The following is a 56,334-nucleotide window of genomic DNA, read 5'->3' on the forward strand; positions in this document are numbered from 1 at the left end:
GGAAAGAACCCCGCGCGAAGGTCCGTCAGGGCCTCGCGGCCGTCTCGAAGAGCTGTCGCATCGCCCGCCGCAGGTCGACCACGTCCCGCACCGGCTCGGGGAACTCGAAGCGCGCGTCGAAGCACGCGTCGCCCGCGCTGAAGCGCACCCGCAGGCCGTGCCGGTCCAGGCTCAGCGGCGCGACGCCCTGCCACGCCTCGCAGCCGGCGCCCCGGTCGCCCAGCAGACCGCACAGCGACCGCAGTTGGCCCTCGTGCGCGGCAGCCAGGTGCTGCAGGAGCTCCGCCTCGTGCGCCGCCAGCGGGTCGGCCGCGGCCGCGGCGAACTCCTCGGGTTCCACGTGGGCGGCGCCCCACAGGTCGTCGACGTAGGCCTCGCCCACCTCCAGGCGCAGCAGGGTCCACGCCGGCCCGGGGACCGGGCCCGCCGGGTGCCGTTCGGCCAGCAGGCGGCCGGCGGCGCGCCGTTCGGCGGCCGGTACGGCGGTGAGCCAGCCGGCGACCCAGCCCCGGCCGCGGATCCGGTGCGGCACGGCGACCGGAGCGACGTCCGTGATCTCCATCACGGACGTCACGTCGTCGTCGAGGGCAAATGCCGTGGCCCTGGCCGCCGGTGAGTCGGCCGGGACGAGCAGCAGCACGTCGCCCGTCGACGAGACCGCGCGGGACTCCGGCACACTGTGTCCGAGCTCAGCGTCCGGAATGGTCAGTGCCGCCGAGGCGTTGGTCTCGACGAGGGTGCGCACGCGCTCGGCGGCCGTCGGTTGCCGTGCGTCGTGCCCGGGACGCGGCTGGCCCTCCTCCTGGCTTCGGCGTCCGGTGCCGGAACGAGGGCTCCCAGGTCGAATCATGCGCACTCCTCAGATAAGGTAAGCCTCACCTAACTTACACGGAGGTCCGTTCAACGTGAACCAGTCGCGTCCCAAGGTCAAGAAGTCGCGCGCCCTCGGCATCGCGCTCACCCCGAAGGCCGTCAAGTACTTCGAGAAGCGCCCCTATCCGCCGGGCGAGCACGGGCGCGGCCGCAAGCAGAACAGCGACTACAAGGTCCGACTGCTGGAGAAGCAGCGGCTCCGCGCCCAGTACGACATCAGCGAGCGCCAGATGGCCCGCGCCTACGAGCGCGCCCGCAAGGTGACCGGCAAGACCGGCGAGGCCCTGATCATCGAGCTCGAGCGCCGGCTCGACGCGCTGGTGCTGCGCTCCGGACTGGCCCGCACCATCTACCAGGCGCGCCAGATGGTCGTGCACGGCCACATCGCCGTCAACGGTCGGAAGGTCGACAAGCCGTCCTTCCGGGTGCGGCCGGACGACGTCGTCGAGGTACGCGAGCGCAGCCGTGCCAAGCCCCCGTTCCTGGTCGCCAGGGAGGGCGGCTACGCGGGTGAGGGCGAGACCCCGCGCTACCTCCAGGTCAACCTGGAGGCGCTGGCGTTCCGCCTGGACCGGGAGCCCAACCGCCAGGAGATCCCGGTCATCTGCGACGAGCAGCTGGTCGTCGAGTACTACGCCCGCTGACCACCGCCCGCTGGTTCCCCGCCCTCGGAGCGGGGAACCGCGGGCAGCGGCAGCCGGGCCGAGTGCTCGGCGAGCGAGGCCGCGCCCAGGCCGCCGGTCGCCGCGGCGCGGCGACCCTCGGCGGCGCCGCGCCCGCCCAGCGCCCGCGACACCGCGGCCGCCGCGTCCAGCAGCCGCCCCTCGCGCAGACACTGCTGGTACCGCGCGGGGCTCAGCCGCTCCCGCACATGCCGCTCACAGAGCACGTGCGCCGAGTTGAAGAACTCCGAGCCGAACAGCGGCATCCCGACCGAGCGCCACAGCCGGGCGGCCGCGCCCTGCAGCACCGCCGCCTCCACCACGTCGCCCTCGGAGGCCGTGATCCCGGCGAGCAGTTCGATGGCCAGCACCGTGTTGACCGGGTCCTGGAAGGCGTGTGAGATCCGCAGGGACTGCTCGACCAGCTCCCTGGCCGGCCGGATCTCGGACCGGTGCCACGCCGCGTAGCCCAGGCCGTAGAGCGCGTAGGCCCTGGCCCAGTGCTCCCCGTGGTCCTCGCAGGCCTGCCGCACGTCCTCGTAGATCGCCAGAGCGCCGGACAGGTCGCCCTGGAAGGCCACGACCATGGCCAGCTCGCACCGGCCCATCAGCACGTTGCTGTTGAGCTCGCCGATCTCCTCGTAGCGGGACAGCGCCTCGCGGAACAGCTTCTCGGCGCGCGGCATCTCGTCGCCGATCATCGCCACGCAGCCCGTCAGGTGCACGCTGTAGGCCACCGCCCGCGCGTTGCCGGTGCGCTCCGCGCCCTCGCGACACTCGTGCAGCACGGTGAGCGCCGCCACCGTGTCGCCCTGGAGCACCGCCACGTAGCCGGCCACCCACAGCGCCTTGAGCCGGGTCTCCTCGTGGTCCGTCTCGGTCTCGAGCGCCCGGTGCAGCCAGTGCCTGCCCTCCGCGAGCCGCCCGCAGCCCACCCAGCAGAACCACAGCGTGGCCGCCAGGTAGAGGCCGAACCTCCCGTCCTCCTCGTCGTCGAGCGCGAACTCCAGGGCCGCCCGGAGGTTGGGCAGCTCGTCGTCGACGCGGGCGGCCACCTCCGCCTGCCGGGGGCTGAACCACTCCAACTCGCACCAGGTGGCGAGCCCCGTGCACCAGTCGCGGTGCCGGCGACGCAGCCGCCGCGCGTCCCCGCTCGCCGCCAGCCAGTCCTCCCCGTAGGCGCGCAGCGTGCCGAGCATCCGGTAACGCACCCCCGAGGGCGCGTCCTCCCGGCTCACCACGGACTGGGTGACCAGCTCGGTCAACACGTCGAGGACGTCCTCGGCCGGCAGGTCGGGGCCCGAGCACACGTACTCGGCCGCCTCCAGGTCGAAGTGGCCGGCGAAGACCGAGAGCCGCGCCCACAGCAGCCGCTCCGGGCCGCTGCACAGCTCGTGGCTCCAGCCCACGGCGGTGCGCAGTGTCTGGTGGTGCGGCGGCGCGCCGCGCGCTCCGCCGACGAGCAACCGGAAGCGGTCGTCGAGCCGGTGCAGGATCTGGTCGAGCGAGAGCGTCCGCAGCCGCCCGGCGGCCAGTTCGAGCGCGAGCGGGATGCCGTCGAGCCGGTGGCAGAGCTCCGCCACCAGCCGCGCGTTGGACCGGTCCACCTGGAAGTCGGGCAGCACGGCCGCGGCCCGCTCGCCGAACAGCTCGGCCGCCTCGTCCAGCGGCGCCGGCTCGCCGTCCGCCGCGTCCTCCGGGGGCGCGGGGGCGCGGAGCGGGGCGAGCGGCACCAGACGCTCGCCCGCCACCCCGAGCGGTCGCCTGGCCGCCGCGAGCACCCGCAGCCTGGGGGCCCGGCGCAGCAACTCGTGCACCAGCGCGGCGGCCGGCTCCACGAGGTGGTCGTAGCCGTCGAGCACCAGCAGCAGTCGCCGGTCGGACAGGTGCTCGGCGAGCACGGTGACCGGCGCCCGCCCCGAGTGGTCGTTGATCCCGAGTGCCTCGACGACGGCGTGCTCCATCAGCTCCGGATCGCGCACCGTGCCCAGCTCCACCAGCCAGACGCCGTGCGGGAAGCGCTCGCCGGCCTCGCGGGCGGCCCGGAGCGCGAGGCGTGACTTGCCGACGCCGCCCACTCCGGTCACGGTCACCAGTCGGTGTCTGGACAACTGCCGCTTCAACGCGGCCACTTCGGCGACGCGGCCGACGAAGGCCGTCAGTTCCGCGGGCAGGTTGCCCCCCGCGCGGCCGGTCCTGGGAGTCTCCCGAGCGGCAGGCTCGGGGCCCTGAAAGCCTGACATAACCACGCAGCGTACTGGCGGATATGCAGAACGTACAATTGCGCCTGGCCGCCCTTGGCAGGAGCGGGGGAATGCGGTAGGAGCCCGGCCGCCCGGCGCGATAGGGTCATTCCTCGTCGCCGCACGATGGACACGGAGTCTCCGTCCCAGGTGGGCGGCGGCCGGCGCGGACCGCGCCGCGCTCCCCGACGGGCTCGCGGCACCGGCGTGTCGGATTCGTGCAGGGAACCCATCCGAGGGAAGCGGTGCGTTCGTGTCCGGTGGCGAAGTGGCCGGCCTCCTGGTGGCCGTCTTCTGGGCGATCCTGGTCTCCTTCCTGGCCGTGGCGCTCTTCCGACTCGCCCAGGCGCTGCGCGCGGCGACCGAGCTGGTGACCGCCGTGACCGAGCGGGCCGTCCCGCTGCTCGGCGAGGCCTCCTCGACCGTCCGCTCGGCGCAGACCCAGCTGGACCGGGTCGAGACCATCGCCACCGACGTCCAGGAGGTCGCGGCCAACGCCTCCGCGCTCTCCTCGACCGTGGCGGCGACCTTCGGTGGGCCACTGGTCAAGGTCGCGGCGTTCGGATACGGGGTGCGGCGGGCGCTCGCCCGGCGCGGCGGCGCGGAGCCGCCCGCCCGGCGCACGGTGGTGCGCGGCCGGTACGTCCCCGCGGCCAGGCGCCGCAAGCGAGAGGAGTGATCAGGCCATGTTCCGCCGAGCCTTCTGGTTCACCACGGGCGCAGCGGCGGGTGTCTGGGCCACCACCAAGGTCCAGCGCACCCTGCGCGGTCTGGCGCCCGACAGCCTCGCCGTCCGGGCCGCCGACCGCGCCGTGACGGCCGGCCAGCGGGTCAGGGGCTTCGCGCTCGACGTGCGCGCCGGCATGGCGCAGCGCGAGCGCGAGCTGACCGAGGCCCTGGGCATCGAGCACGACGAGACCGCCGTTCCCGGCGGCGCCGCCCACCCGCCCCAGCTCCCCTCGCCGCCGCACCGGGCCGAGCTCGGCCCGGTCACCCGTGACCCGTCCCGAATCTCCGAAATGAGGACCACTGATGGAGTCGGCTGAAATCCGCCGCCGCTGGCTGAGCTTCTTCGAGAAGCGCGGGCACACCGTTGTCCCGTCGGCGTCGCTGATCGCGGACGATCCGACGCTGCTGCTGGTCAACGCGGGCATGGTGCCGTTCAAGCCGTACTTCCTCGGCGAGGCCACCCCGCCGTACCCGCGCGCCGTCAGCGTCCAGAAGTGCGTCCGCACGCCGGACATCGAGGAGGTCGGCAAGACCACCAGGCACGGCACCTTCTTCCAGATGTGCGGCAACTTCTCCTTCGGCGACTACTTCAAGGAAGGCGCCATCCGCTACGCCTGGGAGCTGTTGACCAGCCCGGTCGCCGACGGCGGCTACGGTCTCGACCCCGAGCGGCTGTGGATCACCGTCTACGAGCAGGACGACGAGGCCGAGCGGATCTGGCGGGACGAGATCGGCGTGCCGGCCGAGCGGATCCAGCGGCTCGGCATGGGCCCCAACTTCTGGTCCATGGGCGTGCCCGGCCCCTGTGGCCCGTGCTCCGAGATCAACTACGACCGCGGCCCCGAGTTCGGCCCCGAGGGCGGCCCCGCCGTCAACGACGAGCGCTACGTGGAGATCTGGAACCTGGTCTTCATGCAGTACGAGCGCGGTCCCGGCGAGGGCAAGGAGGACTTCCCGATCCTCGGCGACCTGCCGGCGCAGAACATCGACACCGGGCTCGGCCTCGAGCGGCTGGCGATGATCCTGCAGGGCGTCCACAACATGTACGAGACGGACACCCTGCGCGTCGTCATCGACCGGGCCGGCGAGCTCACCGGCGTCCGGTACGGCGCCGCCGAGGACTCCGACGTGGCGCTGCGCGTGGTCGCCGACCACCTGCGCACCTCCGCCATGCTCATCGGGGACGGCGTGACCCCGGGCAACGAGGGCCGCGGCTACGTGCTGCGCCGCATCATGCGCCGCGCCATCCGGAACATGCGGATCCTGGGCGCCGAGGGCCCCGTGGTCGCCGAGCTGCTCGACGTCGTCCTGAAGACGATGGGGCAGCAGTACCCGGAGCTGCTGACCGACCGCAAGCGCATCGAGACCGTGGCGCTCGCCGAGGAGGCGGCCTTCCTCAAGACCCTCAGGGCCGGCACCAACATCCTGGACACCGCCGTCACCGAGACCAGGGCCGCCGGCTCGACGGTGCTCCCGGGGGACAAGGCGTTCCTGCTCCACGACACCTGGGGCTTCCCCATCGACCTCACCCTGGAGATGGCCGCCGAGCAGGGCCTCACCGTGGACGAGCCCGGGTTCCGCCGCCTGATGAAGGAGCAGCGGGACCGGGCCAAGGCCGACGCCAGGGCCAAGAAGACCGGCCACGCCGACCTCTCCGCCTACCGGCAGGTCGCCGACGCCGCGGGCGCCTCCGAGTTCATCGGCTACACGCGGACCTCCGGCGAGGCCACCGTCGTCGGCCTGCTGGTCGACGGCGTCTCCTCGCCCGCCGCCGTCGAGGGCGACGAGGTGGAAGTGGTGCTCGACCGCACCCCGTTCTACGCCGAGGGCGGCGGCCAGCTGGCCGACAGCGGCCGGATCAGGCTCGACTCGGGCGCCGTCGTGGAGGTGCGGGACGTCCAGCAGCCGGTGCCCGGCGTGATCGTGCACAAGGGCGTGGTCCAGGTCGGCGAGGTCACCGTCGGCTCCGCCGCGCACAGCACCATCGACACCGCGCGGCGCCGCGCCATCGCCCGCGCCCACAGCGCCACCCACCTGACCCACCAGGCGCTGCGCGACGCCCTCGGCCCGACGGCCGCCCAGGCCGGCTCGGAGAACTCGCCGGGCCGCTTCCGCTTCGACTTCGGCTCGCCGACCGCCGTGCCCGGCACGGTGCTCGCCGACGTCGAGCAGAAGATCAACGAGGTGCTGGCCCGTGAACTCGACGTCACCGCCGAGGTGATGTCGATGGACGAGGCCAGGAAGCAGGGCGCCATCGCCGAGTTCGGCGAGAAGTACGGCGACCGGGTGCGGGTGGTCACCATCGGCGACTACTCGAAGGAGCTGTGCGGCGGCACCCACGTGCACAACACCGCCCAACTCGGCCTGGTCAAGCTGCTCGGCGAGTCCTCCATCGGCTCCGGCGTGCGCCGCGTCGAGGCCCTGGTCGGCACCGACGCCTACCGGTTCCTGGCCCGCGAGCACACCGTGGTCTCCCAGTTGACCGAGCTGGTCAAGGGCCGGCCCGAGGAGTTGCCCGAGCGGATCGCCGGCATGCTCGGGCGGCTGCGGGAGGCCGAGAAGGAGATCGAGCGGTTCCGCGCCGAGAAGGTGCTCGCGGCCGCCGGCGGCCTGGCCGCCGACGCCCGCGACATCGGCGGCGTGGCGCTGGCCAGCGGCCGGGTGCCGGACGGCACCTCGGCGGACGACCTGCGCAAGCTGGTGCTCGACGTCCGCGGCCGCATCCCGGGCGACCGGCCGGCCGTGGTGGCGCTGTTCACCGTCGTGAGCGGTCGCCCGCTCACCGTGGTGGCCACCAACGAGGCGGCGCGTGAGCGGGGTCTGAAGGCCGGCGACCTGGTGCGGGCCGCCGCCAAGGCGCTGGGCGGCGGCGGTGGCGGCAAGCCGGACGTGGCCCAGGGCGGTGGCCAGAACCCCGAGGCCGTGGCGGACGCGTTGGCCGCCGTCGAGCGGCTGGTCGCGGAAGCCGCCTGATGCGGCGTGGGCGGCGGCTCGCCGTCGACGTGGGCGAGGCCAGGATCGGGGTCGCCTCGTGCGACCCCGACGGGGTCCTCGCGACCCCGGTGGAGACCGTGCCGGGGCGCGATGTCCCGGCCGCGCAGCGGCGGTTGGCGGAGCTCGTCGCCGAGTACGAGCCGCTGGAGGTGATCGTCGGGCTGCCCCGCTCGCTGGCGGGCGGGGAGGGCCCGGCGGCCGCCCGAGTGCGGGCGTTCGCCCAGGAGACCGCGCGACGGGTGGCCCCGGTGCCGGTGCGCCTGGTGGACGAACGTATGAGCACCGTCACGGCGGCGCGCGCCATGCGCGCCTCCGGGGTCTCCGCGAAGAAGGGCAGGTCGCGCATCGACCAGGCCGCGGCCGTGGTCATCCTGCAGAACGCGTTGGAGAGCGAGCGCGCCTCGGGGCGCCCGCCGGGGCAGTGCGTCGAAGTGGTTGTCTGATCGCGGTACGGTAACGTTCGCCGCGACAGGGTAGCCGCGTGGCTTCGGGGGATTCGGACTGCCGCCTTGCGTCACAAGGGGATCGATGACTGAGTATGGCCGGGGCTCCGGCTCTGAGCCGTGGTACCCCGAGGACCCGCTCTACGGGGATCAGGGCTGGTCCGGCGCGTACGACGCCGCGGGCAACCAGCACGCCCAGCAGGGGCACGGCACCTGGGACGAGTACGGCGGCCAGTACGGCGACCAGCAGCAACAGCACCCGCAGGGCCACCAGCAGCAACAGCCGTACTACCAGCAGCAGTACGACTCCCAGCAGCAGTACGGCCAGCAGGGCGGCTGGGACAACTCCGGTCAGTACTACGCCGGTGACCCCTACGGGAACCAGCAGCACGGCCAGCAGCAGGCGGCCCACCAGCAGCAGGGGCATCAGCAGGGGCAACAGCCCGACGGCGGCTACGGCGCGGGCCAGCACCCGGGGCAGTACCAGGACCCGTACGCCACCCAACAGGGGTACGCCGCCCAGCCGCACGCCGGCCAGGACCCGTACGCCCAGGGCGGCGGCTACCAGGCTCAGCAGCAGCAGTACGGCGGCGGTGGCCAGGACGTGTACCCCGATTCCCAGGGTGCGCCGGCCCAGCAGGCCGGCCCGCCCGACGGCGACCGAGGGCCCCGGCGCGACGACCCGGGCCCCGACCCGGAGACCGGTTGGGACCCGGGACCCGACCAGGGCGAGTCCGACTTCTTCACGCGGCGCGACGACGACTGGTCGGACGCGGAGGAGGACAGGCGCGGCCGGCGCGGCGACAAGCCCAAGAAGAAGCGGCGTGGCGGCGTGGGCTGCATGGTGGCCGGGGTGCTGGTGCTCGGCGCCCTCGGCGGCGTCGCCTACGTCGGCTACGGCATGTACCAGGACCGGTTCGGCCCGGCCCCCGACTTCGCGGGGGAGGGCACGGACGAGGTGCAGGTGACCATCCCCGAGGGCTCCACCATCTCCGGCATGGGCGTGATCCTGCGCGACGCCGGCGTCGTGGCGAGCGCCGACGCGTTCGTCGAGGCGGCGGGCGAGGACGGCCAGTCGCTCCAGCCGGGCGTCTACACCCTGCGCCGCGAGATGGCGGCATCCTCCGCCGTTGAGCTGATGCTCGACCCGGCCTCGCTCAGCACGTTCACCATCCCCGAGGGACGGCGCGCCACCGAGGTCTACGCGCTGATCGACGAGCGCCTCGGCCTCGAGGAGGGCACCACGGCCGAGGTGGCGGAGACCGCCGACCTGGGGCTGCCGGACTTCGCCGAGGGCGAGGTGGAGGGCTTCCTCTTCCCGACCCGCTACGACGTCGGCGAGGACACCACCCCGGAGGACCTGCTCCGGGCCATGGTCGACCGGGCCGAGGCCGAGTTCACCGAGATCGACCTGGAGGGCCAGGCCGAGGAGTTCGGCCGCACGCCGCGCGAGATCCTCATCGTCGCCTCGCTCATCGAGGCCGAGGGGCAGACGGACGAGGAGTTCGGGAAGGTCTCGCGGGTCATCTACAACCGTCTGGAGCAGGACATGATGCTCCAGTTCGACTCGACCATCAACTACGCGCTGGGCCGCTCCACGCTGGACACCTCGCTGGCCGACACCGAGCTGGACTCGCCGTACAACACCTACCGGGAGCTCGGGTTGCCGCCGGGCCCCATCGCCAACCCGGGTCACAACGCCATCGAGGCCGCGCTCAACCCGACCGAGGGCCCCTGGCTCTACTTCGTGACGGTCACCGAGGGCGACACCCGCTTCACCGACGACTTCGCCGAACACGAGCAGAACGTCGCGGACTTCAACGCCGCCAACCAGGGGGACGGCTGATGCCACCACGCCTGGCCGCCCACCGGGCGGCCGTCCTCGGCTCGCCCATCGCGCATTCGCTCTCGCCGGCCCTGCACGACGCCGGCTACGCGGCGTGTGGTCTCGACGACTGGAGCTACGGCCGCTTCGAGGTCGACGAGCGCGGTCTCGCCGCCTTCCTCGACGGCCTGGGCCCCGAGTGGGCCGGGCTCTCGCTGACCATGCCGCTCAAGCGCGCCGTCATCCCGCTGCTCGACGAGGTGAGCCCCACGGCCGCCGCGGTCGACGCCGTCAACACGGTGGTGTTCACGGCGGACGGCCGGCGCACCGGCGAGAACACCGACATCCCCGGCCTCGTCGCCGCCCTGCGCGAGCGCGGGGTGACCCGGGTCGAGCGGGCGGCCGTGCTGGGCGCCGGCGCCACGGCCTCCTCCGCGCTCGCCGCGCTCGCCCAGGTCTGCGACGGCGAGGTCACCACGTACGTGCGCGGCCCGGAGCGTGCCGCGGAGATGCGGGCGCTCGGCGAGCGGCTCGGCCTGCCGGTGCTCGTCGCCGACTGGGCCGAGGCCCACCGCGGCCTCGACGCCCCGCTGGTGATCGCGACCACCCCGGCCGGAGCCGCCGACGCGCTGGCCGACGCGGTGCCGGGCTCGCCGGGCACCCTCTTCGACGTGCTGTACGAGCCCTGGCCGACGCGGCTCGCCGCCGCCTGGGCGGCGCGCGGGGGCCGGGTGCTCGGCGGGCTCGACCTGCTGGTCCACCAGGCCGTGTTGCAGTTCGAGCTGATGACCGGCGTGATCCCGGGGCCGCTCAAGGAGATGCGCGCGGCCGGCGAGGCGGCGCTCGCCGCCCACTGAGGCCCGGACGCTGGGCCCCGGCCACGACCGGGCGGCCCCGGGATTAGGTCGGCGCCGGGTCTTAATCGCCCGCGCTGTGCGTCTCGCGGTTCAGACAGCTCGGGGCCGCCCGCGCCGGCATGGCAGGATCGGAGGGTGCCGGCCCGGCAGGGCCGGCGGTGAGATCGAGCAGTTCGAAGGAGCACCGTTGAGCAGGCTGCGCTGGCTGACGGCGGGAGAGTCGCACGGTCCGGCACTGGTGGCGACGCTGGAGGGGCTCCCCTCCGGCGTGCCGATCACCACCGACATGGTGGCGGACGCGCTGGCGCGCCGCCGGCTCGGCTACGGCCGCGGTGCCCGGATGAAGTTCGAGCGCGACGAGGTCACGTTCCTCGGCGGGGTGCGCCACGGGCTCACCCTGGGGTCCCCGGTGGCGATCATGGTCGGCAACACCGAGTGGCCCAAGTGGGAGAAGGTCATGGCGGCCGACCCGGTGGACCCGGCCGAGCTCGCCGACAGCAGCCGCAACGCCCCGCTGACCCGCCCGCGGCCGGGCCACGCCGACCTGGCCGGCATGCAGAAGTACGGCTTCGACGAGGCGCGGCCGGTGCTCGAGCGGGCCTCGGCCCGGGAGACCGCGGCCCGGGTGGCCCTCGGCACGGTGGCCCGCTCCTACCTGAAGGAGACCGCCGGCATCGAGATCGTCTCGCACGTGGTCGAGCTCGGCGCCGCCCGCGCCCCCAAGGGCTCGCTGCCCGAGCCCGGCGACACCGCCCGGCTCGACGCCGACCCGGTGCGCTGCCTGGACGCCGACGCGAGCAAGGCGATGGTCGCCGAGATCGACCAGGCGCACAAGGACGGCGACACCCTCGGCGGGGTGGTCGAGGTGCTGGCCTACGGCGTGCCGGTGGGGCTCGGCTCGCACGTCCACTGGGACCGCAGGCTCGACGCGCGGCTGGCCGCCGCTCTGATGGGGATCCAGGCCATCAAGGGCGTCGAGCTCGGCGACGGCTTCGACCTCGCCCGCGTCCCCGGCTCCAAGGCCCACGACGAGATCGTGTCGACCCCCGACGGCATCCGCCGCGCGTCCGGCCGCTCCGGCGGCACCGAGGGCGGGCTGAGCACCGGCGAGGTGCTGCGGGTCCGCGCCGCGATGAAGCCCATCGCCACCGTGCCGCGCGCCCTGGCCACCGTCGACGTCACCACGGGCGAGCCGGCGAAGGCGCACCACCAGCGCTCCGACGTGTGCGCGGTGCCGGCGGCCGGGATCGTCGCCGAGGCCATGGTGGCCCTGGTTCTCGCGGACGCGGTGGCCGAGAAGTTCGGCGGCGACAGCGTCCGGGAGACCCGGCGCAACGTCGAGGGCTTCCTGGGCAACCTGGAGATCAGGTGAGCGCCGGGGCGTCGGGCCCCCGGGTGGTGCTGGTCGGTCCGCCCGGCTCGGGCAAGTCCACCATCGGCGCGCTGCTCGCCCAGCGGCTCGGCGTCGTCGCCCGCGACACGGACGCCGACGTCGAGCGGACGGCGGGCAAGCCCATCGCCGACATCTTCGTCGAGGACGGCGAGCAGCGGTTCCGCGCGCTGGAGGCGGCCGCCGTGCGCGACGCGCTCGCCGAGCACGACGGCGTGCTCTCGCTGGGCGGCGGCGCCATCCTCGACCCCGCCACCCGCGCCCTGCTCGCCGGCCGGCCGGTGATCTTCCTCGACGTCTCGCTCGGCGAGGCCATGAAGCGGGTGGGCCTGGACACCGCCCGGCCGCTGCTCGCCGTCAACCCGAGGCAGCGGTGGCGCACCCTGATGGACGAGCGCCGCCCGCTGTACACCGAGGTGGCCAGGGCGGTCGTGGAGACCGCCGACCGCACGCCCGAGGAGGTCGCGCAGGCGGTCCTCGACGTATTGGAGCTCACGACAGCATGACTCTCCCCGCCGAAGCCCCCACCAGGATCACGGTGGGCGCCACCGCCGGCTACGCCCCCTACGACGTGCTGGTCGGCCGTCAACTGCTCGGCGAGCTGCCGGAGTTGATCGGCAAGGACGCCCGCCGGGTCGCGGTGCTGCACCCCGAGGCACTCGCCGAGACCGGAGAGGTGCTGCGCCAGGACCTGGCGGACCAGGGGTACGAGGCCATCGCGATCCAGCTCCCCAACGCGGAGGAGGCCAAGAGCGCCGAGGTCGCGGCCTACTGCTGGACGGCGCTCGGCCAGACCGGTTTCACCAGGTCCGACGTGATCGTCGGGGTCGGCGGCGGCGCCACCACCGACCTGGCCGGGTTCGTCGCCGCGACCTGGCTGCGCGGGGTGCGGTGGATCGCGGTGCCCACCACCGTGCTCGGCATGGTGGACGCGGCGGTCGGCGGCAAGACCGGGATCAACACCGCGGAGGGCAAGAACCTGGTGGGCGCCTTCCACCCGCCGGCCGGCGTGCTGTGCGATCTCGCCGCGCTCGACTCGCTGCCGGTGCACGACTACGTCTCGGGCCTGGCCGAGGTCATCAAGGCCGGCTTCATCGCCGACCCGGCGATCCTGGAGCTGGTGGAGGCCGACCCGGAGGCCGCCAGAACGCCGGCCGGTCCGCACACGGCCGAGCTGATCGAGCGCTCCATCAGGGTCAAGGCGGAGGTGGTGGCCAGTGACCTGAAGGAGTCCGGCCTGCGGGAGATCCTCAACTACGGTCACACGCTGGCGCACGCCATCGAGAAGAACGAACGCTACGCCTGGCGGCACGGCGCCGCGGTCGCGGTCGGCATGGTCTTCGCGGCCGAGCTGGGCCGCATCGCCGGCCGTCTCGACGATGCCACGGCGGACCGCCACCGCGCCGTCCTCTCCTCGGTCGGCCTGCCGGTCACCTACCGGGGCGACCAGTGGCCGCGGCTGCTGGAGACGATGCGGATCGACAAGAAGTCGCGCGGCGACCGGCTGCGCTTCATCGTCCTCGACGGCCTGGCCAGGCCGTCGGTCCTGGAGAGCCCCGACCCCGCCATGCTCCTCGCCGCCCACGCGGAGATCGCCGCCTGACGGCCTCCCGGCCGAGGGCAGCCGCGCCGCGCGCCCTGGCCCTGCGGGCCGGCACCGCCGGCCGCCGCCCGGCGGCTGTGCGGGGGCTCGGGTCGCTCGCGGGCCGGGCCGCCACCGGACTCGCGTCCGGCCCCGCCGTGGTGCTCGCCGCCTGACGGCCTCCCGGCCGAGGGCAGCCGCGCCGCGCACCCCGGCCCTGCGGGCCGGCACCGCCGGCCGCCGGCCGCCGCCCGGCGGCTGTGCGGGTACGGGGCCGGTGTCCGGCCCCTGCCATGGTGCTCGATCCGGGCGGTGCTGGGCGCGGGGGCCGGAACCGGGTGGCCGGGCGGTGGGACTCGGGCCGTACGGGGCCGGCGTCCGGCTCGGTCGCGGCGCCGGGACGCGACCACCTGCCCCCGGAGCCCGGCGGTCAGCGCTTGGCGCCGCGGGGACCGGTCAGCGCAGTGTCCGCCAGCGTCGGTCCGATCCCATTCCCGTCCGGTGCCCGTCGCTTTTCCCTCCCTCCGCCGCCCCGCGTCACCTCACGTCCTTCGGGGCGGTCGCGCCGCCAGGCGCGTGCGGGTTCGTCCATTCGGGGGATGGTGGCGGATATGCTGCCCGCATGGAGGGGTGGCGGCGCGCTGCCGGGCGGCCTTCGGACCGCTCAGGCCGGCGGGCCGAGCCCGATGACGACGACTGACATAGGTGGGGAGCGGATGCAACAGCCCGGTGGGATGCCCGTGCCACCTCCCGCCCCGCCGGACGGCGGGACGACCGGGTACGTCCAGCTGCCGCCCGGCGCCATGGTGCCGGCTCCGGCCCCGGCGGCGGGTGCCGCGCCGCCGGACATCAGCCATGTCGGCATCGCCGTGCTGCTGATCGGCCCCGCCGGGGCCGGCAAGACGACGGTGGCCAGGTACTGGGCGGAGCGGCGCCCGGTGCCGACCGCCCACATCAGCCTGGACGACGTGCGGGAGTGGGTGCGTTCCGGCTTCGCCGACCCGCGCTCGGGCTGGGACGACCGCTCCGAGGCGCAGTACCGCCTCGCCCGCCGCACCTGCGGCTTCGCCGCCCGCAACTTCCTGGCCAACGGCATCTCCTGCATCCTGGACGACGCGGTCTTCCCCGACCGGCCGGCCGTGGGGCTCGGCGGCTGGAAGCGCCACGTGGGCCCCGGGCTGATCCCGATCGTGCTGCTGCCGGGCCTGGACATCGTGCTGGAGCGCAACGCGGCCCGCACCGGCACCCGCCGCCTCTCGGACGAGGAGGTGGCCACCATCCACGGCCGGATGGCCGGCTGGTACGGCTCGGGGCTGCCGATCATCGACAACTCGCGGCACGACGTCGCCACCACCGCCCGCATGCTGGACGACGCGGTGGCCCGCAGCCTCAGCACGCCGCCGCAGTGGTGACTTCCGGCCAATCACTCGCACGGGTGTCCGGGCTCCCGCTCGTCCGGCCCCGCTGAGAAGGCCGGAATCCCCGCCGCTGCGTAGGCTCGGTCCATGTCCGAGGTTCACGCGGGCCGGCGCTCACGGCTCCGTGCCCACGCTTCGCCGGCGGGCGACGTGGCCGCCGTCGTCTCGCGGCCGTCCAACGTGCGCTATCTCGTGGGTCCTGCCCCGGCCGGCGCCGTGCTGCTCGTCGGGCACGACGGCGGGGACACGCTGTTCGGCCACTGGGACCCGGCCGAGGAGCCGGTGGGGCCTCGCCCGCACGAGGAGGAGGGGCTACGCGTCACCTCGCTCGACGGGGACGCCGATCCGGCGCTCGCGGCGGTGGTCGCGGCCGCCGAGGGCGGCGCCCGGGCGGTGGCCGTCGAGGAGCACCACCTGACGGTGGCCAGGCACCGGGCGCTGACGCGGGCCGCGCCCGGGACCGGGTTCACCGACCTCGGCTGCGCGGTGGAGCGGCAGCGGCTGGTCAAGGACGAGGACGAGATCGCCGCCCTGCGGGTCGCGGCCGAGATCACCGACCGGGCGCTCGGCGAGCTGCTGGAGTCGATCCTGGTGGGCCGTACCGAGCGCCATCTGGCGCTCGAGCTCGAACGCCGCCTGGTGGACCACGGCGCGGACGGCCCGGCGTTCCCGACCTCCGTCGCCACCGGCAGCCATTCCGGCCTCGCCGGGCACCGGCCGACCGACCGCAGGGTGGAGGAGGGCGACTTCCTCACCGTCCGGCTCGGCGCCAGGTTCCGCGGCTACCGCTGCCAGATCGGCCGGACCTTCGTCATCGGCACCAGCCCGGCCGACTGGCAGATCGAGCTCTACGACGTGGTCTTCGCGGCCCAGCGGGCGGCCAGGGAGGCGCTGACGCCCGGCGTCGAGTACCGGGAGGTGGACCGCGCGGCCCGCGAGGTGCTGTCGGCGGCGGGGCACGGCAGGGCGCTCGGTCCGGTGACCGGGCACGGGGTGGGCCTCGAGATCGGGGAGGACCCTCGGCTGTCGCCCGCGGCCATGGGTAGACTTGGCCCCTGTGTGCCGGTCACCGTCGAGCCGGGGGTCCATCTACCGGGCCGGGGCGGTGTCCGGATCGACGACACGCTCGTCGTCCGCTCCGCGGCGGACGGCGGACCGGAGCTACTCACCATCACGACCAAGGAGCTCCTCGCCCTGTGACCCCGCGGGGGGCCGGTGCGCGGGGGGACCGCGGTCACCTTCACGCAGCAGTCCCTAGGAGATTCCGCGACCGTGGCCACCACGAACGACCTCAAGAACGGCATGGTGCTCAAGCTGGAAGGGGGCCAGCTGTGGTCCGTTGTCGAGTTCCAGCACGTCAAGCCCGGTAAGGGCGGCGCCTTCGTCCGCACCAAGCTGAAGAACGTGCTCTCCGGCAAGGTGGTCGACAAGACCTTCAACGCCGGCACCAAGGTCGAGACGGCCACCGTCGACCGGCGGGGCATGCAGTTCTCCTTCAAGGACGGCACCGACTTCGTCTTCATGGACACGGAGACGTACGACCAGCTCTACGTCAACCCGGAGACCGTGGGCGAGGCGGCGAACTACCTGCTCGAGGGGCAGGACTGCACCGTCGCGATCTACGAGGAGAACCCGCTCTTCATCGAGCTGCCGGCCGCCGTCGAGCTGGTGATCGAGTACACCGAGCCGGGCGTCCAGGGCGACCGCTCCACCGGCGGCACCAAGCCCGCCCGCCTGGAGACCGGTTACGAGATCGGCGTCCCGCTGTTCATCACCACCGGTGAGAAGATCAAGGTCGACACCCGCTCCGGCGAATACCTTGGCCGGGTGAACAACTAACCGTGTCTGCCCGCAGCAAGGCCCGCAAGCGCGCCCTGCAGATCCTCTTCGAGGCCGACCAGCGGGGTGTCGCGCCGCTCGACGTGATGGCCAGCTGGGTCGAGATCGGCAAGACCGACGACCGGCAGCCGCCGGTCAGCGAGTACACCCGCGAGCTGGTCGAGGGCTACGCTGCCCGCGCCGAGCGGATCGACGAGCTGATCGCGCAGTACTCGGTCGGCTGGACGCTGGACCGGATGCCGGGCGTCGACCGCAACATCCTGCGGCTGGCCGCGTTCGAGCTGATATGGCAGGACGGCACGCCCGACGCGGTGGTGCTGGACGAGGCCGTGCAGCTGGCCAGGGAGTTCTCCACGGACGACTCGCCGCCCTTCGTCAACGGCCTGCTGGGCCGCCTGAAGGACCTCAAGCCGTCCCTGCGGCGCTGAGCCCGGCGGCCGGCCGGCGGACGACCTCCTGGCTCCGCGGTCCGGCCGCGCGGCCACGCCCCGGGCGGGGTGACACCACCAGTGGTGTCACCCCGCCCGGGGCGTTGGCTCGACGGCCCGGCCGGAGCCGGCCCGGCCGTGAAGCCCCGCCGACACGAGGCGTCAGCTCTCCTCCGCCTGAACCGCGCGGCGCGCGTCCGCGCCGAGCACGCCCCAGCTGATCAGCTGCTCGGTCAGGACCGAGGGCGACTGGTCGTAGATCACGGCCAGGGTGCGCAGGTCGTCCTGACGGATCGAGAGCACCTTGCCGTTGTAGTCGCCGCGCTGGCTCTGGATGGTGGCCGTGTAACGCTGGAGCGGGCCCGCCTTCTCGCTGGGCACGTGGGCGAGGCGCTCCAGGTCGAGCACGAGCTTCGGCGGCGGCTCGGCGGCACCGCCGGGCGTCGAGCCGGGCAGCAGCTCCTGGACGGGGACCCCGTAGAAGTCCGCCAGCTCCGCGAGGCGCTGCACGGTCACGGCGCGGTCGCCACGCTCGTACGAGCCGACCACGACCGCCTTCCAGCGGCCCTGGGACTTCTCCTCGACCCCATGGAGCGAGAGACCCTGCTGGGTGCGGATGGCCCGGAGCTTGGCTCCGAGCTGTTTGGCGTATTCGCTGGACATGTGTCTCCCCGGGACGGCGTTCTGGTAACTCACTGTGAGGTTACGCAGCGTAATATCTCTCGTCAAGCCGAGGCGACAAGGTAGCCCCTGACCTGGGGCGATGCGGAGCGTGTCGAAGCTCCTGGTATTGTCGGCCTGGATCGACCGACGTCCTTTAAGGCCCGTCCCGTGAGGCGGGGAAGGAGGTCCTTTTCGTATGGACAACGAGAGCAACCCTGCTCCGGCCCGTTCCGTCCTGGAAGCGCCGGACATCGCGCGGGCGTTGACCCGCATCTCCCACGAGATCGTCGAGCGCGCCAAGGGCGCGGACGACGTGGTCCTCCTGGGAATCCCCACCCGAGGCGTCTTCCTGGCCCGCCGGCTCGCGGCCAACCTGCGCGAGATCACCGGGCACCCGCTCCCCGTGGGCTCGCTCGACATCACGATGTACCGGGACGACCTGCGGCTGCGCCCCGCGCGCGCCCTGGCCAGGACCGAGATCCCGGGCGACGGCGTCGACGGCCGCCTCGTCGTCCTCGTGGACGACGTGCTCTTCTCCGGCCGCACCATCAGGGCCGCGCTCGACGCGCTGGGTGACATCGGCCGGCCGCGCGCCGTGCAGCTCGCCGTCCTGGTCGACCGCGGCCACCGTGAGCTGCCGATCCGCGCCGACTACGTCGGCAAGAACATCCCGACCTCGCTGCGCGAGACCGTCCGCGTCCTCCTCCAGGAGGAGGACGGCCGCGACGGCGTGCTCCTCGGCGTGCGCGAGCACGCCCCAGCGGCCGAGCAGTAGCGCGCCGCCAGGCCCGCCGAGCCCCACCCGGGCCCCGGCATGCCGGCGCGCCCGCACGCTTCCCACGAACAGACGGAAGGCACCTGATGAAGCGTCACCTCATCTCGGCCACCGACCTCTCCCGCGACGACGCCCTCCTGGTCCTCGACACCGCCGAGGAACTGGCCCGGGTCGCGGACCGGCCGATCAAGAAGCTCCCGACCCTGCGCGGTCGCACCGTGGTCAACCTCTTCTTCGAGGACTCCACCCGCACCCGGATCTCCTTCGAGGCGGCGGCCAAGCGGCTCTCAGCCGACGTGATCAACTTCTCCGCCAAGGGCTCCTCGGTCTCCAAGGGCGAGTCGCTCAAGGACACCGCGCTCACCCTGGAGGCGATGGGCGCCGACGCCGTCGTCATCCGGCACCACGACTCCGGAGCCCCACACCGGCTCGCCACCTCCGGCTGGATCGGCGGCTGCGTCGTCAACGCGGGCGACGGCACCCACGAGCACCCGACGCAGGCGCTGCTCGACGCGTTCACGCTGCGCCGCCGCCTGGTCGGCGGACCGGACCGCGGCCTGGGCGCCGACCTGGAGGGCCGCCGGATCACGATCGTCGGCGACATCCTGCACAGCCGGGTGGCCCGCTCCAACGTCCGACTGCTCACCACGCTCGGCGCCGAGGTCACCGTCGTGGGACCGCCCACCCTGCTGCCGGTCGGCGTGGAGCGCTGGCCCTGCGCCGTCGACTACGACCTGGACGCGGTGCTGCCCAAGTCGGACGCCGTGATGATGCTCCGGGTCCAGCGTGAGCGGATGAACGCGGCCTTCTTCCCCACCGAGCGTGAGTACGCCCGCCGCTACGGCCTGGACGGCGACCGCATGAGCCGCATGCCCGAGCACGCCGTCGTGATGCACCCGGGCCCCATGAACCGCGGCATGGAGATCACCGCGGAGGTCGCCGACTCGCCCCGCTGCACCGCCGTCGAGCAGGTGTCCGGCGGCGTCAGCGTCCGGATGGCCGTCCTGTACCTGCTGCTCGGCGGCTCGGAGCCCGCCGTCAGCGCCCGCACCACCGAGGAGAACACCCAGGCATGAGCGAGAACACCGCGCGCACCCTGATCCGCGCCGCGAGGGTACTCGGCGGCGCCCCCCAGGACGTGCTGATCGAGGGCGAGACCGTCGCCCGCGTCGGCGCCGGGCTCGACGCCGAGGGCGCGCAGGTCGTGGAGGCCGACGGGCTCGTCCTGCTGCCGGGCCTGGTCGACCTGCACACCCACCTGCGCGAGCCGGGCCGCGAGGACTCGGAGACCGTGCTCACCGGCACCAGGGCGGCGGCCGCCGGCGGCTTCACCGCCGTGCACGCCATGGCCAACACCTTCCCGGTCGCCGACACCGCCGGCGTGGTCGAGCAGGTCTGGCGCCTCGGCCGCGAGTCCGGCTACTGCGACGTGCAGCCGGTCGGCGCCGTCACCGTCGGTCTCGGTGGCCGGCAGCTGGCCGAGCTCGGCGCCATGCACGACTCGGCGGCCGGCGTCGTCGTCTTCTCCGACGACGGCAAGTGCGTGGACGACGCCGTGATCATGCGGCGCGCGCTGGAGTACGTGAAGGCGTTCGACGGCGTGATCGCCCAGCACGCCCAGGAGCCCAGGCTCACCGAGGGCGCCCAGATGAACGAGGGCGCGGTCTCCGCCGAGCTGGGGCTCGGCGGCTGGCCGGCGGTGGCCGAGGAGGCGATCATCGCCCGCGACGTGCTGCTCGCCGCGCACGTCGGCTCCCGGGTGCACATCTGCCACCTCTCGACGGCCGGCTCCGTCGAACTGGTCCGCTGGGCCAAGTCCAAGGGCTGGCAGGTCACCGCCGAGGTCACCCCGCACCACCTGCTGCTCACCGACGAACTGGTCCGCTCCTACGACCCGGTCTTCAAGGTCAACCCGCCGCTGCGCACCGAGGAGGACGTGCTCGCGCTGCGCGAGGCGCTGGCCGACGGCACCATCGACTGCGTGGCCACCGACCACGCGCCGCACCCGCACGAGGACAAGGACTGCGAGTGGGGCGCGGCCGCCATGGGCATGATCGGCCTGGAGACCGCGCTGTCCGTGGTGCAGCACACGATGGTGGACACCGGTCTCCTCGACTGGGCCGGCGTCGCCGACCGCATGTCCTTCCGGCCGGCGACCATCGGCCGGCTCGCCGGCCACGGCCGGCCCGTGGCCGAGGGCGAGCCCGCCAACCTCACCCTCGTCGACCCCGCCTACCGTGGAGAGGTGGACCCCGCCGCGTTCGCCTCCCGCAGCCGCAACACCCCCTACCGGGGGCGCGAGCTGCCGGGCCGCGTGACGCACACCTTCCTGCGGGGCCGGGCAACGCTCATGGACGGGAAGCTGGTATGAACGCCGCGCTGCGCTACGCGCTCACCACCGAGGACGGCGCGGAGACCGTCCGCAGGTCGCAGGAGGTCACCGACTGGGGGGCCCGCGTCGCCTGGCTCGTCGGCCTGGTGCTCTTCGTCGCGCTGGTCTACTGGCTGATGCGGGAGGGCTGGAAGTGGCGCGCCACGCTCCAGGGCGACCTGCCCGAGCTGCCGGCACCGCCCGCCGAGCCGGGCCCCGAGCGGCTGCGGATGACCGGCCGCTACCACGGCAGCACCACCGCCGGGCAGTGGCTCGACCGGATCGCCGCGCACGGCCTCGGCGCCCGCAGCCGGGCCGAGCTGACCCTCACCGACGAGGGCGTGACCGTCGTCAGGCCGGGCGCGGTGGACTTCCTGATCCCGGCCGACCGGATCCGCGGCGCGCGCCCCGAGAAGGGCATCGCCGGCAAGGTCCTCACCGAGGGCGGACTGCTGGTGATCACCTGGGAGCACGGCGAGCGGCTGCTCGACTCCGGCTTCCGCTCCGACCGGTCCGCCGAGCACGCCGCCTGGATCGACGCCCTCGGCACCTACTCGCCGGCCGAGCCCGCTCCCGTTCCGCACGACCAGAAGCACGAATCTCAGCACGAACAGGAAGGCGTCCGATGACCGCCACCACCCGCACCGCCGCCCCGGCGCCGGCCGTGCTCGTCCTGGAGGACGGCCGCACTTTCCGCGGACAGGCGTACGGCGCGCGGGGCGAGACCGTCGGCGAGGCCGTCTTCTCCACCGGCATGACCGGCTACCAGGAGACCCTGACCGACCCCTCGTACCACCGCCAGCTGGTCGTGATGACGGCCCCGCACATCGGCAACACCGGCGTCAACGACGAGGACCCCGAGTCCCGCCGCATCTGGGTGGCCGGCTACGTGGTCCGCGACCCGGCGCGCCGCCACTCCAACTGGCGGGCCAGGCGCTCCCTGGAGGACGAGCTCGCCGCGCAGGGCGTCGTCGGCATCAGCGGCGTCGACACCCGTGCCCTCACCCGCCACCTGCGGGAGCGCGGCGCCATGCGCGCCGGGATCTTCTCCGGCGAGGCCGTCGCCGACAGCGCCACGCTGCTGGCCAGGGTGCGCTCCGCGCCCCAGATGTCGGGCGCCGACCTGTCGCCCGAGGTCGCCACCACCGAGCCCTACGTGGTGCCGGCCATCGGCGAGAAGCGGCTCACCGTGGCCGCCATCGACCTCGGCATCAAGGGCATGACCCCGCACCGGATGGCCGAGCGCGGCATCGAGGTGCACGTCCTGCCGGTGACCGCCACCCTGGACGAGATCTACGCCGTCGCCCCCGACGGGGTGTTCTTCTCCAACGGCCCGGGCGACCCGGCGACCGCCGACCACCCGGTCGCGCTGATGCGCGGCGTGCTGGAGCGCGGCACCCCGCTGTTCGGCATCTGCTTCGGCAACCAGATCCTCGGCCGCGCGCTGGGCTTCGGCACCTTCAAGCTCAAGTACGGCCACCGCGGCATCAACCAGCCGGTCAAGGACCTCACCACCGGCAAGGTCGAGGTGACCGCGCACAACCACGGCTTCGCCGTCGACGCCCCGCTCGACGCCGTCACCGACACCCCCTACGGCCGGGTCGAGGTCTCGCACGTCTGCCTCAACGACGACGTCGTCGAGGGACTGCGGCTGCTCGACCGGCCGGCCTTCAGCGTCCAGTACCACCCCGAAGCGGCGGCGGGTCCGCACGACGCCGCCTACCTGTTCGACCGCTTCGTCTCCCTGATGGAGGGCCAGCGTGCCTAAGCGCACCGATATCCAGTCCGTCCTGGTCATCGGCTCCGGCCCGATCGTCATCGGCCAGGCCGCCGAGTTCGACTACTCGGGCACCCAGGCCTGCCGTGTGCTCAAGGCCGAGGGCCTGCGGGTCATCCTGGTCAACTCCAACCCGGCCACGATCATGACCGACCCGGAGATCGCCGACGCGACCTACATCGAGCCGATCACCCCGGAGTTCGTCGAGCGCATCATCGCCAAGGAGCGCCCCGACGCCCTGCTGCCGACGCTCGGCGGCCAGACGGCGCTCAACACCGCGATCGCGCTCCACGAGGCCGGCACCCTCGCCGCCCACGGCGTCGAGCTGATCGGCGCCAGCGTCGAGGCCATCGCCAAGGGCGAGGACCGCGACAAGTTCAAGGCCGTCGTCGAGGCGGTCCGCCAGGCCACCGGGCACGGCGAGTCCGCCCGCTCGGTCATCTGCCACTCGATGGACGACGTGCTCGCCGGCGTCGAGCACCTCGGCGGCTACCCGGTCGTCGTCCGCCCCTCCTTCACCATGGGCGGCGCCGGCTCGGGGTTCGCCCACGACGAGGAGGAGCTGCGCCGCATCGCCGGGCAGGGCCTGGCCCTCTCGCCCACCACCGAGGTGCTCCTCGAGGAGTCCATCCTCGGCTGGAAGGAGTACGAGCTGGAGCTGATGCGCGACCGCAACGACAACGTCGTGGTCGTCTGCTCCATCGAGAACCTCGACCCGATGGGCGTGCACACCGGCGACTCGATCACCGTGGCGCCCGCGATGACCCTGACCGACCGCGAGTACCAGATCCTGCGCGACATCGGCATCGCCGTGATCCGCGAGGTCGGTGTGGACACCGGCGGCTGCAACATCCAGTTCGCCGTCAACCCGGACGACGGCCGGGTGGTCGTCATCGAGATGAACCCCCGGGTCTCCCGCTCCTCCGCGCTGGCCTCCAAGGCCACCGGATTCCCGATCGCGAAGATCGCCGCCCGGCTCGCCATCGGCTACACGCTGGACGAGATCCCCAACGACATCACGGAGGAGACGCCCGCCTCCTTCGAACCCACCCTCGACTATGTGGTGGTCAAGGTCCCCCGGTTCGCGTTCGAGAAGTTCCCGGCCGCCGACCCGAGCCTCACCACCACCATGAAGTCGGTCGGCGAGGCCATGGCCATCGGCCGCAACTTCACCGAGGCGCTGCAGAAGGCGCTGCGCTCCGTGGAGAAGAAGGGCTCCCAGTTCGACTTCGCCGGCGAGCCCGGCACCGCCGAGGACCTGGCCGGGCTGCTGACCCGCGCCGCGGTCCCCACCGACGGTCGGCTCTCCACCGTGATGGCCGCGATCCGCGCCGGCGCCACCCCCGAGCAGGTCTTCGAGGCCACCCGCATCGACCCCTGGTTCGTCGACCAGCTCTTCCTGATCAAGGAGGTCGCCGACGAGCTGGCCGCCGCCGAGCAGCTCACCCCCGAACTGCTGGCCGGCGCCAAGCGGCACGGCTTCTCCGACGCCCAGATCGCCGGCATCCGGGGCCTGCGCGAGGACGTGGTGCGCGAGGTGCGGCACGCGCTCGGGGTCCGGCCGGTCTACAAGACCGTGGACACCTGCGCCGCCGAGTTCGCCGCCCGCACCCCCTACCTCTACTCCTCCTACGACGAGGAGACCGAGGTCACCCCGCGCGAGCGGCCCGCCGTGATCATCCTGGGCTCGGGACCCAACCGGATCGGCCAGGGCATCGAGTTCGACTACTCCTGCGTCCACGCCTGCTTCGCGCTCAGCGAGGCCGGCTACGACACGGTGATGGTCAACTGCAACCCCGAGACCGTCTCCACCGACTACGACACCTCCGACCGGCTCTACTTCGAGCCGCTCACCCTGGAGGACGTGCTGGAGATCGTGCACGCCGAGACCCAGGCCGGGCCGGTCGCCGGCGTCATCGTCCAGCTCGGCGGCCAGACCCCGCTCGGCCTCGCCCAGGCGCTCAAGGACAACGGGGTGCCCATCGTCGGCACCTCGCCCGAGGCCATCAACCTGGCCGAGGAGCGCGGCGCGTTCGGCCGGGTCCTCGCCGAGGCCGGGCTGCCGGCCCCCAAGTACGGCACCGCCTTCTCCTTCGACGAGGCCAAGGCCATCGCCGCCGGCATCGGCTATCCCGTGATGGTCCGCCCCAGCTACGTGCTCGGCGGCCGTGGCATGCGGATCGTCTACGACGAGGCGGCGCTCGCCGAGTACCTGGAGCAGCACGCCGGACTGATCTCGGAGCACCCGGTGCTCGTCGACCGCTTCCTCGACGACGCCATCGAGATCGACGTGGACGCCCTCTACGACGGCACCGAGCTCTACCTCGGCGGCGTCATGGAGCACATCGAGGAGGCCGGCATCCACTCCGGCGACTCGGCCTGCGCGCTGCCGCCGATCACCCTGGGCGGCCACGACATCAAGCGGCTGCGCGCCTCCACCGAGGCCATCGCCGCCGGCGTCGGCGTCCGTGGCCTGATCAACATCCAGTTCGCGCTCGCCGGCGACATCCTCTACGTGCTGGAGGCCAACCCGCGCGCCTCCCGCACCGTCCCCTTCACCTCCAAGGCCACCGCCGTGCCGCTGGCCAAGGCGGCGGCCCGGATCTCGCTCGGCGCCACCATCGCCGAGCTGCGCGCCGAGGGCATGCTCCCCGCCCGCGGCGACGGCGGCACCCTCCCGCTGGACGCGCCGATCTCCGTCAAGGAGGCCGTGATGCCCTGGTCCCGCTTCCGGGACGTGCACGGGCGCGGCGTGGACACCGTGCTGGGGCCCGAGATGCGCTCCACCGGCGAGGTCATGGGCATCGACTCGGCCTTCGGCACCGCCTACGCCAAGTCGCAGGCCGGCGCCTACGGCGCGCTGCCCACCAAGGGCCGGGCGTTCGTCTCGGTCGCCAACCGCGACAAGCGGGCCATGATCTTCCCGGCCCGCGCCCTGGTCGAGCACGGCTTCGAGCTGCTGGCCACCTCGGGCACCGCCGAGGTGCTCAGGCGGAACGGCATCCACGCCACGGTGGTGCGCAAGGAGTACGAGGGACAGGGCCCGAACGGCGAGCCCACCATCGTCCAGCTGATCCACGAGGGCCAGGTCGACCTCATCGTCAACACCCCCTACGGCACCGGCGGTCGGCTCGACGGCTACGACATCCGCACGGCGGCGGTCGCCCGCGGCATCCCCTGCCTGACCACCGTCCAGGCGCTGGCCGCGGCCGTCCAGGGCATCGACGCGCTCACCAAGGGGGAGGTCGGCGTCCGCGCCCTCCAGGAGCACGCCAGCCAGCTGATCGAGGCGCGGAACCGGTGACCGGGGTGACCGCCTACGGCCTCCTGTTCAACACCGTCCTCCGCCGGCTCGACGCGGAGCGTGCCCACCACCTCGCCTTCGCGCTGATCCGCCTCGTGGCGCGGGTGCCGGGGCTGCGCTCCGCGGTGCGCGCCGTCTACGCCCCGGCCCACCCCGACCTCCGGGTGCGGGCCCTGGGCCGGGAGATGCCGGGGCCTTTCGGGCTCGCCGCCGGCTTCGACAAGAACGCCGTGGGCGTGGACGGCCTGGCGATGCTGGGCTTCGACCACGTCGAGATCGGCACCGTCACCGGTCGGCCGCAGCCCGGAAACCCGCCGCGGCGGCTCTTCCGGCTGCCGGCCGACCGCGCCCTGGTCAACCGGATGGGGTTCAACAACGAGGGCTCCGCCGCCGTCGCCGCCCGGCTCGCCCGGCGCGGCCGGCGGAGCCGGCCGGTCCTCGGCGTCAACATCGGCAAGACCAAGGCCGTCCCCGAATCGGAGGCCGTCGCCGACTACGTCGCCTCGACCGAGCGGCTCGCCGGGCACGCCGACTACCTGGTGGTCAACGTCTCCTCGCCCAACACCCCGGGGCTGCGCGACCTCCAGGCCGCCGAGCGGCTGCGCCCGCTGCTCACCGCCGTGCGCGAGGCGGCCGACCGCGCGGTGCCGGACCGGCGGGTGCCCCTGCTGGTCAAGATCGCCCCCGACCTCGCCGACGAGGACGTGGACGCCGTCGCCGACCTCGCACTCGACCTCGGGCTCGACGGGATCATCGCCACCAACACCACCATCGCCCGCGACGGCCTCGCCACCCCGGCGGCCGACGTCGCCGCCCTGGGCGCCGGCGGCCTCTCCGGCGCCCCGCTCAGGGAGCGCTCGCTCGCCGTGCTGCGGCGGCTGCACCGCCGCGTGGGCGACCGGGTCACCCTGATCGGCGTCGGCGGCGTCGAGACCGCCGACGACGCCTGGGAGCGGTTGCTGGCCGGCGCGACCCTGGTCCAGGGATACACCGGCTTCGTCTACGCGGGACCCGGCTGGGCCCGCGCCATCAACCGGGGACTCGCCAGGCGCCTGGCCGCCAGCCCCTACGCGACGCTCGCCGACGCCGTGGGCGCCGGCGCGCGCGACGACGTGAGTGAGGACAGGTCATGACCGCCCCCGAACCCTTCGGGACCCGACTGCGCCGGGCCATGGACGAGCGCGGCCCGCTCTGCGTGGGCATCGATCCGCACCCCTCGCTGCTGGCGGCCTGGGGCCTCGGCGACGACGTCGGCGGCCTGGAGCGCTTCGCCGACACGGTGGTCGAGGCACTCGCCGAGCGGGTCGCCGTGCTCAAGCCGCAGTCGGCCTTCTTCGAGCGCTTCGGCTCCCGGGGCGTCGCCGTGCTGGAGCGGACCGTCGCCGCGGCGCGCTCGGCCGGCGCCCTGGTGCTGCTGGACGCCAAGCGCGGTGACATCGGCTCCACCATGGCCGCCTACGCCGCGGCCTACCTGGACGAGGGCGCCCCGCTCGCCGCCGACGCCGTCACCGTCAGCCCGTACCTTGGCTACGGCTCGCTGCGCCCGGCCCTCGACCTCGCCAGGGCCAACGGCCGGGGCGTGTTCGTGCTCGCCCTCACCTCCAACCCGGAGGGCGCCGAGGTGCAGTCGGCGGTCACCGCCGCCGGACCCACGGTCGCCCAGGGGATCCTCGACCGGCTGCGCGAGGAGAACGCGGCCGAGCTGGCCGCCGGCGCCCCGCTCGGCTCGTTCGGCGCCGTGGTCGGCGCCACCGTCGGCGAGACCGGCGCCGAACTGGCGATCGGCGGACCGCTGTTGGCGCCCGGCGTGGGCGCTCAGGGCGCCACCGCCGCGGATCTGCCCCGGGTCTTCGGCGACACCCTGGGCCAGGTCCTGCCCAACGTGGGCCGCGGGGTGCTGAAGCACGGCCCGCACCCCGCGGCACTGCGTGCCGCGGCGGAGCGGGAGGCGGCGGAGATCGCGCGATTCCTCGACTCCGGAGCGTGACCGCGCGCATCGTTGTCGCAAACTGTGCAGGGATATGTCGGAAATGCGAGGGGGGATCTCCAGCTGACCTGGACTTTTTGTCGATTCTCGCTGACTAATCGCGGTGCCGGCCGCTAGTCTCCGTCGAGAGCGGAGCCCCGAGCGCGTTGCTCGTTGCTCCGCCGGTGTGGGGCTACTAGGTTCCTCACCGTTCCGTATCCGACAGTTCGATACCCGAGGTGACGTAGGCGTGGCTCTTCCGCCCCTTACCCCTGAACAGCGCGCAGCCGCGCTTCAGAAGGCCGCCGCGGCTCGCCGGGAGCGCGCCGAGGTCAAGAATCGGCTCAAGCACTCCGGCGCCTCGCTGCACGAGGTCATCAAGCAGGGCCAGGAGAACGATGTCATCGGCAAGATGAAGGTCAGCGCACTGCTGGAGTCGATGCCGGGCGTCGGCAAGGTCCGCGCCCGCCAGATCATGGAGCGGCTCGGGATTTCCGAGAGCCGCCGGGTCCGTGGGCTCGGCTCCAACCAGATCGCCGCGCTCGAGCGTGAGTTCGGCGCCAAGGGCTGAGGTTTTCCCGACCCTCCGGGAACCGGGATAATCGCCGCATGACCGATCGTCCGCGACTGACCGTGCTCTCCGGCCCCTCCGGGGTCGGCAAGAGCACGGTCGTCGCTCATTTGCGCAAAGCCCACCCGGAAGTGTGGCTGTCCGTGTCCGCCACCACGCGGAAGCCCCGTCCCGGCGAGCGGCACGGCGTCCAGTACTACTTCGTGGACGACGAGGAGTTCGACAAGCTGGTCGCCAACGGCGAGCTGCTGGAGTGGGCCGAGTTCGCCGGCAACCGCTACGGGACCCCGCGTCGTGCCGTGCTGCACCGGCTCGAGGCGGGGGACCCCGTGCTCCTCGAGATCGACCTGCAGGGCGCCCGCCAGATCAGGGAGACCATGCCGGAGGCCCGGCTGGTGTTCCTGGCGCCGCCCAGCTGGGAGGAGCTGGTCCGCCGGCTCACCGGCCGCGGCACCGAGCCCCCGGAGGTCATCGAGCGGCGGCTCGCGGCGGCGCGCACCGAGCTCGCCGCCGAGCCCGAGTTCGACCTCACCCTGGTCAACACCTCGGTCGAGGACGTCGTGACCGAGCTGCTAGCCTTGGTCCGTTAAGAGCCCTGACCTGTCAAGAGGGGGGCCTCCCCAGATTCCCAGCGGAAGGCAGAGCGTGTCCTCTCCTATCACCACGCCCGAGGGCATCATCAACCCGCCGATCGACGAGCTGCTCGAGGCGACCGACTCGAAGTACAGCCTGGTGATCTACGCCGCCAAGCGGGCGCGCCAGATCAACGCCTACTACTCGCAGCTCGGCGAGGGCCTGCTGGAGTACGTCGGGCCGCTGGTCGACACGCACGTGCACGAGAAGCCGCTGTCGATCGCGCTGCGCGAGATCAACGCGGGCCTGCTGACCTCCGAGGCCGTCGAGGGCGCCACGGACTAGGGCGGGCGCTCGGTGTGCTCCGGGCCCGGCGGCCGTCTGGCTGCCGGGCCCGTCGTCTGTCGGGGCCGTGGTGCAGGATGGAGCCACGCGGTAGTGCGAAGTGACCAGAGGGGAGCGCCGTCGCCGGCGGCGGCGCGGGAAGGGGCGAGCGATGGCCCGGCCGGAGATCGTCCTCGGGGTGGGCGGCGGCATCGCCGCCTACAAGGCATGTGAGCTGCTGCGGCTGTTCACCGAGTCGGGGCACTCGGTCACCGTGGTGCCCACCGCGTCGGCGCTGCGCTTCGTCGGCGCCCCCACCTGGGCGGCGCTGTCCGGCGCCCCGGTGGCCACCGAGGTCTGGGAGGACGTGCACGAGGTCCCGCACGTCAGGATCGGGCAGCGGGCCGACCTGGTGGTGATCGCCCCCGCCACCGCGGACGTGCTGGCCCGCGCCGCCGGTGGCCGCGCCGACGACCTGCTGACCAACGTGCTGCTCACCGCCCGCTGTCCGGTGGTCTTCGCGCCCGCCATGCACACCGAGATGTGGGAGCACCCCGCCACCCAGGAGAACGTGGCCACGCTGCGCCGCCGGGGCGCCCTGGTGATCGAGCCCGCCGTGGGCCGGCTCACCGGCGCCGACACCGGCAGGGGCCGGCTGCCCGACCCGTCCGCGATCTTCGCCTACTGCCGTCGGGTGCTGGAGCGCGGCGCGGTGGACGAGCCGGCCGACCTGGCGGGTCGCCGGGTGGTGATCAGCGCCGGGGGCACCCGGGAGCCGCTCGACCCCGTCCGCTACCTGGGGAACCGTTCCTCAGGGAAGCAGGGCTACGCGCTGGCCCGCACCGCCGCCGCCCGGGGCGCGGCGGTCACCCTGGTCGCGGCGAACACCGCGCTGCCGGACCCGGCCGGCGTCACCGTGGTCCCGGTGTCCACCACCGAGGAGCTGCGGGAGGCGGTGGTCAAGGCGGCCGCCGAGGCGGACGCGGTGGTGATGGCCGCCGCCGTCGCCGACTTCCGGCCGGCCAGCCGCGCCCCGCAGAAGATCAAGAAGCGCGACGACCGGGGCCCGGAGCCCATCGCCCTGGTCCGCAACCCGGACATCCTGGCCGAGCTGGCCGCCGGCCGCCGGCCGGGGCAGCTGGTGGTCGGCTTCGCCGCCGAGACGGAGGACGTGCTGGCCAACGGCCGCGCCAAGCTGGCGCGCAAGGGCTGCGACGTCCTGGTGGTCAACCGGGTCGGCGAGGGCATCGCCTTCGGCACCGAGGAGAACGAGGCGGTGATCCTGGAGGCCGGGGGAGCGGAGACGCCCGTGCCGCACGGCCCCAAGGAGGCCCTGGCCGACCGCGTCTGGGACGTGGTGGCGCGGCGCTGGCCGTAGTGAGGTGGCAGGGGGCGCCAGGGGTCGCGCACCGGAGCGTGTCTCGCAGAGCGGTCCGCTCTCCCCGCGAGCCGGTCGCTCGGGCTAGGGTGGGCGGGCCGGAGATCGCCGCCGTCGTGGCCGAGCCTTCGGCTCATGCCGGCCCCGGGCCGGCTAGGATTGGCGCCGGCCGTCCCCCGTTCGCCGCGGGCGGCCGTCACAGTTCAGTCAGCAGCCGCTGCAACCCCAGGGAGCGATGTGTCCCGCCGTCTGTTCACCTCGGAGTCCGTGACCGAGGGTCACCCCGACAAGATCGCCGACCAGATCAGCGACGCCATCCTCGACGCCCTGCTCGCCGAGGACCCGACCTCGCGGGTGGCCGTGGAGACCATGATCACCACGGGCCTGGTGCACGTGGCCGGTGAGGTCACCACCTCGGCCTACGCCGACATCGCCTCGCTGGTGCGCAACACCATCCTCGGCATCGGCTACGACTCCTCCAAGAAGGGGTTCGACGGCGCCTCCTGCGGCGTCTCGGTGTCCATCGGCGCGCAGTCGCCCGACATCGCGCAGGGCGTGGACTCCGCCTACGAGGCCCGGGTCGAGGGTGACGAGGACGAGCTCGACCGGCAGGGCGCCGGCGACCAGGGGCTGATGTTCGGCTACGCCTGCGACGAGACGCCCGAGTTGATGCCGCTGCCGATCCGGCTGGCCCACCGGCTCTCCCACCGGCTCTCCGAGGTCCGGAAGAACGGGACCATCCCCTACCTGCGGCCGGACGGCAAGACGCAGGTCACCATCGAGTACGACGGCGACAAGGCGGTCCGCCTCGACACCGTGGTGGTCTCCTCGCAGCACGCCTCCGACATCGACCTGGACTCGCTGCTCGCCCCCGACATCCAGGAGTTCGTGGTCGAGCCGGAGCTGAAGGCCCTGCTGACCGACGGCATCAAGCTGGACACCGAGGGATACCGGCTGCTGGTCAACCCGACCGGGCGGTTCGAGATCGGCGGCCCGATGGGCGACGCCGGCCTGACCGGCCGGAAGATCATCATCGACACCTACGGCGGCATGGCCCGGCACGGCGGCGGCGCGTTCTCCGGCAAGGACCCGTCGAAGGTGGACCGCTCGGCGGCCTACGCGATGCGCTGGGTCGCCAAGAACGTGGTGGCCGCCGGCCTGGCCACCCGCTGCGAGGTGCAGGTCGCGTACGCCATCGGCAAGGCCGAGCCGGTCGGCCTGTTCGTGGAGACCTTCGGCACCGCCACCGCCCCCGTCGAGCGCATCGAGCAGGCCATCACCGAGGTCTTCGACCTCCGCCCGGCCGCCATCATCCGCGACCTCAACCTGCTCCGCCCGATCTACGGCCAGACCGCGGCCTACGGCCACTTCGGCCGTGAGCTCCCCGACTTCACCTGGGAGCGCACCGACCGTGTCGAGGCCCTCCGCGCCGCCGTCGGCGTCTAGCCACCCCGGTCCCGCGACCCTCGTCATCGCCGATCCCTCGGGCCTCGGACGTCGGCCACCGGCCGCCGTCGGATGTCCGAGGGATCTGCTGTACTGGGCACCGTGAGCGAGATCGGCCCCCGGCGAGAGCAGAGCCACCAGGGCCCGGCCGGTGAGCAGCTGGCCCTGTTGCGCGACGCGGCCCGCAAGCGCACGCCCCCGCGCACCTGGCGGGACGCGCCGCTCGCCGAGCGGCTGCCGGTCGCCCGGGTCCTGGTCGACAAGGGGCTCGTCCACCTCGACCGCTACTTCGACTACGCCGTGCCCGCCGCCATGGACGAGGAGGCCAGGCCCGGGGTCCGGGTCCGGGTCCGCTTCGGCGCCGGGCAGCGTGACGGCCGCCGCGAGGGCGGCCGCCTGATCAACGGCTTCGTGGTCGAGCGGCGCGCCGAGAGCGACTTCCCCGGGGTGCTGGCCCCCCTGGCGCAGGTGCTCTCCACCGAGCCGGTGCTCACCCCCGAGCTGCTCCGGCTCTGCCGCTCGGTCGCCGACCGCTACGCCGGCGCCCTCGCCGACGTCGTCACGCTCGCCGTCCCGCCCCGGATGGCCAGGGCCGAGCGCCAGCCCTCGCCGCCGCCCGCCGCGCCGCCACCCCCGCCCGCGCCCGGCGGCTGGACCCGCTATCCGCAGGGCCCCGCCTTCCTCCAGGCGCTGGCCGCGGGCGAGGCGCCCCGGGCCGTGTGGACCGCGCTGCCCGGGCCGCACTGGCCGGACGAGCTGGCCCGCGCCCTGGCCACCACGCTGGCCGCCGGCCGCGGCGCCCTCGCCGTGCTGCCCGACGGCCGCGCGGCCGCCCGGCTCGACACCGCGCTGACCGCTCTCGTGGGCGAGGGCCACCATGTGCTGCTCACCGCCGACGCCGGACCCGAGGTCCGGTACCGGCGCTGGCTCGCGCTCAACCGCGGCTCGGTGCGCTGCGTCGTCGGCACCAGGGCCGCCATGTTCGCCCCCGTCCGCGACCTCGGCCTCGTGGCCGTCTGGGACGACGGGGACTCGTCCCACCACGAGGACCGCGCCCCGCAGCCGCACGCCCGTGAGGTGCTGGTGCTGCGGGCCGTCCAGGAGGGCGCCGCCGCGCTGGTCGGCGGACACGCGCAGACCGTGGAGGCCGCCCAGCTGGTGGAGACCGGCTGGGCCCGCCCGCTGGCCGCCGACCGCCCCGCGGTCCGCGCCGCCGCGCCCCTGGTCCGCACCGTCGGGGACGAGGACTCGGCCCGTGACCCGGCGGCCCGCTCGGCCCGGCTGCCCAGCCTCGCCTGGGAGACCCTGCGCGACGGACTGGAGCGTGGCCCGGTGCTCGTCCAGGTGCCGCGCCGGGGGTACGCGCCCCGGCTCGCCTGCGCCCGCTGCCGCGCCCCCGCCCGCTGCGCCCGCTGCCAGGGCCCGCTCGCGGCCGCCGGCCCCGACCGGCCGCTGAGCTGCGGCTGGTGTGGCACCGAGGCTCCCGGCTGGGCCTGCGCCGAGTGCGGGGAGAGCCGGCTGCGCGCCGTCGTCATCGGGGCCCGCCGCACCGCGGAGGAGCTCGGCAGGTCGTTCCCCGCCGTGCCCGTCCGCACCTCGGGTCGCGACCACGTCCTGGACACCGTCCCCGACCGGCCGGCGCTGGTGGTCAGCACCCCGGGGGCCGAGCCCGTCCCCGAGGGGCCCGGCTACGCGGCGGCCCTGCTGCTCGACGGCTGGGTGCTGCTCGGCCGCCCCGACCTGCGGGCCGGTGAGGAGGCCCTGCGCCACTGGCTGAACGCGGCGGCCCTGGTCCGCCCGCACGCCGACGGCGGCACCGTGGTGGTGCTCGCGGAGGCCACCCTTCGGCCCGTGCAGGCCCTGGTGCGCTGGGATCCCGCGGGCAACGCGCGCCGCGAGCTCGCGGACCGGGCGTTCCTCGGCTTTCCGCCGGTCTCCAGGATGGCCGCCGTCAGCGGGCCGCCGGAGGCGGTCGAAGGGCTGCTCGACACCGCGCGGCTGCCCGCCGAGGCGGAGGTGCTCGGGCCCGTGCCGATGCCGGTCCCCGAGCCGGGCCGGCCCCGGCGCGTCGGGGACCCGCCGCCCGGCGAGCAGTGGCAGCGGGCGCTGGTCCGGGTGCCACCGGGCAGCGGCGCCGCCCTCGCCGCCGCCCTCAAGACCGCGCAGGCCGCCCGGCTGGCCCGCCGCGAGGGGGCCCCGGCGCGGGTGCGCATCGACCCGGCCGACATCGGCTGACCCGGCCCCGCCGCGGCCGGCGGCTCAGCCGCTGCGCTGCCCGGGGAAGGCGCCGCTCCTGGCCTCGGAGCCGCCCGCCACCGGCTGCGCCGGCCGCCCAGGCACCGTGCGGGCCGGCGGCACTCCCGGCGCCAGCGGCCCCTCGGGACGCGCCGGCTCCCGCGGGGCCTGGGGCTGTGCGCCGGCCCCCGCGCCCGCGCTCGCCCCGGCCCGCCGGGCACCGTAACGGCGGTGCACCGCCTGCTTGGTGACGCCGAGGGCAGAACCCACCGCGTCCCAGGAGAAGCCGAGCGAACGGTCGAAGTCCACCGCGGCCGTCACCAGGGCCTCCACACTGTCCCGGAGTTCCTGGGCCAGCCGGACCGTGGGGGCGGGCGCTCGCCCGTAGACCACGAATCCGGCGGAGGGACCGGTGCGTCGCGGTCGGTATACGTTGCCCAGCTGCGCGGTGAGCGTACGCAGCGCGTCCACCTGGCGGCGGACCCGCTCGATGTCCCGCACCAGCAGATGCAGGCTGGCCCGTGCCTGAGCGTCAGGGGTGGCGTGGTCGGCCATGAACAAGCCTCTCGAACCGGCGTCAAGGAAACGGACCAGTAACCGGCCCGTGCGGTCAATCTCCCTTGACAACGCGCCACCCCGCGCCGGAGTCACGCTGCCGGCGCGCATCGTCAACCCCGTGCATCGCACACCCACTTCCGAGCCCCGGAAGAAACGTGCCACCGCGGACCCTAGACTCGTCGGGGCCGGCCCCTCCCGCCGGCCGGCACCGCAGCGGACAGCAACGGAGAGGTCGTACACGCACGATGAGGCTCGTCTTCGCCGGCACTCCGGAGGTGGCCATCCCGGCCCTCGACGCCCTGCTCGCCTCGGACCGGCACCAGGTCGTCGCCGTCGTGACCCGCCCCGACGCCCCGGCCGGCCGGGGCCGGCGGCTCGTTCCCAGCCCGGTGGCCGAGCGCGCCGCCGAGGCCGGCATCGAGATCCTGCGCCCCCGCCGCCCCCACGACCCCGACTTCCTGGACCGGCTGCGCGCGATCGACCCCGACTGCTGCCCGGTCGTCGCCTATGGCGCCCTGCTGCCCAGGGCCGCCCTCGACATCCCCCGGCACGGCTGGGTGAACCTGCACTTCTCGCTGCTGCCGGCCTGGCGTGGCGCCGCCCCCGTCCAGCACGCGGTGCTCGCCGGCGACGAGATCACCGGCGCCTGCACCTTCCAGATCGAGGAGGGTCTGGACTCCGGGCCCGTCTACGGGGTGCTCACCGAGGCCATCCGCCCCGAGGACACCAGCGGCGACCTGCTCACCCGGCTCGCCTTCGCCGGCGCCGGGCTGCTCGCGCACACCATGGACGGCATCGAGGACGGCACGCTGCGCGCCGAGCCGCAGCCCGCCGAGGGTGTCAGCCTCGCCCCCAAGATCACCGTCGAGGACGCGGCCGTCGACTGGTCGGCCCCCGCGTTGCGGGTGCATCGCCAGGTACGCGCCTGCACCCCGGCCCCCGGGGCCTGGACGGTGTTCCGCGGCGAGCGGTTGAAGCTCCGTCAGGTGACCACGGTGCCGGACCGGGACGACCTGGCCCCCGGCGAGCTGGCCGCCGAGAAGCACGCCGTCCACGTCGGCACCGGCTCGCACGCCGTCGAGCTGGTCTGGGTCCAGCCGCAGGGCAAGAAGCCGATGCGCGCCGCGGACTGGGCCAGGGGGGTCCGGGTCGCCGCCGGCGAGCGGCTCGAGTCGCCCACCGCTCCCCGGCCGTAGGCTGGAGACCACCGCCGGGCACCCCGGCACCCGATCCCTCACCCCGACACCCGGAGCACCCCTTCCCGTGAGCACCCGGCAGCGCCGACCAGCCAGGACCTACCGCCGACCCCGGAGGGATCCGGTCCGGATCCTCGCCTTCGACGCGCTGCGCGCCGTCGGCGAGCGCGGCGCCTACGCCAACCTGGTGCTCCCGCCGATGCTGACCAGGGCCAAGGAGGCCGGCGAGCTCGACGCCAGGGACGCCGCCCTGGCCACCGAGCTGGTCTACGGCACCCTGCGCCGCCAGGGCACCTACGACGCGGTGCTCGCCGCCTGCGTCGACCGGCCGTTGCGCGACGTGGACCCGCCGGTCCTGGACGTGCTCTCGCTCGGTGCCCACCAGCTGCTCGGCACCCGGATCCCGAGCCACGCCGCGGTCAGCGCGAGCGTCGAGCTGGCCCGCTGCGTGCTCGGCGACGGCCGCGCCAAGTTCGTCAACGCGGTGCTGCGCCGGGTGGCCGCCCACGACCTCGACGGCTGGCTCGAACGGGTCGCCCCGCCGTACGACGAGGACCCGGAGGAGCACCTGGCCCTGGCGTACGCCCACCCCCGCTGGGTGGTCTCCGCCCTGTGGGACGCGCTGGGCGGCGACCGGGCCGGCATCGAGCAGCTGCTGGCCGCCGACAACGAGCGCCCTGGCGTCACGTTGGTGGCCCGCCCCGGCCGGTCCACCGTGGAGGAACTGCGGGCCGAGCCGGGCGCCGAGCCCGGCCGCTGGTCGCCGTACGCGGTGCGGCTTGTCGAGGGCGGCGAGCCGGGCGCGGTGGAGGCGGTCGGCGAGGGCCGGGCCGGCGTCCAGGACGAGGGCAGTCAGCTGGTCGCCCTGGCGCTGGCCAACGCGCCGCTGACCGGCCCCGACCGGCGCTGGCTGGACGGCTGCGCGGGCCCCGGCGGCAAGGCGGCGCTGCTCGGCGCCCTCGCGGCCGAGCGGGGCGCGGCGCTGGTCGCCGCCGAGCGGCAGCCGCACCGGGCCCGCCTGGTGGCCCGCGCGCTGGACGGTAACCCGGGCCCGCACCAGGTGGTGGTCGCGGACGGCACCCGCCCCGCCTGGCGCCCCGGCGCCTTCGACCGGGTGCTGGTCGACGTGCCCTGCACCGGGCTCGGGGCGCTGCGCCGCCGCCCCGAGGCTCGCTGGCGTCGCCGCCCGGAGGACCTGGACGGCCTCGTCGCGCTCCAACGCGACCTGTTGCGCGGCGCGTTGACCGCCGTGCGGCCCGGCGGCGTGGTCGGCTACGCGACCTGCTCGCCGCATTTGGCCGAAACCCGCCTGGTCGTCGCCGACGTGCTCAAGTCCCTTGCCAGGGAGGGCGGTACGACGGTGGAGCGGATCGACGCCCGCCCGCTGCTGCCCGGGGTGCCCGAGCTCGGCGAGGGCCCCGACATCCAGCTCTGGCCGCACCGGCACGGCACCGACGCCATGTACCTGGCGCTGCTGCGCCGCACGTCGTAGGGGCCTGGTCGCCCGCCGGCCGACCGGCTGAGGGCGGCCGGCGGGCATGTTGAATACTGGGCCCCATGGCACAGATCAATCCGAGCATCCTGTCCGCTGACTTCGCCCGGCTGGCCGACGAGGCCAGGGCCGTCGAGGGCGCCGACTGGCTCCATGTCGACGTGATGGACAACCACTTCGTGCCCAACCTGACGCTCGGTGTGCCCGTCGTCGAGTCGCTGCGCAAGGCGACCGACATCCCGCTCGACTGCCACCTGATGATCGAGGACCCGGACCGCTGGGCCCCGGCCTACGTGGACGCGGGCGCCGGCTCGGTCACCTTCCACGTGGAGGCCGCGGCCGCGCCGGTCAGGCTCGCCAGGGAGATCAGGGCCAAGGGCGCGCGCGCCTCGATGGCGCTCAAGCCGGCCACCCCCATCGAGCCCTATGAGGACCTGCTGCCCGAGCTCGACATGGTGCTGGTCATGACCGTGGAGCCGGGCTTCGGCGGCCAGGCGTTCCTGGACGTCACCCTGCCCAAGATCCGCCGCACCAGGAAGCTGATCGAGCGCCACGGCCTGTCGCTCTGGCTCCAGGTGGACGGCGGCGTCTCCACCGCCACCATCGAGCGCTGCGCCGAGGCCGGGGCCGACGTCTTCGTCGCCGGTTCCGCCGTCTACGGCGCCGACGACCCGGCGGCCGCGGTGGCCGCGCTACGCGAGCAGGCTGAGCGCGCCGGGCACCCGACCTCGCCCACCACGTCCGGGTGAACTCCGGCCGTCCATCCGGTTCCCGGGGGTGCCGCCGACTCCGAGGGGCGATCGCGGGGTCCGTGGATCTGCGAGGATGAACCTCCAGAGGTGACCGGGGACGGGGACGGACATCAGGACAGTGAGGTGAGTGCGGTGCCGACCGGGAGGGCAGCCACAAGGATGGGGCCCGCCGAACTGATGCAGGCGGCGGCGATGGCACGCCGCTTCTATCTGGAAGGCAAGTCCAAGATCCAGATCGCCGACGAGTTCGGGGTCAGCCGCTTCAAGGTCGCTCGCGTGCTGGAGTCGGCCGTGGAGCACGACCTGGTGCGCATCGAGATCCGGGTGCCGGCCGAGCTGGACGCGGAGCGGTCGGACGCGCTGCGGGCCAGGTACGGGCTGCGGCACGTGGTGGTGGCCGAGTCGCCCTCCGACGACGCGGAGGACACGCCGGACCCGGAGCATCTGGGCGAGGTGGCCGCGGAGTTGCTCGGTGAGCTGGTGGCCGAGGGGGACGTGCTCGGGCTCGCGTGGGGGCGGTCGACGATCCACATGGCGCAGGCGCTGCGCGAGCTGCCGCCGTGCACGGTGGTGCAGCTGACCGGCGTCTACCACGCGGGCACGGCGGAGCGCGGCTCGGTGGAGGCGGTGCGGCGGGCGGCCGCGGTCTCGGGGGGCGACGCGCACCCGATCTACGCGCCGATGCTGCTGCCGGACTCGGCCACGGCGGCGGCGCTGCGCGGCCAGGCGGGGATCGCGGCGGCCTTCGAGTACTTCGACAAGGTGACGATCGCGGCGGTCTCCATCGGGTCCTGGGAGCCGGGGATCTCGACCGTCCACGACATGCTGGACAAGGAGGAGCGGGAGCACTACTCCTCGCTGGGGGTGGCGGCCGAGATGTCGGCGCACCTCTTCGCGGCCGACGGGCGCCGGGTCGGGCGGGACCTGGGGGAGCGGTGCATCACGGTGGAGGCCGAGCGGCTGCGCCGGATCCCCGAGGTGGTCGCCATCGCCGGCGGCCGCCGCAAGGCGGACGCCATCGGCGCGGTACTGCGCTCTGGACTGGTGACCAGCCTGGTCACGGACACCACCGCCGCCGACCGACTGCTGGCCCAGCCGCCGGGCGGGCGCCCGGCCCTGGAGCGGGCCGACCCCGACGAACTCGGCTAGCCGGCGTGCGCCGGCCGGTTCGCCCGGGTCGGGTGGGCCGGCCGCTTCGTGCACGAGTGCGGTTCTCGGCCATAATGACGTAGGAGCCGCAGCTCCCCACCCGCATCGATCCACTCCGCAGCAGGTGAGAGAGCGAGCATGAAGTTCCTCAATGACGTCGCGCCGTCGTACGACCTGACCTACGACGACGTCTTCATGGTTCCCAACCGTTCGGCGGTCGGCTCCCGGCAGGGCGTCGACCTGTCCACCCCCGACGGCACGGGCACCACCATCCCCCTCGTCGTCGCCAACATGACGGCCGTGGCCGGCCGCCGGATGGCCGAGACCGTGGCCCGGCGCGGCGGCCTCGTGGTCATCCCGCAGGACATCCCGCTGGACGTGGTCACCGACGTGATCGCCTGGGTCAAGCAGCGCCACCTGGTCCTCGACACGCCGATCGTGCTGGCCCCCACCCAGACCGTGGGCGACGCGCTCGCCCTGCTGCCCAAGCGGGCGCACGGCGCCGGCGTCGTGGTCAGCGCCGGCCGGCCGGTGGGGATCGTGACCGAGGCCGACCTGACGGGCGTCGACCGGTTCACCCAGCTGGGCGAGGTGATGTCCCGCGACCTGCTGGTGCTCGACGCCGGGATGGACCCGCAGGAGGCCTTCGACGTCCTGGACGGCGCGCACCGTAAGATCGCCCCCGCGGTCGGCGCGGACGGGCGGCTCGCCGGCATCCTGTCCCGCAAGGGCGCGTTGCGCGCCACGCTCTACACGCCCGCCACCGACGCGGCCGGCAGGCTGCGGGTGGCGGCCGCCGTCGGCATCAACGGGGACGTGGCCGGGCGGGCCGAGGCGCTGCTCGCGGCCGGCGTCGACACGCTGGTGGTGGACACCGCGCACGGCCACCAGGAGTCGATGGTCGCCACGCTGCGCGCCGTCCGGGCCCTGAAGCCGGCGGTGCCGGTGGTGGCGGGCAACGTCGTGTCCGCCGAGGGCACCCGGGACCTGATCGAGGCCGGCGCCGACATCGTCAAGGTGGGGGTCGGCCCCGGCGCCATGTGCACCACCCGGATGATGACGGGCGTGGGGCGGCCGCAGTTCTCGGCCGTGCTGGAGTGCGCGGCCGAGGCGGCCAGGCACGGCAAGCACGTGTGGGCCGACGGCGGGGTGCGGCATCCGCGGGACGTGGCGATGGCGCTGGCCGCCGGCGCCTCCAACGTGATGATCGGCTCCTGGTTCGCCGGCACCTACGAGTCGCCTGGCGACCTGCAGCAGGCGGCCGACGGCCGGCTGTACAAGGAGAGCTTCGGCATGGCCTCGGCCCGTGCCGTGCGCGGCCGCACCGCCGAGGACTCGGCCTACGACCGGGCGCGCAAGGGGCTCTTCGAGGAGGGGATCTCGACCTCCCGGATGTTCCTGGACCCGGCGCGTCCCGGCGTCGAGGACCTGGTCGACTCGATCGTGGCGGGCGTCCGCTCGGCCTGCACCTACGCCGGGGCGGCCACGCTGACCGAGTTCACCGAGCGGGCCGTGGTGGGCGTGCAGAGCGCCGCCGGCTACGCGGAGGGCAAGCCGCTGCACGTCAGCTGGCAGTGAGGCGGGGCTGGCCGAACTCGATCTGTCGCCCCCGGGGCGCGGGTGCTGGGATGGGTTCATGAGCCAGCGGACGCGCGCGGGATACGGCGGCACGGGGCCGGGCCCCATCACTCCGGACGGCTGCGCCGTCGAGCACTGGCTGAGGCTGCGTCCCGGGCCCGAGCCCGGGATCATCGCCTCGGCCGTGCCCGCCGGCGCCACCATCCTCGAACTCGGTTGTGGCGTCGGTCGGTTGACCCATCCGCTGATCGAGCGCGGCTTCACCGTCACGGCCGTCGACGAGTCGCCGGAGATGCTGGCGCACGTGCGCGGCGCCCGCACCGTCCGCTCCTCGATCGAGGACCTGGAGTTGGGGGACGAGCGGTTCGACGTCGTGCTGCTCGCCTCGTTCCTGGTGCACAACGGCGATCCCGCGGTGCGCGCCGGCATGCTGCGCGCCTGCCGGCGCCACGTCGCCGACGGGGGAGTGGTGCTGATCCAGCGCGAGGGGGCGGACTGGCACGTCCGGGTGCCCAGGGAGTCGCGTACCGAGCACGGGCTCATCCGGGTGGCGTCCGCCGAGCCGGTCGACGCCGACACCTCCGCCATCCTCGTCGAATACGAGTACGGCGACGCGCGGTGGACGCAGCGGTTCCTCTCCTACCGCTACACCGAGGAGTCCTTCGAGGCCGCGCTGGCCGCCGCCGGCCTCGCCGTGGACACGGTGCTCACCGACGACGGCACCTGGGTGCGCGCCCGGCCGGTCCGCTGAGGCGGTGGCCCGGGCGGTCGCGCCCGGAATTCCCCGACCCGTCAACTGACGTGCATGCGTCAGGTCTTGAGTAATGACCTACCGGCCCGTAGCTTGATCTTCCGGAAACCCCCCACCGTGCCGTCCTGGTGACGGTTCGTCAGATTTCCGGAGGAACTGCATGCGTCGTCGTCGGTTCGCCACCGCCCTGTCCGCGGTCGGCCTGAGCCTGGCCGCCGTGTTCACCGCGGCCGCCCCCGCAACCGCGGCCCCGGCCGACAAGCCCCAGGTGCTCTCCAGCTGGACCCAGACCAGCTCCAGCAGCTACAACGCCTGGGTGTCCGCCCGTAACAACCAGTCGGCCTGGTCCTCCTACGGCTTCGACTGGAGCACCGACTACTGCTCGAGCTCCCCCGACAACCCCTTCGGCTTCCCGTTCGAGACCTCGTGTGCGCGGCACGACTTCGGCTACCGCAACTACCGGGCACAGGGCACCTTCGACGCCAACAAGGCCCGGCTCGACTCCGCCTTCTACGCCGACCTGCAGCGGGTCTGCGACCGTTACTCGGGGGCCACGGCCGCCTCCTGTGACGGGCTGGCCTGGACGTACTACCAGGCCGTCCGCGCCTTCGGCTGAGCCCGACGGGCCCCCGGCGACCTGCCGGGGGCCCGTTTTACGCGGATTTCCCCGCCCGGCCGCTGCGCTCGCCGCGCGCCGTGGCGGGGTCGGCGGCCACCGGCTCCCGCGGCGCCCGCCCGCCCAGCACCCCGGCGCCCACCACCAGCACCGTGAGCGCGGCCGTCACCAGCGCGAACGAGGCCCGCAGCGAGGCGAGTTCGCCGATCATGCCGATCAGGGTGGGCGCGATCAGGCCGGTGGTGTAGGTGACCGTGGCCACGCCGGCGATGGCCTGACTCGGGTTGGGGCCGCTGCGCCCGGCGGCCGCGAAGGCCAACGGGATCACCACCGCTATCCCGATCCCGAGCAGCGCGAATCCCAGGATGCCCTGCGCCGGCACCCGCGCCGTCACCACGAGCAACCCGCCCGTCAGTGCCAGCAGTCCGCTGCCGCGGACCGTGCGGACCGGGCCCAGGCGCCGCACCGCCGCGTCCCCGGCGAGCCGGGCGACGGCCATGGTGCAGGCGAACGCCGTGTAGCTGGCGGCGGCCACAGCCTCCGAGGCGCCCGCGAGATCGCGCAGGTAGACGCCCGACCAGTCCATGCTGCCGCCCTCGGCGAGGATCGCGCACATGCCGACCGCGCCGATCAGCAGCGCGGAGCGTGGGGGCAGCGCGAACCGGGGCGGCGGCTCCTCCTCCGGCGTGGCCCTGACGTCCAGCAGGCCCCGGCAGACCGGCAGCGCCGCCAGGGTCAACGCCAGGGCCGCCAGCGGGAGATGGGCCCGCGCGTCCACGCCGAGCCCGACCGCGCCGACGCCGACCGCGGAGCCGAGCAGCGCGCCCACCGACCACAGGCCGTGCAGCCCGGACATGATCGAGCGGCCGTGCTCGCGCTCCACGTCCACGCCCTGCGCGTTCATCGCCACGTCGGCCATGCCGGACGCGGCGCCGTAGACGAACAGCAGCCCGCACAGCGCCGGGAGGTTCGGCGCCAGCATGGGCAGGGCCAGCGCGGCGGTCCACAGCACGAGCAGCCAGCGCACGGCGGCGCGCGCGCCCAGCCGGTGCATCACGCCGCTGGCCAGCGGCATGGTCAGGGCCGCGCCGAGCGCGGGGAAGGCCAGGGCCAGGCCCAGCTGCGCGGTGCTGAGGTCGAGTTGGTCCTTGAGCCAGGGGATGCGGGTCACGAAGCTGCCGCTGACCGCGCCGTGCAGCGCGAAGACGGCGCTGACGGACCGGCGGGCCGTGCGGATCCGGTCCCGGTCGGTGACCAGGGGGTGTGACGTCGACATGGGCGTCCGCGTTCTCTCGTAGGTCCCGGAGGGGTGGCCGGGCCGGCGGGCCGGGCCGGGGAGTAAACTATCAGGAAGGTTGCCTAATAGAAATATGGCGGGAGCGTCTCGCCCTCCACCGACTCTGCGAGGATTCCCGCATGACTGCCCGTACCGCGACGCCACGGACGGCCCGCGCCATCAACGACCGCATCGCCCTGGACCTGTTGGCCAGCGAGGGCCCCCTGACGGCGACCCGGCTGCGCGAGCTGACCGGCCTCTCCCGGCCCAGCGTCGCCGACCTGCTCGGCCGGCTGGGTCGGGACGGCCTGGTCACCGTGGTCGGCGAGGCGGGGGAGGAGCGGCGCGGCCCCAACGCCCGCCTCTACGGCCTGGTGGCCGAGCGCGCCCACGTCGCCGCGCTCGACGTCCGCACCGGCTCGGTCGCCCTCGCGCTGGCCGACCTCGCCGGCCGCACCCTCGCCGAGGAGCGGCTGCCGGCCACCGCGGGAACCGACGACATGGTCGCCGCCACCCTCGCCGCGCTCGACCGGGCCCTCGCCCGTTCGGGCGTCGCGACCGTGCACACCGCCGTCATGGGCGCCCCCGGGCTCGTCGACCCGACCACCGGCGCCCTGCGCCCCACCGGCTCGCTGCCCTCCTGGCACACCGAACTCCTCACCGCGCTGCGCGCCAGGCTCGAAGGCCCCGTCCTCCTGGAGAACGAGGTCAACCTGGCCGGCATCGCGGAACACCGACACGGCGCCGTCACGGACCGCGACAGCTTCGTGCTGGTCTGGCTCGGCCACGGCGTCGGCGCCGCCGTGCTGCTCGACGGCGCGCTGCGCCGCGGCGCCTCCGGCGGCGCCGGCGAACTCGGCTTCCTGCCCGTGCCCGGCACCGGCGGACTGCCCGCGGCCGAGGACTGCGACGGCGGCTTCCACGCGCTCGCGTCGAGCGGCGCGGTCTGCGCCCTGGCCGGGGCACACGGCCTGCCCGCCGACCCCGCGGGCGACGCGCCGGCGGCCGAGGCCGTGGTGCGCGCCGCCGCGGCCCAACCCACGGGCGCCGCCGGCGCGTTCCTCACCGAGCTCGCCGACCGCGTCGCCCTGGCCATCGCCGGGGTGGCCGCCGTCCTCGACCCCGGCTGCGCGGTGCTCGGCGGCGAGATCGGGCGCGCCGGCGGGCCCGCGCTCGCCGAGCGCGTCGCCGACCGCCTGCGCGCCCTGTCCCCGCTGGACACCGACGTGCGCCCCGCCACCGTGGCCGGCAGCCCGGTCCTGGCCGGCGCCCTGGTCACCGCGTTGGACGCGGCCCGCCGGGACCTCTTCGGCCCCGACCTCGCGCGGTGACGCCCCCGGCCGGCCTGTGAGGCGCCCCACAGCCCGGCATGATCGACCGCCGACCGTGGCAGACTGGTGGGCGTACCAGCGACACAGCGCACTCCGGGGTCGGTGAAACTCCGAACCGGCGGTTATAGTCCGCGACCCGTCCGCCGCCAGCGGCCGGTTGACCAGGTGGAATTCCTGGACCGACGGTTAAAGTCCGGATGGGAGGCAGTGCGTGGCGGAAGCGGTGCGCGGCACACCCGTGGCCGCCGGTCCCGACCGACCGGCCATGGCCTGTCCCCGCCCCCGTGATCCGCGCTGACATCCCGCAGCCCCGGAGCCGTGCCCAAGAGGCAGGAGGATCCGGTGGCCGCCCCCGCAAGCGCGCGAGAGGCCCGTGAGGCCCAGGCGATGCGCCGCGCCATCGAGTTGGCCGCCCGCGGCCTCGGCAGCACAAGCCCCAACCCCGTCGTCGGCTGCGTCGTCCTGGACGCCGCCGGCCGCACCGTGGGCGAGGGCTGGCACCAGCGGGCCGGCGGCCCGCACGCCGAGGTCCACGCGCTGACCGCGGCCGGCCCCGCGGCGCGCGGCGGCACCGCCGTCGTCACCCTCGAACCCTGCGCCCACACCGGGCGCACCGGCCCCTGCGCCCAGGCCCTGATCGCCGCCGGCGTGGCACGCGTCGTCTACGCCGTGGCCGACCCCAACCCGCAGGCCGCCGGGGGCGCCGCCGTGCTCGCCGCCGCCGGCGTGGAGGTCGCCGCCGGACCGCTCGCCGCCGAGGCGGCCGAGGTCAACGCGGCCTGGCTCACCGCCGTCCGGCACGGCCGCCCGCACGTCCACTGGAAGTACGCCGCCACCCTCGACGGCCGGATCGCCGCGGCCGACGGCACCAGCCGGTGGATCACCTCGCCCGAGTCCCGCGCCGACGTGCACCGGCTGCGCGCCGAGTCCGACGCGGTGCTCGTCGGCTCGGGCACCGCCCGCGCCGACGACCCGCACCTCGCCGTCCGCGGCGTGCCGGGCGCCCGCCAGCCGCTGCGCGTCGTCCTGGACACCGAGGCGTCCGCCGTCAAGCCGGGCGCCCGGGTGCTCGACGGCGCCGCCGCCACCCTGGTGGCCGTCGCCGACGACGCCCCCGCGGCCCACCTCCTCGGCCACGCCGAGGTGGTCAGGCTCCCGCGCGCCACCCACGGCCCCGGCCTCGACCTGACCGCGCTGCTCGCCGCCCTCCACCGGCGCGGGATCCGCTCCCTGCTGCTGGAGGGCGGCCCCACCCTGGCCGGCGCCTTCGCCGCCGCCGGCCTCGTCGACCGCGTCACCGGCTACCTCGCCCCGGCCCTGCTCGGCGCCGGACCCCAGGCCCTGACCGGCGCGGGAATCACCACCATCGCGGACGCGTTGCGCCTTCGCGTCACCGGCGTCGACCGGATCGGCCCCGACCTGCGGGTCAGCGCCGTTCCCGTCAACGCCCCCGTCCCCAAGGAGAGCTGAGTGTTCACCGGAATCGTCGAAGAGCAGGGCGAGGTCGTCGCGCTCGACCGAGCGGGCGACTCGGCGCGGCTGCGGCTGCGCTGCGCCGTCGTCACCGAGGGCACGGGCCACGGCGGCTCCATCGCCGTCAACGGCGTCTGCCTCACCGTGATCGAGCTCGGCGAGGGCGAGTTCACCGCCGACGTGATGGCCGAGACCCTGGCCCGCTCCAACCTCGGCGGCCTCGCGCCCGGCGACCGCGTCAACCTGGAGCGCCCCATGGCGCTCGGCGACCGGCTCGGCGGACACCTCGTCCAGGGCCACGTCGACGGCACCGCCACCATCCTGGAGCGCACGCCGGGCGACCACTGGGAGCTCGTCACCTTCACGCTGCCCGCCCCGCTCGCCCGCTACGTCGTCGACAAGGGCTCGATCACGGTCGACGGCGTCAGCCTCACCGTCGTCGAGGCCGGCGACGACCGCTTCTCCATCGGCCTGATCCCCACCACCCTCGACCTCACCACCCTCGGCGCCAAGCAGCCGGGCGACCAGGTCAACCTGGAGGTCGACATCGTCGGCAAGTACGTCGAACGCCTGCTGGGCCAGCGCGAGGTGACGCTCCGATGAGCAGCCTGGTCGACCAGCTCAACAGCACCGCCTTCACCGCCTTCGGCCAGCACGTCATCTGGTCCGACATGGTCGGCAACCTGGCCGGGCTCGCCGCCCTCGCCCTCGGCTGGCGGCGCTCCATCCTCACCTGGCCCGTCCAGCTCGTCTCCGGGCTCATCCTGATCGCCGCCTACGCCTCCGCCCAGCTCAGCGGGGGAGTGGGCAAGCAACTCCTGGTCATCGGCGTCGCCCTGTGGGGGTGGCGACAGTGGCAGCTCGGCCGGCACGGCACCGAGGAGGGGCGGATCACCGTCCGCTTCGCCTCCTGGACCGAACGCGGCGCCCTCCTCGCCGGCGCCGCGCTCGGCACCCTCGTGGTGGGCGGGGTGTTCAGCGCCTTCCCCGAGCTGTCCTGGAACCCCTGGCCGGACGCCTACATCTTCGTCGGCACCCTGGTCGCCATGGTCGCTCAGGCCCGCGGCCTGGTGGAGTTCTGGTTCGCCTGGCTGCTGGTCGACCTGGTGGGCGTCCCGCTGGCCTTCGACAGCGGCCTGCCCTTCTCCGGCCTGGTCTACGTCGTCTATCTCGTCCTCGTCCTGTGGGGCATGCGGGCCTGGTGGTTGAGCTCCCGCGACGCCGGTGGCCGCAGGACCGTCCTGGAAGGAGCCCCCGCGTGACCGTCCCGGAGTCCCGAGCCGCCGCGCCCGTCCTCGACCCCGAGCTCGTGCTCGACCCCGTCGAGCGCGCCGTCGCCGACATCGCCCTGGGCCGGCCGGTGGTGGTCGTCGACCGCCCCGACCGGGAGAACGAGGGCGACCTGGTGGTCGCCGCCGAGCTGATCACCCCCGAGATCGTCGCCTTCATGATGAGCGAGTGCCGCGGGCTGATCTGCGCGCCCATGGAGCCCGAGGACCTGGACCGGCTCGAACTCGGCCAGATGGTCGAGAAGAACACCGAGTCGATGACCACCGCCTTCACCGTCTCGGTCGACGCCACCGCCGCGCACGGCGTCGGCACCGGCATCTCCGCCGCCGACCGCGCCACCACCATCCGGCTGCTCGCCGACCCCGCCGCGGCCCCCGCCGACCTGGCCCGCCCGGGACACGTCTTCCCGCTGCGCGCCCGCACCGGGGGCGTGCTGGTGCGCAACGGCCACACCGAGGCCGCCGTCGACCTCGCCCGGCTCGCCGGGCTGCGCCCGGCGGCCGCCATCTGCGAGATCGCCGGCGAGGACGGCACCATGCTGCGGCTGCCCGCGCTGCGCCGCTTCGCCCGCCGGCACGGCCTCGCGATCATCTCCATCGAGGACCTGGTCGCCTACCGGCGCGCCGCCGGCGAGGAGGCCCTCCCGACCGTGCGCCACGAGGCCGAGACCACCCTGCCCACCGCGCACGGCACGTTCCGCGCGCACGGCTACCGGTCGACGGCGGACGGCGTCGAGCACATCGCGCTGGTCGCCGGCGAGCTGGGCGACGGCGAGGACGTGCTGGTCAGGGTGCACTCCGAGTGCCTGACCGGCGACGTGTTCGGCTCCCAGCGCTGCGACTGCGGCCCGCAGCTGCGCGCCTCCCTGGAGCGGGTCCAGGCCGAGGGCCGGGGCGTCGTCCTCTATCTGCGCGGCCACGAGGGCCGCGGCATCGGCCTGATGTCCAAGCTCCGCGCCTACCAGTTGCAGGAGCGCGGCCGGGACACCCTGGACGCCAACCTGGAGCTCGGGCTGCCGGCCGACGCCCGCGACTACGCCGCCGGCGCCCGCATCCTGGCCGACCTCGGCGTCCGCTCGCTGCGCCTGATGACCAACAACCCGGAGAAGGTCACCGCGCTCACCCGGCACGGCCTCGCCGTCACCGGCCGCGAGCCGATGCCGGTGCCGCCCGGCGAGCACAACCTGCGCTACCTGCGCACCAAGCGGGACCGGATGGGCCACGACCTGCCCTGGCTCGACCCGGGCGCCACCTCGGCCTGCGCCAACCAGTGATCCGACCGAGCAGAACGACGCGATCGGCGAGAACGACGCGAACGACGAGAGGGAGAAGACAGTGAGCGGCAAGGGAGCCCCCGAGCTGACCGTGACCGGCGGCGCCGACCTGCGGGTCGCGGTGGTCGCCGCCCAGTGGCACCAGACCGTGATGGACGGCTTGCTCTCCGGCGCCCTGCGCGCGCTGAAGGACCTCGGCGTGCCGGAGCCCACCGTGGTGCGGGTGCCGGGCAGCTTCGAACTGCCCTTCGCCGCCGAGGCGCTGGCCGAGCGCGGCTACGACGCGGTCGTCGCGCTCGGCGTCGTCATCCGCGGCGGCACCCCCCACTTCGACTACGTCTGCCAGGGCGTCACCCAGGGCCTCACCCAGGTCAGCGTCGGCCACGCCATCCCCGTCGGCTTCGGCGTGCTGACCTGCGACACCGAGGAGCAGGCCGTGGACCGGGCCGGCCTGCCGGGCTCCGTCGAGGACAAGGGGCACGAGGCCGCCACCGCCGCCGTCGCGGCCGCCACCACCCTGCGTGCCGTTCCACGCCCCGCGCGTGGCTGACCAGGGGGCACGCCGTAGGGTAAGACCACCATGGCCAACAAGACATTCGACGAGCTCTTCGCCGAGCTCCAGCAGAAGGCCGCCACCGGCGACCCCAGCACCTCCCGCACCGCGGAACTGCTCGCCGACGGGGTCCACGCCATCGGCAAGAAGGTCGTCGAGGAGGCCGCCGAGGTGTGGATGGCCGCGGAACACGAGAGCGCGGACCGCACCGCCGAGGAGATCTCCCAGCTCCTCTACCACCTCCAGGTGTTGATGGTCGCCCGCGGCCTCTCGCTCTCCGACGTATACGCTCACCTCTGACGGGCGCGCGCCCCGCGCCCCGTCCTCCCACCCACCCGCGCCCGTACTCCCGCACGAAGGAAGCCCGTCCATGTTGCGCATCGCCGTTCCCAACAAGGGGTCGCTCTCCGAGCCGGCGGCGGCCATGCTCCATGAGGCCGGCTACCGGCAGCGCAAGGACCGCCGCGAACTGGTCCTGATCGACGCGGACAACCAGGTCGAGTTCTTCTACCTGCGCCCCCGCGACATCGCCATCTACGTCGGATCCGGCCGCCTCGACATCGGCATCACGGGCCGCGACCTGCTGCTCGACTCGGGCGCCGAGGCCGAGGAGATCATGGAGCTCGGCTTCGCGGCCTCCACCCTCCGCTACGCCACCCGCCCCGGCACCGTCCGCGACGTCCGGGAGTTCGGCGGCCTCTCCATCGCCACCTCCTTCGCCGGCGTCGTCACCGCCCACCTCGCCGAGCACGGCGTGGACGCCTCGGTGGTCCACCTCGACGGGGCCGTCGAGACCGCGATCCAGCTGGGCGTCGCCGAGGTCATCGCCGACGTCGTGGAGACCGGCACCACGCTGCGCAACGCGGGTCTCGAGATCATCGGCGAGCCGATCCTCGAGTCGGAGGCCGTGGTCATCAGGCGCGCCGGCGGGGACGGCGAGGAGGAGGACCCCAAGGTCCGCCAGTTCCTGCGGCGCCTCCAGGGCGTGCTGGTGGCCCGCCGCTACGTGATGATGGACTACGACATCAGGGCCGAGCTCGTCGACAAGGCGGTGTCGCTCACCCCGGGCCTCGAGTCCCCGACCGTCTCCCCGCTGCACGACCAGGGGTGGGTCGCCGTGCGTTCCATGGTGCCGGTGCAGGACGCCCAGCGGATCATGGACGAGCTGTACGAGCTCGGCGCCCGCGCGATCCTCAGCACCGGCATCCACGCCGCCCGCCTCTGACCCGGGAGGGCAGGATGACCAGCGAGACCACCACGGGCCGCACACAGCCGCTGCCGCTGCCCACGCTTCCCGTCACCTACCGGCCGGTGCTCACCAGGCTCGTGCTGCTGACCATCGGCTCGGTGGTGCTCGGCGTGCTGTCGCTGATCGCCGTGGTGCTTCCCGAGGGGCTCACGGCCACCGGCACGCTCAGCGACCGCCTCACCCTCGCCGGCTGCGGCGTCGCGGTGTTCGGGCTGACGGCCCTGCTCAGCCGCCCCAAGGTCACCGCCGACGCCGAGGGCCTCACCGTCGTCAACCTCACCACCAGGCGGCGGCTCGCCTGGGCCCAGGTGGTGCGGGTCACCCTCAGGCCGGGCGACCCGTGGGTCTCGCTCGACCTCGCCGACGGCACCGTGCTCGCCGTGATGGCCATCCAGCCCGGCGTCTCCAAGCAGCGCGCGCTGGCCGACGCCCGCGCGCTCCGCGCACTCGCCGAGGCGCACGGCACCGCGAGCGCCGAGGCCGACGGCACCGCCGGCCGCTGAGGCGCTCCGAACCGCCGACTGCCGACCGTCGATCCGCAGAACCGCCGAACCGCCCGTCAGTCCCGCGGGATCCCGCGGGACGACAGCACCTCGCCGTAGGCCTGCATCAGGTCCGGGAGCCGCAGCGTCGCCAGCTCCTGCCGGGTCGGCGCCGCCCCCGACTCCGACAGCCGGACGTCCCGGAAGGCGCAGGCCGACTCGTAGAGCGTGCGCAGGAAGCGGCCGTTGCCCAGCTCGTCGATCCATCCCTCGCCCACCACGTGCCGGGAGATGCTGCGCAGCTCGTCCAGCGCCTCCGGGTCCCACCCGTCCCCCTGCTCGGCGGCCAGCAGCTCGCCGATGGCCGTGAGCTCCTCGGGCGAGTAGCTGGGGAACTCGATCCGGGCGGCGAACCGCGAGCCGAGCCCCGGATTGGCCGCCAACAGCCGGTCCATGCCGGCCGGATAGCCCGCGAGGATCACCACCAGGTGCTCCCGGCTGTCCTCCGCGCGCTTCAAGAGCACCTGCAGGGCCTCGTCGCCGTAGGCGTCCCCCTTGCTGTAACCGGTGTGGACCAGGCTGTACGCCTCGTCGATGAACAGCACCCCGCCGAGCGCCGAGTCGATCAGACGGTTGGCCTTCACCGCCGTCTGCCCGAGGAACTCCCCGACCAGGTCGGCCCGCTGCGCCTCCACCAGCCGGTCGTGGCTGAGTAAGCCCAGCGCGTGGAAGACCCGGCCCAGGATCCTGGCCACCGTCGTCTTGCCGGTGCCGGACGGCCCCGAGAACACGAAGTGCCGCTTCGGGGGCTGCACCGGCAGGCCCTGCCCGGAGCGCAGCCGCGCCATCCGCAGCTGCGCCGACATCGCCCGCACCTGCTCCTTCACCGGCTCGAGACCCACCATCCGGTCGAGCTCGGCCAGCGTGCTGGCCAGCAGCGTCGGGTCCGGCGCCGGCGGCGCCCCGGCCGTGACCGCGCCCTGACCGGCGTGCGCGTGGCCCGCCGGGCCCGGCCAGGCGACGGACCCCGCCGGACGAGGCCCCCCGGCCGGCGCCGTGGGTGACGGAATCCGCCGGCCGAGCCCGCCCTCCTCCTGGAGCGCTTCCATGGCGCCGCGCAGGCCGGCCGGCAGGGGACCGGTGAGCACCTCGCCCGAGGACCCCGTGAAGTGGGCCGCCTCCGGATCCTCCACGCCGAGCGCGGTCAGCCGCACCGCGGTGTCCATGAACTCCGGGTCGGCCTCGTGCACCGCCCGGTACAGCGGTATGGCCGCCGCGCTGCGCCCGCTGCCCTCCCTGGCCCGCGCCAGCCAGTAGCGCAGCTCCTTGCGCTGCGGCTGCTCGCTGCGGCAGCGCATCAGCGCCGCCGCGAGCAGCGGCTCCGCCTGGTCGTACATCTCCAGCCTGACCCGCGCCATGCCCGCGAAGAGGCCGGCCTCCACGCCCAGTTGGGGATCCTCGGTGAGGTTGGCCGTGTACCGGTAGAGCCCCTCCCAGTCCTTCGAGAGATAGCACCGGCAGGCGTGCAGGAACCGCGCGTGCGGATCGCTCTCCGGCGCCGGGCACTGGGCGAGCGCCCGGTCCAACTCGGCCAGCCGGCGGCCGTCGAGGAGGTGCGAGGCGTGGGCGAGCAGCAGGTCCCGCTCGGTCTCGAGCACCGGCTGCACCCACCAGCCGAGCCAGTACCAGGAGCTCAACGGGCGCCCGTGGCGGGCGCGTTGCTCGCCGAAGCGGCTCCGGTTGCGGAACATCTGCCGCAGCGCGGCCGGCACGTCGGTGCGCAGCGCGTGCAGCCCGAGCCAGGCGTCCGCCATCCCCGGGTCCTCGCGGACCGCCGCCCTGAACTCCTCCTCGGCCTCGGGGTAGGCCGCCGCCGCGTAGGCGTCGACCCCCCGCAGCCAGGCCAGGTCCGCCCCGCTCGGCGGTCCGTGCGCGCCGCGTGTGCCAGCGTTCATGACGACCCCCACAACGGGTTACCGCTGCCTGCCCCCGGAGCCCGGAGGGCCTCACGCGCGGGCTTCATAGGTGTCACCCCTCGGTGTCATCAGGATATCCGCATGGGGCCTGGAGGGATCTTCGGCGAAGTGCCGCCGCTCCGCCGCGACCCATTCCCGCCAGAATCCGGCCTGTTCGGGACCGTCGCGGCGCCGCCCGCGCGCCCAGGCGGTCTCGGCGGGCACCGCGAGCCAGACGAGGAACGCCAGGCGGGGCCGCAGCGCCGACCGGCCCGCGCCCACCCCCTCCAGGAGCACCACGGGCGCCGGCGGGACGGACACCGTGCGGGCGAAGGCACGGCGTTCCCAGTCGTAGGCCGGGTACTCGGCCGGCTCACCGCGCGCGAGCGGGTCCAGCACCCCGGCGGTCAGCCGGTCCGTCCAGTCGAAGAACGCGTCGTGGCTGGCGAGGTCGTCGAGGCGCACCACCGGCGCCCCGTCGAGCGCGGCGGAGAGCCGGCCGGCCAGGGTGCTCTTGCCGGAGCCGGCGTGCCCGTCGATCGCGACCAGCCGCACCGGACCGCAGCTCGGCGGCAGGGCCCGCAGCCTGGCCGGCAGCCCGGCGAGCCCGTCGCGGGCGGGGGAGACGGGGGAGAACATCACGAAGAGCCTAACGAAGCCGGGCCGGCCGGTCGGCGTCACAGGTCGACACCAATATTGTTTCCGCGCGTTCGCGGGGAATGACTGGCCGTCACGTCGCGCAGCCGGGATAGTGGTGACCTGCCGCGCCTGAGTCGCTGCGTTCCGCACACGTTCGGAGACGACCCCGGGAGACAAGCACCGTGACCACCACGCCACGCCGAACCGTTCTCGCCGCCGCCGTCGCCGCGGCCGTCGGTACCACCGCCAGCCTCGCCGCCGGCTCCGCGACCGCCACCACGCCCGCGACCCCCGCCCGTGGCGGCCGCCGCGCCGACCCCGAGTCGGGGATCGAGTACCGGGGCTGGGTCTCGGCCGCCGACTGGGCCTCGGGCACCGCCCAGGGCGTCGGGGTGGTGACCACTGGGCGCGCCGGTGTGGTGCTCCGCCAGGCCCGTGGCACCGTCGACTACGCCGACCCGCACACCGGCACCACCAGGGCCTACGAGTACGCCACCTGGCTGTCGCCCACGCACCGCGCGGCCACCCCGGCCACCGAGCTCATCGCCTCGTGGAACGCGCGCACCCCGGCCGGCACCTTCATCCGCGTCGAGGTGCTCGCCACCTACTCGGACGGCACCACCAGCCCCTGGTACACCCTGGGCGTCTGGGCCTCCGGCGACGGCGACATCCGCCGCACCTCGGTCGACGACCAGGAGGACGGCAAGTCCACCGTCTGGACCGACACCCTCGCCATCGACGACGCGGCCAGCGGGCTGCGGCTCGTCTCCTACCGGCTGCGGCTGACCCTCTACCGGACGCCCGGCGGCGCGGCCCCGACCGTCTGGCGGGTGGGCGCCATGACCTCCGCGGTCCCGGACCGCTTCGAGGTCCCCGCCACCACCCCGGGCGTGGCCGCCGGCGTCGAGCTGACCGTGCCGAGCTACTCGCAGAACGTCCACATCGGCCGGTACCCGGAGTACGACAACGGCGGACAGGCCTGGTGCAGCCCCACCTCATCGCAGATGATCATCGAGTCCTGGGGCCGCCGCCCCACGGCCGAGCAACTGGCCTGGGTGGACCCCGACTTCAGCGACCCGCAGGTCTGCCACGCGGCCCGCTTCACCTACGACTACCAGTACGGCGGCTGCGGCAACTGGCCGTTCAACGCCGCCTACGCGGCCACCTACCCGGACATGCAGGGCGTGGTCACCAGGATCGCCACGCTCGACGGCGCCGAGCGGCTGATCGCGGCCGGCATCCCGGTGATAACGTCCCAGTCCTTCATCGCCAGCGACCTCGACGGCGTCGGCTACGGCACCTCGGGCCACCTGATGACGGTGATCGGCTTCACCGCGGAGGGCGACGTCATCGCCAACGACCCCAACGCCGACGACAACGCCGGCGTGCGCCGGGTCTACCGGCGGCGGCAGTTCGAGAACGTCTGGCTGCGCACCAAGCGCTACGACGCCAACGGCGTCGTGCGCAGCGGCTCGGGCGGCGTCTGCTACCTCTACTTCCCGACCACGCCCACGGCCGCCCAACGGCACGCGCTGGCCGCCGTCGGCGTCAGGTGACGGCCGACCGCGGGCGGCGGGCGCGGCTCCGGCTCGCCGCCCTCGGCGTGGCGGCCCTGACCCTGGTGCCGGGCGGGGCCGCGGCCACGCCCGGCGAGGGGGTGACCGCCGAGACCCTGGCCACCGGCACCTCGGCCGGGGCGCTCGACCTGCGCACCCGGGGGGCCACCGACGTCACCATGCGGGTGATCACCATCGAGCCCGGCGGCTCCACCGGTTGGCACTACCACCCGGGCGGGCTGCTGGCCGTCGTCGCCTCCGGCACGCTGACCCGCGTCGTCGACGGCTGCGCGGTCGAGGTGTCGACGGCCGGGGACGCCGTCCTCGAGCCCGCCGGGGCCGACCACGTGCACATCGGGCGCAACCTCGGGAGCGAGCCGGTCGTTCTCTACGCGACCTACCTCGTACCCGAGGGGAGCCCACTGGCGGTCGACGCCGAGGACCCGGGCTGCGAGGCCCGCTGACCACCGATCCCCTCACCGCCGTCCCCGACGCGGGC

53 protein-coding genes and 1 riboswitch are annotated in these 56,334 nt (G+C 74.3%); of the genes, 46 read left to right on the top strand and 7 right to left on the bottom strand.

Annotated features, from left to right (window positions below; all coding sequences use genetic code 11):
• Positions 1 to 25 precede the first annotated feature (25 nt).
• Positions 26 to 850, bottom strand: coding sequence for a DUF2470 domain-containing protein (locus tag RNC47_RS00005; RefSeq protein WP_311594450.1), 825 nt, complete (start codon positions 848 to 850; stop codon positions 26 to 28).
• Positions 851 to 905: 55 nt separating this feature from the next.
• Between RNC47_RS00005 and rpsD the strand changes: the two genes are divergently transcribed.
• Positions 906 to 1,517, top strand: a complete 612-nt coding sequence (rpsD, locus tag RNC47_RS00010) for a 30S ribosomal protein S4 (protein ID WP_311594451.1) — start codon at positions 906 to 908, stop codon at positions 1,515 to 1,517.
• Here the strand turns inward: rpsD and RNC47_RS00015 are convergent.
• On the bottom strand, positions 1,505 to 3,778 hold the full coding sequence (locus RNC47_RS00015; RefSeq protein ID WP_311594452.1) for an ATP-binding protein: 2,274 nt from the start codon (positions 3,776 to 3,778) through the stop codon (positions 1,505 to 1,507). The genes rpsD and RNC47_RS00015 overlap by 13 nt on opposite strands.
• Positions 3,779 to 4,031: 253 nt before the next feature.
• Here RNC47_RS00015 and RNC47_RS00020 point away from each other — a divergent pair, with 253 nt between their 5' ends.
• The 13 genes from RNC47_RS00020 to nusB all read left to right on the top strand — a co-directional run bounded on the left by RNC47_RS00020 (position 4,032) and on the right by nusB (position 17,283).
• Positions 4,032 to 4,457: a DUF948 domain-containing protein gene (locus tag RNC47_RS00020; protein ID WP_311594453.1), complete on the top strand. Its 426-nt coding sequence runs from the start codon at positions 4,032 to 4,034 to the stop codon at positions 4,455 to 4,457.
• Positions 4,458 to 4,464: 7 nt separating this feature from the next.
• Positions 4,465 to 4,824 (top strand): DUF6167 family protein, encoded by a 360-nt coding sequence (locus RNC47_RS00025; RefSeq protein WP_311594454.1) that lies wholly within the window; start codon positions 4,465 to 4,467, stop codon positions 4,822 to 4,824.
• Positions 4,811 to 7,480 (top strand): alanine--tRNA ligase, encoded by a 2,670-nt coding sequence (gene alaS, locus RNC47_RS00030; protein WP_311594455.1) that lies wholly within the window; start codon positions 4,811 to 4,813, stop codon positions 7,478 to 7,480. Before RNC47_RS00025 ends, alaS begins: the two co-directional genes overlap by 14 nt.
• On the top strand, positions 7,480 to 7,944 hold the full coding sequence (gene ruvX, locus RNC47_RS00035; protein ID WP_311594456.1) for a Holliday junction resolvase RuvX: 465 nt from the start codon (positions 7,480 to 7,482) through the stop codon (positions 7,942 to 7,944). Before alaS ends, ruvX begins: the two co-directional genes overlap by 1 nt.
• An 85-nt stretch (positions 7,945 to 8,029) precedes the next feature.
• Positions 8,030 to 9,790: an endolytic transglycosylase MltG gene (gene mltG, locus RNC47_RS00040; protein WP_311594457.1), complete on the top strand. Its 1,761-nt coding sequence runs from the start codon at positions 8,030 to 8,032 to the stop codon at positions 9,788 to 9,790.
• Entirely contained in the window at positions 9,790 to 10,626 is an 837-nt protein-coding gene (locus RNC47_RS00045; protein ID WP_311594458.1) for a shikimate dehydrogenase, read from the top strand. Before mltG ends, RNC47_RS00045 begins: the two co-directional genes overlap by 1 nt.
• 187 nt (positions 10,627 to 10,813) lie before the next feature.
• Positions 10,814 to 11,998, top strand: a complete 1,185-nt coding sequence (aroC, locus tag RNC47_RS00050) for a chorismate synthase (RefSeq protein WP_311594459.1) — start codon at positions 10,814 to 10,816, stop codon at positions 11,996 to 11,998.
• Positions 11,995 to 12,522, top strand: a complete 528-nt coding sequence (locus tag RNC47_RS00055; protein ID WP_311594460.1) for a shikimate kinase — start codon at positions 11,995 to 11,997, stop codon at positions 12,520 to 12,522. Before aroC ends, RNC47_RS00055 begins: the two co-directional genes overlap by 4 nt.
• Positions 12,519 to 13,619 carry a 3-dehydroquinate synthase gene (gene aroB / locus RNC47_RS00060; RefSeq protein WP_311594461.1) on the top strand — a complete coding sequence of 367 codons (1,101 nt, stop codon included), beginning with the start codon at positions 12,519 to 12,521 and terminating at the stop codon, positions 13,617 to 13,619. Before RNC47_RS00055 ends, aroB begins: the two co-directional genes overlap by 4 nt.
• Positions 13,620 to 14,284: 665 nt before the next feature.
• Positions 14,285 to 15,010 (top strand): AAA family ATPase, encoded by a 726-nt coding sequence (locus tag RNC47_RS00065; protein WP_387099565.1) that lies wholly within the window; start codon positions 14,285 to 14,287, stop codon positions 15,008 to 15,010.
• Between the two features lie 93 nt (positions 15,011 to 15,103).
• On the top strand, positions 15,104 to 16,216 hold the full coding sequence (locus RNC47_RS00070; protein ID WP_311594463.1) for a M24 family metallopeptidase: 1,113 nt from the start codon (positions 15,104 to 15,106) through the stop codon (positions 16,214 to 16,216).
• A 72-nt stretch (positions 16,217 to 16,288) separates the two neighbouring features.
• Positions 16,289 to 16,855 (top strand): elongation factor P, encoded by a 567-nt coding sequence (gene efp, locus RNC47_RS00075; protein WP_311594464.1) that lies wholly within the window; start codon positions 16,289 to 16,291, stop codon positions 16,853 to 16,855.
• A 2-nt stretch (positions 16,856 to 16,857) separates the two neighbouring features.
• The gene (gene nusB / locus RNC47_RS00080) at positions 16,858 to 17,283 is read left to right on the top strand and encodes a transcription antitermination factor NusB (protein ID WP_311594465.1); all 426 of its coding nucleotides are present in this window, start codon (positions 16,858 to 16,860) and stop codon (positions 17,281 to 17,283) included.
• Positions 17,284 to 17,445: 162 nt separating this feature from the next.
• Here nusB and bldD read toward each other — a convergent pair whose 3' ends face one another.
• On the bottom strand, positions 17,446 to 17,946 hold the full coding sequence (gene bldD, locus RNC47_RS00085; protein WP_113685051.1) for a transcriptional regulator BldD: 501 nt from the start codon (positions 17,944 to 17,946) through the stop codon (positions 17,446 to 17,448).
• 196 nt (positions 17,947 to 18,142) lie between these two features.
• On the opposite strand from bldD, the gene pyrR reads away from it, so the two are divergent.
• From pyrR to RNC47_RS00155, 14 genes are all read left to right on the top strand, one after another.
• The gene (gene pyrR, locus RNC47_RS00090) at positions 18,143 to 18,721 is read left to right on the top strand and encodes a bifunctional pyr operon transcriptional regulator/uracil phosphoribosyltransferase PyrR (RefSeq protein ID WP_311594466.1); all 579 of its coding nucleotides are present in this window, start codon (positions 18,143 to 18,145) and stop codon (positions 18,719 to 18,721) included.
• Between the two features lie 86 nt (positions 18,722 to 18,807).
• Positions 18,808 to 19,797 carry an aspartate carbamoyltransferase catalytic subunit gene (locus tag RNC47_RS00095; protein WP_311594467.1) on the top strand — a complete coding sequence of 330 codons (990 nt, stop codon included), beginning with the start codon at positions 18,808 to 18,810 and terminating at the stop codon, positions 19,795 to 19,797.
• Positions 19,794 to 21,092 carry a dihydroorotase gene (locus tag RNC47_RS00100; protein WP_311594468.1) on the top strand — a complete coding sequence of 433 codons (1,299 nt, stop codon included), beginning with the start codon at positions 19,794 to 19,796 and terminating at the stop codon, positions 21,090 to 21,092. Before RNC47_RS00095 ends, RNC47_RS00100 begins: the two co-directional genes overlap by 4 nt.
• Entirely contained in the window at positions 21,089 to 21,721 is a 633-nt protein-coding gene (locus RNC47_RS00105) for a PH-like domain-containing protein (RefSeq protein WP_311594469.1), read from the top strand. Before RNC47_RS00100 ends, RNC47_RS00105 begins: the two co-directional genes overlap by 4 nt.
• Positions 21,718 to 22,860, top strand: coding sequence for a glutamine-hydrolyzing carbamoyl-phosphate synthase small subunit (gene carA / locus RNC47_RS00110; RefSeq protein ID WP_311594470.1), 1,143 nt, complete (start codon positions 21,718 to 21,720; stop codon positions 22,858 to 22,860). Before RNC47_RS00105 ends, carA begins: the two co-directional genes overlap by 4 nt.
• Positions 22,853 to 26,173, top strand: coding sequence for a carbamoyl-phosphate synthase large subunit (gene carB / locus RNC47_RS00115; RefSeq protein ID WP_311594471.1), 3,321 nt, complete (start codon positions 22,853 to 22,855; stop codon positions 26,171 to 26,173). Before carA ends, carB begins: the two co-directional genes overlap by 8 nt.
• The gene (locus RNC47_RS00120) at positions 26,170 to 27,306 is read left to right on the top strand and encodes a quinone-dependent dihydroorotate dehydrogenase (RefSeq protein ID WP_311594472.1); all 1,137 of its coding nucleotides are present in this window, start codon (positions 26,170 to 26,172) and stop codon (positions 27,304 to 27,306) included. Before carB ends, RNC47_RS00120 begins: the two co-directional genes overlap by 4 nt.
• On the top strand, positions 27,303 to 28,160 hold the full coding sequence (gene pyrF / locus RNC47_RS00125) for an orotidine-5'-phosphate decarboxylase (RefSeq protein WP_311594473.1): 858 nt from the start codon (positions 27,303 to 27,305) through the stop codon (positions 28,158 to 28,160). Before RNC47_RS00120 ends, pyrF begins: the two co-directional genes overlap by 4 nt.
• 229 nt (positions 28,161 to 28,389) lie before the next feature.
• The gene (locus tag RNC47_RS00130; protein ID WP_311594474.1) at positions 28,390 to 28,710 is read left to right on the top strand and encodes an integration host factor; all 321 of its coding nucleotides are present in this window, start codon (positions 28,390 to 28,392) and stop codon (positions 28,708 to 28,710) included.
• 38 nt (positions 28,711 to 28,748) lie between these two features.
• Positions 28,749 to 29,300 carry a guanylate kinase gene (gmk, locus tag RNC47_RS00135; protein WP_311594475.1) on the top strand — a complete coding sequence of 184 codons (552 nt, stop codon included), beginning with the start codon at positions 28,749 to 28,751 and terminating at the stop codon, positions 29,298 to 29,300.
• 55 nt (positions 29,301 to 29,355) lie between these two features.
• Positions 29,356 to 29,628 (top strand): DNA-directed RNA polymerase subunit omega, encoded by a 273-nt coding sequence (rpoZ, locus tag RNC47_RS00140; protein ID WP_132931393.1) that lies wholly within the window; start codon positions 29,356 to 29,358, stop codon positions 29,626 to 29,628.
• Between the two features lie 151 nt (positions 29,629 to 29,779).
• On the top strand, positions 29,780 to 30,985 hold the full coding sequence (gene coaBC, locus RNC47_RS00145; protein WP_311594476.1) for a bifunctional phosphopantothenoylcysteine decarboxylase/phosphopantothenate--cysteine ligase CoaBC: 1,206 nt from the start codon (positions 29,780 to 29,782) through the stop codon (positions 30,983 to 30,985).
• Between the two features lie 237 nt (positions 30,986 to 31,222).
• Positions 31,223 to 32,431 (top strand): methionine adenosyltransferase, encoded by a 1,209-nt coding sequence (gene metK / locus RNC47_RS00150; RefSeq protein ID WP_311594477.1) that lies wholly within the window; start codon positions 31,223 to 31,225, stop codon positions 32,429 to 32,431.
• A gap of 72 nt (positions 32,432 to 32,503) precedes the next feature.
• A complete protein-coding gene (locus RNC47_RS00155) occupies positions 32,504 to 34,666 on the top strand; it encodes a primosomal protein N' (protein ID WP_394814679.1) in 2,163 nt (720 codons plus the stop codon).
• 24 nt (positions 34,667 to 34,690) lie between these two features.
• Here the strand turns inward: RNC47_RS00155 and RNC47_RS00160 are convergent, their stop codons facing one another.
• Positions 34,691 to 35,221 (bottom strand): hypothetical protein, encoded by a 531-nt coding sequence (locus RNC47_RS00160; RefSeq protein WP_311594479.1) that lies wholly within the window; start codon positions 35,219 to 35,221, stop codon positions 34,691 to 34,693.
• Positions 35,222 to 35,469: 248 nt separating this feature from the next.
• Between RNC47_RS00160 and fmt the strand changes: the two genes are divergently transcribed.
• The 7 genes from fmt to RNC47_RS00195 all read left to right on the top strand — a co-directional run bounded on the left by fmt (position 35,470) and on the right by RNC47_RS00195 (position 42,758).
• Positions 35,470 to 36,420 (top strand): methionyl-tRNA formyltransferase, encoded by a 951-nt coding sequence (gene fmt, locus RNC47_RS00165; protein ID WP_311594480.1) that lies wholly within the window; start codon positions 35,470 to 35,472, stop codon positions 36,418 to 36,420.
• A gap of 67 nt (positions 36,421 to 36,487) precedes the next feature.
• On the top strand, positions 36,488 to 37,912 hold the full coding sequence (locus tag RNC47_RS00170; RefSeq protein ID WP_311594481.1) for an RsmB/NOP family class I SAM-dependent RNA methyltransferase: 1,425 nt from the start codon (positions 36,488 to 36,490) through the stop codon (positions 37,910 to 37,912).
• Between the two features lie 65 nt (positions 37,913 to 37,977).
• Entirely contained in the window at positions 37,978 to 38,661 is a 684-nt protein-coding gene (rpe, locus tag RNC47_RS00175) for a ribulose-phosphate 3-epimerase (RefSeq protein ID WP_311594482.1), read from the top strand.
• A 162-nt stretch (positions 38,662 to 38,823) separates the two neighbouring features.
• Complete coding sequence (locus RNC47_RS00180) at positions 38,824 to 39,813, top strand: sugar-binding transcriptional regulator (RefSeq protein ID WP_311594483.1); 990 nt, start codon at positions 38,824 to 38,826, stop codon at positions 39,811 to 39,813.
• Positions 39,814 to 39,951: 138 nt separating this feature from the next.
• A complete protein-coding gene (locus RNC47_RS00185) occupies positions 39,952 to 41,391 on the top strand; it encodes a GuaB1 family IMP dehydrogenase-related protein (protein WP_311594484.1) in 1,440 nt (479 codons plus the stop codon).
• A gap of 58 nt (positions 41,392 to 41,449) precedes the next feature.
• Entirely contained in the window at positions 41,450 to 42,142 is a 693-nt protein-coding gene (locus RNC47_RS00190) for a class I SAM-dependent methyltransferase (protein ID WP_311594485.1), read from the top strand.
• Between the two features lie 160 nt (positions 42,143 to 42,302).
• On the top strand, positions 42,303 to 42,758 hold the full coding sequence (locus tag RNC47_RS00195; protein WP_311594486.1) for a phospholipase: 456 nt from the start codon (positions 42,303 to 42,305) through the stop codon (positions 42,756 to 42,758).
• A 37-nt stretch (positions 42,759 to 42,795) separates the two neighbouring features.
• Here RNC47_RS00195 and RNC47_RS00200 read toward each other — a convergent pair whose 3' ends face one another.
• Positions 42,796 to 44,034 (bottom strand): MFS transporter, encoded by a 1,239-nt coding sequence (locus tag RNC47_RS00200; protein WP_311594487.1) that lies wholly within the window; start codon positions 44,032 to 44,034, stop codon positions 42,796 to 42,798.
• Between the two features lie 140 nt (positions 44,035 to 44,174).
• Here RNC47_RS00200 and RNC47_RS00205 point away from each other — a divergent pair, with 140 nt between their 5' ends.
• From RNC47_RS00205 to RNC47_RS00245, 9 genes are all read left to right on the top strand, one after another.
• Positions 44,175 to 45,365, top strand: coding sequence for an ROK family transcriptional regulator (locus tag RNC47_RS00205; RefSeq protein WP_311594488.1), 1,191 nt, complete (start codon positions 44,175 to 44,177; stop codon positions 45,363 to 45,365).
• Positions 45,366 to 45,449: 84 nt separating this feature from the next.
• Positions 45,450 to 45,580: riboswitch (FMN riboswitch) on the top strand.
• A 172-nt stretch (positions 45,581 to 45,752) separates the two neighbouring features.
• Positions 45,753 to 46,835: a bifunctional diaminohydroxyphosphoribosylaminopyrimidine deaminase/5-amino-6-(5-phosphoribosylamino)uracil reductase RibD gene (gene ribD, locus RNC47_RS00210; protein WP_311594918.1), complete on the top strand. Its 1,083-nt coding sequence runs from the start codon at positions 45,753 to 45,755 to the stop codon at positions 46,833 to 46,835.
• Positions 46,836 to 47,441 (top strand): riboflavin synthase, encoded by a 606-nt coding sequence (locus tag RNC47_RS00215; RefSeq protein ID WP_311594489.1) that lies wholly within the window; start codon positions 46,836 to 46,838, stop codon positions 47,439 to 47,441.
• Entirely contained in the window at positions 47,438 to 48,100 is a 663-nt protein-coding gene (locus RNC47_RS00220) for a nicotinamide mononucleotide transporter family protein (RefSeq protein WP_311594490.1), read from the top strand. Before RNC47_RS00215 ends, RNC47_RS00220 begins: the two co-directional genes overlap by 4 nt.
• Positions 48,097 to 49,401, top strand: a complete 1,305-nt coding sequence (locus tag RNC47_RS00225; protein ID WP_311594491.1) for a bifunctional 3,4-dihydroxy-2-butanone-4-phosphate synthase/GTP cyclohydrolase II — start codon at positions 48,097 to 48,099, stop codon at positions 49,399 to 49,401. Before RNC47_RS00220 ends, RNC47_RS00225 begins: the two co-directional genes overlap by 4 nt.
• A gap of 61 nt (positions 49,402 to 49,462) precedes the next feature.
• A complete protein-coding gene (gene ribH, locus RNC47_RS00230; protein WP_311594492.1) occupies positions 49,463 to 49,951 on the top strand; it encodes a 6,7-dimethyl-8-ribityllumazine synthase in 489 nt (162 codons plus the stop codon).
• 30 nt (positions 49,952 to 49,981) lie between these two features.
• A complete protein-coding gene (locus RNC47_RS00235; RefSeq protein ID WP_311594493.1) occupies positions 49,982 to 50,254 on the top strand; it encodes a phosphoribosyl-ATP diphosphatase in 273 nt (90 codons plus the stop codon).
• Between the two features lie 70 nt (positions 50,255 to 50,324).
• Entirely contained in the window at positions 50,325 to 51,179 is an 855-nt protein-coding gene (gene hisG / locus RNC47_RS00240) for an ATP phosphoribosyltransferase (RefSeq protein WP_311594494.1), read from the top strand.
• 14 nt (positions 51,180 to 51,193) lie between these two features.
• Positions 51,194 to 51,706: a PH domain-containing protein gene (locus RNC47_RS00245; RefSeq protein WP_311594495.1), complete on the top strand. Its 513-nt coding sequence runs from the start codon at positions 51,194 to 51,196 to the stop codon at positions 51,704 to 51,706.
• A gap of 56 nt (positions 51,707 to 51,762) precedes the next feature.
• Here RNC47_RS00245 and RNC47_RS00250 read toward each other — a convergent pair whose 3' ends face one another.
• Positions 51,763 to 53,640 carry an AAA family ATPase gene (locus RNC47_RS00250; RefSeq protein ID WP_311594496.1) on the bottom strand — a complete coding sequence of 626 codons (1,878 nt, stop codon included), beginning with the start codon at positions 53,638 to 53,640 and terminating at the stop codon, positions 51,763 to 51,765.
• A gap of 51 nt (positions 53,641 to 53,691) precedes the next feature.
• Positions 53,692 to 54,279, bottom strand: coding sequence for a uridine kinase family protein (locus tag RNC47_RS00255; RefSeq protein WP_311594497.1), 588 nt, complete (start codon positions 54,277 to 54,279; stop codon positions 53,692 to 53,694).
• A gap of 182 nt (positions 54,280 to 54,461) precedes the next feature.
• Between RNC47_RS00255 and RNC47_RS00260 the strand changes: the two genes are divergently transcribed.
• Together RNC47_RS00260 and RNC47_RS00265 are read left to right on the top strand one after the other, a co-directional pair.
• Positions 54,462 to 55,835 carry a peptidase C39 family protein gene (locus RNC47_RS00260; protein WP_311594498.1) on the top strand — a complete coding sequence of 458 codons (1,374 nt, stop codon included), beginning with the start codon at positions 54,462 to 54,464 and terminating at the stop codon, positions 55,833 to 55,835.
• Entirely contained in the window at positions 55,832 to 56,299 is a 468-nt protein-coding gene (locus RNC47_RS00265) for a cupin domain-containing protein (protein ID WP_311594499.1), read from the top strand. Before RNC47_RS00260 ends, RNC47_RS00265 begins: the two co-directional genes overlap by 4 nt.
• The last annotated feature ends 35 nt before the right edge of the window (positions 56,300 to 56,334 follow it).

The organism is Streptomyces millisiae (assembly GCF_031845425.1).
Taxonomy (GTDB): domain Bacteria; phylum Actinomycetota; class Actinomycetes; order Streptomycetales; family Streptomycetaceae; genus Streptomyces; species Streptomyces millisiae.

Excerpts from the sequence above, each read along its gene's own strand:
- RNC47_RS00005 (WP_311594450.1), bottom strand. The coding sequence starts at position 850 with ATGATTCGACCTGGGAGCCCTCGTTCCGGCACCGGACGCCGAAGCCAG.
- RNC47_RS00015 (WP_311594452.1), bottom strand. The coding sequence starts at position 3,778 with ATGTCAGGCTTTCAGGGCCCCGAGCCTGCCGCTCGGGAGACTCCCAGG.
- RNC47_RS00025 (WP_311594454.1), top strand. The coding sequence starts at position 4,465 with ATGTTCCGCCGAGCCTTCTGGTTCACCACGGGCGCAGCGGCGGGTGTC.
- alaS (WP_311594455.1), top strand. The coding sequence starts at position 4,811 with ATGGAGTCGGCTGAAATCCGCCGCCGCTGGCTGAGCTTCTTCGAGAAG.
- ruvX (WP_311594456.1), top strand. The coding sequence starts at position 7,480 with ATGCGGCGTGGGCGGCGGCTCGCCGTCGACGTGGGCGAGGCCAGGATC.
- mltG (WP_311594457.1), top strand. The coding sequence starts at position 8,030 with ATGACTGAGTATGGCCGGGGCTCCGGCTCTGAGCCGTGGTACCCCGAG.
- RNC47_RS00045 (WP_311594458.1), top strand. The coding sequence starts at position 9,790 with ATGCCACCACGCCTGGCCGCCCACCGGGCGGCCGTCCTCGGCTCGCCC.
- aroB (WP_311594461.1), top strand. The coding sequence starts at position 12,519 with ATGACTCTCCCCGCCGAAGCCCCCACCAGGATCACGGTGGGCGCCACC.
- RNC47_RS00065 (WP_387099565.1), top strand. The coding sequence starts at position 14,285 with ATGACGACGACTGACATAGGTGGGGAGCGGATGCAACAGCCCGGTGGG.
- RNC47_RS00070 (WP_311594463.1), top strand. The coding sequence starts at position 15,104 with ATGTCCGAGGTTCACGCGGGCCGGCGCTCACGGCTCCGTGCCCACGCT.
- bldD (WP_113685051.1), bottom strand. The coding sequence starts at position 17,946 with ATGTCCAGCGAATACGCCAAACAGCTCGGAGCCAAGCTCCGGGCCATC.
- pyrR (WP_311594466.1), top strand. The coding sequence starts at position 18,143 with ATGGACAACGAGAGCAACCCTGCTCCGGCCCGTTCCGTCCTGGAAGCG.
- RNC47_RS00095 (WP_311594467.1), top strand. The coding sequence starts at position 18,808 with ATGAAGCGTCACCTCATCTCGGCCACCGACCTCTCCCGCGACGACGCC.
- RNC47_RS00100 (WP_311594468.1), top strand. The coding sequence starts at position 19,794 with ATGAGCGAGAACACCGCGCGCACCCTGATCCGCGCCGCGAGGGTACTC.
- RNC47_RS00105 (WP_311594469.1), top strand. The coding sequence starts at position 21,089 with ATGAACGCCGCGCTGCGCTACGCGCTCACCACCGAGGACGGCGCGGAG.
- carA (WP_311594470.1), top strand. The coding sequence starts at position 21,718 with ATGACCGCCACCACCCGCACCGCCGCCCCGGCGCCGGCCGTGCTCGTC.
- pyrF (WP_311594473.1), top strand. The coding sequence starts at position 27,303 with ATGACCGCCCCCGAACCCTTCGGGACCCGACTGCGCCGGGCCATGGAC.
- gmk (WP_311594475.1), top strand. The coding sequence starts at position 28,749 with ATGACCGATCGTCCGCGACTGACCGTGCTCTCCGGCCCCTCCGGGGTC.
- coaBC (WP_311594476.1), top strand. The coding sequence starts at position 29,780 with ATGGCCCGGCCGGAGATCGTCCTCGGGGTGGGCGGCGGCATCGCCGCC.
- RNC47_RS00155 (WP_394814679.1), top strand. The coding sequence starts at position 32,504 with ATGTCCGAGGGATCTGCTGTACTGGGCACCGTGAGCGAGATCGGCCCC.
- RNC47_RS00160 (WP_311594479.1), bottom strand. The coding sequence starts at position 35,221 with ATGGCCGACCACGCCACCCCTGACGCTCAGGCACGGGCCAGCCTGCAT.
- fmt (WP_311594480.1), top strand. The coding sequence starts at position 35,470 with ATGAGGCTCGTCTTCGCCGGCACTCCGGAGGTGGCCATCCCGGCCCTC.
- rpe (WP_311594482.1), top strand. The coding sequence starts at position 37,978 with ATGGCACAGATCAATCCGAGCATCCTGTCCGCTGACTTCGCCCGGCTG.
- RNC47_RS00180 (WP_311594483.1), top strand. The coding sequence starts at position 38,824 with ATGGGGCCCGCCGAACTGATGCAGGCGGCGGCGATGGCACGCCGCTTC.
- RNC47_RS00185 (WP_311594484.1), top strand. The coding sequence starts at position 39,952 with ATGAAGTTCCTCAATGACGTCGCGCCGTCGTACGACCTGACCTACGAC.
- RNC47_RS00190 (WP_311594485.1), top strand. The coding sequence starts at position 41,450 with ATGAGCCAGCGGACGCGCGCGGGATACGGCGGCACGGGGCCGGGCCCC.
- RNC47_RS00195 (WP_311594486.1), top strand. The coding sequence starts at position 42,303 with ATGCGTCGTCGTCGGTTCGCCACCGCCCTGTCCGCGGTCGGCCTGAGC.
- RNC47_RS00200 (WP_311594487.1), bottom strand. The coding sequence starts at position 44,034 with ATGTCGACGTCACACCCCCTGGTCACCGACCGGGACCGGATCCGCACG.
- RNC47_RS00205 (WP_311594488.1), top strand. The coding sequence starts at position 44,175 with ATGACTGCCCGTACCGCGACGCCACGGACGGCCCGCGCCATCAACGAC.
- ribD (WP_311594918.1), top strand. The coding sequence starts at position 45,753 with ATGCGCCGCGCCATCGAGTTGGCCGCCCGCGGCCTCGGCAGCACAAGC.
- RNC47_RS00220 (WP_311594490.1), top strand. The coding sequence starts at position 47,438 with ATGAGCAGCCTGGTCGACCAGCTCAACAGCACCGCCTTCACCGCCTTC.
- RNC47_RS00235 (WP_311594493.1), top strand. The coding sequence starts at position 49,982 with ATGGCCAACAAGACATTCGACGAGCTCTTCGCCGAGCTCCAGCAGAAG.
- hisG (WP_311594494.1), top strand. The coding sequence starts at position 50,325 with ATGTTGCGCATCGCCGTTCCCAACAAGGGGTCGCTCTCCGAGCCGGCG.
- RNC47_RS00245 (WP_311594495.1), top strand. The coding sequence starts at position 51,194 with ATGACCAGCGAGACCACCACGGGCCGCACACAGCCGCTGCCGCTGCCC.
- RNC47_RS00250 (WP_311594496.1), bottom strand. The coding sequence starts at position 53,640 with ATGAACGCTGGCACACGCGGCGCGCACGGACCGCCGAGCGGGGCGGAC.
- RNC47_RS00255 (WP_311594497.1), bottom strand. The coding sequence starts at position 54,279 with ATGTTCTCCCCCGTCTCCCCCGCCCGCGACGGGCTCGCCGGGCTGCCG.